The organism is Cellulosimicrobium sp. I38E, from assembly GCF_001647255.1.
Classification (GTDB): Bacteria; Actinomycetota; Actinomycetes; order Actinomycetales; family Cellulomonadaceae; genus Cellulosimicrobium; species Cellulosimicrobium cellulans_E.
Genome location: NZ_LUAZ01000026.1, coordinates 1 through 56,224 on the forward strand (window position 1 = coordinate 1; position 56,224 = coordinate 56,224).

The 56,224-nt window shown below is 73.9% G+C and carries 51 protein-coding genes; 23 read left to right on the forward strand and 28 right to left on the reverse strand.

Features of this window, described 5'->3' with window-relative positions; all coding sequences use genetic code 11:
* Positions 1–398: 398 nt before the first annotated feature.
* The 5 genes from A0J59_RS09260 to A0J59_RS09280 all read right to left on the reverse strand — a co-directional run bounded on the left by A0J59_RS09260 (position 399) and on the right by A0J59_RS09280 (position 4,211).
* Positions 399–653 (reverse strand): hypothetical protein, encoded by a 255-nt coding sequence (locus A0J59_RS09260; RefSeq protein ID WP_064315921.1) that lies wholly within the window; start codon positions 651–653, stop codon positions 399–401.
* 127 nt (positions 654–780) lie between these two features.
* Positions 781–1,299, reverse strand: a complete 519-nt coding sequence (locus tag A0J59_RS09265; RefSeq protein ID WP_156532929.1) for a hypothetical protein — start codon at positions 1,297–1,299, stop codon at positions 781–783.
* Between the two features lie 112 nt (positions 1,300–1,411).
* The gene (locus A0J59_RS09270) at positions 1,412–2,509 is read right to left on the reverse strand and encodes a GNAT family N-acetyltransferase (protein ID WP_064315923.1); all 1,098 of its coding nucleotides are present in this window, start codon (positions 2,507–2,509) and stop codon (positions 1,412–1,414) included.
* Between the two features lie 154 nt (positions 2,510–2,663).
* Positions 2,664–3,413 carry an SDR family oxidoreductase gene (locus A0J59_RS09275; RefSeq protein ID WP_053369534.1) on the reverse strand — a complete coding sequence of 250 codons (750 nt, stop codon included), beginning with the start codon at positions 3,411–3,413 and terminating at the stop codon, positions 2,664–2,666.
* A gap of 111 nt (positions 3,414–3,524) precedes the next feature.
* A complete protein-coding gene (locus A0J59_RS09280; RefSeq protein ID WP_047231506.1) occupies positions 3,525–4,211 on the reverse strand; it encodes a GntR family transcriptional regulator in 687 nt (228 codons plus the stop codon).
* A gap of 150 nt (positions 4,212–4,361) precedes the next feature.
* On the opposite strand from A0J59_RS09280, the gene A0J59_RS09285 reads away from it, so the two are divergent.
* Genes A0J59_RS09285 through A0J59_RS09300 form a run of 4 tightly spaced genes read left to right on the forward strand, consistent with a single transcriptional unit; the run spans position 4,362 to position 8,903 of the window.
* Complete coding sequence (locus A0J59_RS09285; protein ID WP_064315924.1) at positions 4,362–5,987, forward strand: hypothetical protein; 1,626 nt, start codon at positions 4,362–4,364, stop codon at positions 5,985–5,987.
* Positions 5,984–6,781, forward strand: a complete 798-nt coding sequence (locus tag A0J59_RS09290) for an SDR family NAD(P)-dependent oxidoreductase (RefSeq protein ID WP_047231507.1) — start codon at positions 5,984–5,986, stop codon at positions 6,779–6,781. The genes A0J59_RS09285 and A0J59_RS09290 overlap by 4 nt, the downstream gene beginning before the upstream one ends.
* Positions 6,778–8,067, forward strand: coding sequence for an enolase C-terminal domain-like protein (locus A0J59_RS09295; RefSeq protein ID WP_255365110.1), 1,290 nt, complete (start codon positions 6,778–6,780; stop codon positions 8,065–8,067). The genes A0J59_RS09290 and A0J59_RS09295 overlap by 4 nt, the downstream gene beginning before the upstream one ends.
* Positions 8,064–8,903 carry an SDR family NAD(P)-dependent oxidoreductase gene (locus A0J59_RS09300; protein WP_064315925.1) on the forward strand — a complete coding sequence of 280 codons (840 nt, stop codon included), beginning with the start codon at positions 8,064–8,066 and terminating at the stop codon, positions 8,901–8,903. Before A0J59_RS09295 ends, A0J59_RS09300 begins: the two co-directional genes overlap by 4 nt.
* On the opposite strand, the gene A0J59_RS09305 is transcribed toward A0J59_RS09300, so the two are convergent.
* Both A0J59_RS09305 and A0J59_RS09310 read right to left on the reverse strand, forming a co-directional pair.
* Positions 8,888–9,580: an NAD(P)H-dependent oxidoreductase gene (locus A0J59_RS09305; protein WP_064315926.1), complete on the reverse strand. Its 693-nt coding sequence runs from the start codon at positions 9,578–9,580 to the stop codon at positions 8,888–8,890. The two genes, A0J59_RS09300 and A0J59_RS09305, sit on opposite strands and share 16 nt — an antisense overlap.
* 56 nt (positions 9,581–9,636) lie before the next feature.
* Complete coding sequence (locus A0J59_RS09310) at positions 9,637–10,161, reverse strand: TetR/AcrR family transcriptional regulator (RefSeq protein WP_064315927.1); 525 nt, start codon at positions 10,159–10,161, stop codon at positions 9,637–9,639.
* Positions 10,162–10,296: 135 nt separating this feature from the next.
* Between A0J59_RS09310 and A0J59_RS09315 the strand changes: the two genes are divergently transcribed.
* A complete protein-coding gene (locus A0J59_RS09315) occupies positions 10,297–10,536 on the forward strand; it encodes a hypothetical protein (protein WP_156532931.1) in 240 nt (79 codons plus the stop codon).
* On the opposite strand, the gene A0J59_RS09320 is transcribed toward A0J59_RS09315, so the two are convergent.
* Together A0J59_RS09320 and A0J59_RS09325 are read right to left on the reverse strand one after the other, a co-directional pair.
* Entirely contained in the window at positions 10,526–10,858 is a 333-nt protein-coding gene (locus A0J59_RS09320) for a nuclear transport factor 2 family protein (RefSeq protein WP_064315929.1), read from the reverse strand. The genes A0J59_RS09315 and A0J59_RS09320 overlap by 11 nt on opposite strands.
* Positions 10,859–10,914: 56 nt before the next feature.
* Entirely contained in the window at positions 10,915–11,727 is an 813-nt protein-coding gene (locus tag A0J59_RS09325) for an SDR family NAD(P)-dependent oxidoreductase (protein ID WP_047231512.1), read from the reverse strand.
* 70 nt (positions 11,728–11,797) lie between these two features.
* Between A0J59_RS09325 and A0J59_RS09330 the strand changes: the two genes are divergently transcribed.
* Together A0J59_RS09330 and A0J59_RS09335 are read left to right on the forward strand one after the other, a co-directional pair.
* Positions 11,798–12,802, forward strand: a complete 1,005-nt coding sequence (locus A0J59_RS09330; RefSeq protein ID WP_064315930.1) for a C-terminal binding protein — start codon at positions 11,798–11,800, stop codon at positions 12,800–12,802.
* Between the two features lie 75 nt (positions 12,803–12,877).
* The gene (locus A0J59_RS09335) at positions 12,878–13,732 is read left to right on the forward strand and encodes a fumarylacetoacetate hydrolase family protein (RefSeq protein WP_053369540.1); all 855 of its coding nucleotides are present in this window, start codon (positions 12,878–12,880) and stop codon (positions 13,730–13,732) included.
* 16 nt (positions 13,733–13,748) lie between these two features.
* On the opposite strand, the gene A0J59_RS09340 is transcribed toward A0J59_RS09335, so the two are convergent.
* Positions 13,749–14,621 (reverse strand): SMP-30/gluconolactonase/LRE family protein, encoded by an 873-nt coding sequence (locus A0J59_RS09340; RefSeq protein WP_369799762.1) that lies wholly within the window; start codon positions 14,619–14,621, stop codon positions 13,749–13,751.
* A gap of 44 nt (positions 14,622–14,665) precedes the next feature.
* On the reverse strand, positions 14,666–15,589 hold the full coding sequence (locus A0J59_RS09345; RefSeq protein ID WP_053369541.1) for a S1C family serine protease: 924 nt from the start codon (positions 15,587–15,589) through the stop codon (positions 14,666–14,668).
* A 242-nt stretch (positions 15,590–15,831) separates the two neighbouring features.
* Here A0J59_RS09345 and trpS point away from each other — a divergent pair, with 242 nt between their 5' ends.
* The gene (gene trpS, locus A0J59_RS09350) at positions 15,832–16,980 is read left to right on the forward strand and encodes a tryptophan--tRNA ligase (RefSeq protein WP_064315931.1); all 1,149 of its coding nucleotides are present in this window, start codon (positions 15,832–15,834) and stop codon (positions 16,978–16,980) included.
* Positions 16,981–17,090: 110 nt separating this feature from the next.
* On the opposite strand, the gene A0J59_RS09355 is transcribed toward trpS, so the two are convergent.
* The 3 genes from A0J59_RS09355 to A0J59_RS09365 form a co-directional block, all read right to left on the reverse strand.
* Positions 17,091–17,777 (reverse strand): hypothetical protein, encoded by a 687-nt coding sequence (locus A0J59_RS09355; RefSeq protein WP_047231517.1) that lies wholly within the window; start codon positions 17,775–17,777, stop codon positions 17,091–17,093.
* Entirely contained in the window at positions 17,774–18,448 is a 675-nt protein-coding gene (locus tag A0J59_RS09360) for a PRC-barrel domain-containing protein (RefSeq protein WP_064315932.1), read from the reverse strand. The genes A0J59_RS09355 and A0J59_RS09360 overlap by 4 nt, the downstream gene beginning before the upstream one ends.
* Before the next feature lie 153 nt (positions 18,449–18,601).
* Entirely contained in the window at positions 18,602–20,542 is a 1,941-nt protein-coding gene (locus A0J59_RS09365) for a phosphoenolpyruvate carboxykinase (GTP) (RefSeq protein ID WP_053369544.1), read from the reverse strand.
* A gap of 119 nt (positions 20,543–20,661) precedes the next feature.
* Here A0J59_RS09365 and A0J59_RS09370 point away from each other — a divergent pair, with 119 nt between their 5' ends.
* A complete protein-coding gene (locus A0J59_RS09370) occupies positions 20,662–22,182 on the forward strand; it encodes an XRE family transcriptional regulator (protein WP_047231519.1) in 1,521 nt (506 codons plus the stop codon).
* Between the two features lie 51 nt (positions 22,183–22,233).
* On the opposite strand, the gene A0J59_RS09375 is transcribed toward A0J59_RS09370, so the two are convergent.
* The 6 genes from A0J59_RS09375 to A0J59_RS09400 form a co-directional block, all read right to left on the reverse strand.
* Positions 22,234–23,538, reverse strand: a complete 1,305-nt coding sequence (locus tag A0J59_RS09375) for an alpha/beta fold hydrolase (RefSeq protein ID WP_064315952.1) — start codon at positions 23,536–23,538, stop codon at positions 22,234–22,236.
* An 18-nt stretch (positions 23,539–23,556) separates the two neighbouring features.
* A complete protein-coding gene (locus tag A0J59_RS09380; RefSeq protein ID WP_064315933.1) occupies positions 23,557–24,522 on the reverse strand; it encodes an NAD(P)-dependent alcohol dehydrogenase in 966 nt (321 codons plus the stop codon).
* Between the two features lie 67 nt (positions 24,523–24,589).
* Positions 24,590–25,099, reverse strand: coding sequence for a pyridoxamine 5'-phosphate oxidase family protein (locus A0J59_RS09385; RefSeq protein WP_053369546.1), 510 nt, complete (start codon positions 25,097–25,099; stop codon positions 24,590–24,592).
* Between the two features lie 160 nt (positions 25,100–25,259).
* The gene (gene glpK, locus A0J59_RS09390; protein ID WP_064315934.1) at positions 25,260–26,777 is read right to left on the reverse strand and encodes a glycerol kinase GlpK; all 1,518 of its coding nucleotides are present in this window, start codon (positions 26,775–26,777) and stop codon (positions 25,260–25,262) included.
* Positions 26,778–26,916: 139 nt separating this feature from the next.
* A complete protein-coding gene (locus tag A0J59_RS09395) occupies positions 26,917–27,678 on the reverse strand; it encodes an MIP/aquaporin family protein (protein ID WP_047231523.1) in 762 nt (253 codons plus the stop codon).
* A 179-nt stretch (positions 27,679–27,857) separates the two neighbouring features.
* The gene (locus tag A0J59_RS09400) at positions 27,858–29,606 is read right to left on the reverse strand and encodes a glycerol-3-phosphate dehydrogenase/oxidase (protein ID WP_047231524.1); all 1,749 of its coding nucleotides are present in this window, start codon (positions 29,604–29,606) and stop codon (positions 27,858–27,860) included.
* A 230-nt stretch (positions 29,607–29,836) separates the two neighbouring features.
* Between A0J59_RS09400 and A0J59_RS09405 the strand changes: the two genes are divergently transcribed.
* Both A0J59_RS09405 and A0J59_RS09410 read left to right on the forward strand, forming a co-directional pair.
* The gene (locus A0J59_RS09405) at positions 29,837–30,787 is read left to right on the forward strand and encodes a sugar-binding transcriptional regulator (RefSeq protein WP_053369892.1); all 951 of its coding nucleotides are present in this window, start codon (positions 29,837–29,839) and stop codon (positions 30,785–30,787) included.
* A 71-nt stretch (positions 30,788–30,858) separates the two neighbouring features.
* Positions 30,859–31,437, forward strand: coding sequence for an amino-acid N-acetyltransferase (locus A0J59_RS09410; RefSeq protein WP_047231525.1), 579 nt, complete (start codon positions 30,859–30,861; stop codon positions 31,435–31,437).
* On the opposite strand, the gene A0J59_RS09415 is transcribed toward A0J59_RS09410, so the two are convergent.
* Positions 31,430–32,461, reverse strand: coding sequence for a LacI family DNA-binding transcriptional regulator (locus A0J59_RS09415; protein ID WP_047231526.1), 1,032 nt, complete (start codon positions 32,459–32,461; stop codon positions 31,430–31,432). The two genes, A0J59_RS09410 and A0J59_RS09415, sit on opposite strands and share 8 nt — an antisense overlap.
* Before the next feature lie 361 nt (positions 32,462–32,822).
* Here A0J59_RS09415 and A0J59_RS09420 point away from each other — a divergent pair, with 361 nt between their 5' ends.
* From A0J59_RS09420 to A0J59_RS09435, 4 genes are all read left to right on the forward strand, one after another.
* Positions 32,823–34,103 (forward strand): sugar ABC transporter substrate-binding protein, encoded by a 1,281-nt coding sequence (locus A0J59_RS09420; RefSeq protein WP_255365115.1) that lies wholly within the window; start codon positions 32,823–32,825, stop codon positions 34,101–34,103.
* A 108-nt stretch (positions 34,104–34,211) separates the two neighbouring features.
* The gene (locus tag A0J59_RS09425) at positions 34,212–35,231 is read left to right on the forward strand and encodes a carbohydrate ABC transporter permease (RefSeq protein WP_082379545.1); all 1,020 of its coding nucleotides are present in this window, start codon (positions 34,212–34,214) and stop codon (positions 35,229–35,231) included.
* Position 35,232: 1 nt separating this feature from the next.
* Positions 35,233–36,126: a carbohydrate ABC transporter permease gene (locus tag A0J59_RS09430; RefSeq protein ID WP_082918883.1), complete on the forward strand. Its 894-nt coding sequence runs from the start codon at positions 35,233–35,235 to the stop codon at positions 36,124–36,126.
* A 137-nt stretch (positions 36,127–36,263) separates the two neighbouring features.
* Entirely contained in the window at positions 36,264–38,249 is a 1,986-nt protein-coding gene (locus tag A0J59_RS09435; RefSeq protein ID WP_082918884.1) for a glycoside hydrolase family 127 protein, read from the forward strand.
* 3 nt (positions 38,250–38,252) lie between these two features.
* On the opposite strand, the gene A0J59_RS09440 is transcribed toward A0J59_RS09435, so the two are convergent.
* A complete protein-coding gene (locus tag A0J59_RS09440) occupies positions 38,253–39,182 on the reverse strand; it encodes an A/G-specific adenine glycosylase (protein ID WP_064315936.1) in 930 nt (309 codons plus the stop codon).
* Positions 39,183–39,390: 208 nt separating this feature from the next.
* Here A0J59_RS09440 and A0J59_RS09445 point away from each other — a divergent pair, with 208 nt between their 5' ends.
* Positions 39,391–40,218: a hypothetical protein gene (locus tag A0J59_RS09445; protein ID WP_064315937.1), complete on the forward strand. Its 828-nt coding sequence runs from the start codon at positions 39,391–39,393 to the stop codon at positions 40,216–40,218.
* Between the two features lie 648 nt (positions 40,219–40,866).
* Positions 40,867–45,519, forward strand: coding sequence for a discoidin domain-containing protein (locus A0J59_RS09450; RefSeq protein ID WP_255365116.1), 4,653 nt, complete (start codon positions 40,867–40,869; stop codon positions 45,517–45,519).
* 440 nt (positions 45,520–45,959) lie between these two features.
* Here the strand turns inward: A0J59_RS09450 and A0J59_RS09455 are convergent, their stop codons facing one another.
* The 3 genes from A0J59_RS09455 to A0J59_RS09465 form a co-directional block, all read right to left on the reverse strand.
* The gene (locus tag A0J59_RS09455; RefSeq protein ID WP_053369553.1) at positions 45,960–46,682 is read right to left on the reverse strand and encodes a class I SAM-dependent methyltransferase; all 723 of its coding nucleotides are present in this window, start codon (positions 46,680–46,682) and stop codon (positions 45,960–45,962) included.
* A 43-nt stretch (positions 46,683–46,725) separates the two neighbouring features.
* Positions 46,726–47,811, reverse strand: coding sequence for a DNA integrity scanning diadenylate cyclase DisA (gene disA, locus A0J59_RS09460; protein WP_047231529.1), 1,086 nt, complete (start codon positions 47,809–47,811; stop codon positions 46,726–46,728).
* A 119-nt stretch (positions 47,812–47,930) separates the two neighbouring features.
* Entirely contained in the window at positions 47,931–48,419 is a 489-nt protein-coding gene (locus A0J59_RS09465; protein WP_047231530.1) for a MarR family winged helix-turn-helix transcriptional regulator, read from the reverse strand.
* Positions 48,420–48,482: 63 nt separating this feature from the next.
* On the opposite strand from A0J59_RS09465, the gene A0J59_RS09470 reads away from it, so the two are divergent.
* A complete protein-coding gene (locus A0J59_RS09470) occupies positions 48,483–49,325 on the forward strand; it encodes an alpha/beta hydrolase (RefSeq protein WP_082918885.1) in 843 nt (280 codons plus the stop codon).
* On the forward strand, positions 49,322–50,290 hold the full coding sequence (locus tag A0J59_RS09475) for a heme A synthase (RefSeq protein ID WP_082918886.1): 969 nt from the start codon (positions 49,322–49,324) through the stop codon (positions 50,288–50,290). Before A0J59_RS09470 ends, A0J59_RS09475 begins: the two co-directional genes overlap by 4 nt.
* 14 nt (positions 50,291–50,304) lie before the next feature.
* Here A0J59_RS09475 and A0J59_RS09480 read toward each other — a convergent pair whose 3' ends face one another.
* Complete coding sequence (locus tag A0J59_RS09480) at positions 50,305–51,057, reverse strand: DeoR/GlpR family DNA-binding transcription regulator (protein WP_064315938.1); 753 nt, start codon at positions 51,055–51,057, stop codon at positions 50,305–50,307.
* Between the two features lie 51 nt (positions 51,058–51,108).
* Between A0J59_RS09480 and A0J59_RS09485 the strand changes: the two genes are divergently transcribed.
* Both A0J59_RS09485 and A0J59_RS09490 read left to right on the forward strand, forming a co-directional pair.
* On the forward strand, positions 51,109–51,498 hold the full coding sequence (locus A0J59_RS09485; RefSeq protein WP_064315939.1) for a hypothetical protein: 390 nt from the start codon (positions 51,109–51,111) through the stop codon (positions 51,496–51,498).
* Entirely contained in the window at positions 51,495–52,145 is a 651-nt protein-coding gene (locus A0J59_RS09490) for an NUDIX domain-containing protein (RefSeq protein ID WP_064315940.1), read from the forward strand. The genes A0J59_RS09485 and A0J59_RS09490 overlap by 4 nt, the downstream gene beginning before the upstream one ends.
* Before the next feature lie 32 nt (positions 52,146–52,177).
* Here A0J59_RS09490 and A0J59_RS09495 read toward each other — a convergent pair whose 3' ends face one another.
* Positions 52,178–52,780 (reverse strand): TetR/AcrR family transcriptional regulator, encoded by a 603-nt coding sequence (locus A0J59_RS09495; RefSeq protein WP_064315941.1) that lies wholly within the window; start codon positions 52,778–52,780, stop codon positions 52,178–52,180.
* Positions 52,781–52,929: 149 nt separating this feature from the next.
* On the opposite strand from A0J59_RS09495, the gene A0J59_RS09500 reads away from it, so the two are divergent.
* Positions 52,930–53,595: a GNAT family N-acetyltransferase gene (locus tag A0J59_RS09500; protein ID WP_064315942.1), complete on the forward strand. Its 666-nt coding sequence runs from the start codon at positions 52,930–52,932 to the stop codon at positions 53,593–53,595.
* A gap of 53 nt (positions 53,596–53,648) precedes the next feature.
* Here the strand turns inward: A0J59_RS09500 and A0J59_RS09505 are convergent, their stop codons facing one another.
* A complete protein-coding gene (locus tag A0J59_RS09505) occupies positions 53,649–55,109 on the reverse strand; it encodes a DNA repair protein RadA (RefSeq protein ID WP_064315943.1) in 1,461 nt (486 codons plus the stop codon).
* Between the two features lie 76 nt (positions 55,110–55,185).
* On the opposite strand from A0J59_RS09505, the gene A0J59_RS09510 reads away from it, so the two are divergent.
* Positions 55,186–55,719, forward strand: coding sequence for a potassium channel family protein (locus A0J59_RS09510; protein WP_052877419.1), 534 nt, complete (start codon positions 55,186–55,188; stop codon positions 55,717–55,719).
* The last annotated feature ends 505 nt before the right edge of the window (positions 55,720–56,224 follow it).

Sequence of the window (56,224 nt, forward strand, 5' to 3'; positions counted from 1 at the left end):
GTCTGGGATCGGGGAGTGGACAACTCGGGCACCCTTCGGGACGTCGGGAGGACGCCGTGCGGGCGGGCGACGCGAAGGCTCCGGCGGCCCGGGGCTGCGGGGTGTTCCGGGGGAGCGGTGCTGCGGGGGTCGTGCGGTTCCGGTGCTGGGTCGGGGTCAGCGGGTTCGTGCGCGTCGTTGCGACGGTGAACCGGACTCTCGGAGAGTAGCCAAATGCTATGGCATCGTCAAGAGATGGCTGATGCGTGTCGATGCAGGTCAGAGAGAGTGTGAGCGGCCCCTGAATGCCATAGCAAAATGCGACGCGACCTGCGCGGACCGCTCGTGTGATCGCGGTTCAGGGCCAGGGTGGCGACGCGCCGACCTGCGAGCCGCTGCCCGACCCGACCTGTGATCGCTCATCGGCCGCGGTGGCGCTTGGCCACGTAGGCGGGCACCGCGAGGGACCAGTAGAGGAGGGAGACGACTCCGATCGGAGCCATGTATGCCGGCTCGCTCCGGCCTCCCGTCAGGTACACGACCGCCGCGACGACGGAGACGACCCCCACCCAGCCGAGGAAGAGCGGCCCTGTGCGGACCGGCGCCCCACCGGCCACGTCTCGCAACCAGCTCTCGTACCATCCCGACGGCTCGTCGGGTTCGCGATCGGCCATGGCCGGAAGTGTGGCACGGCCGTCGCTCGACACCTGTGCCCCACGAGCACGGAGGCCAGGTGACCGGCAGGCGCTTGACCATCGGCCCGGGGCGCTCGTCTTCCCTCGAGGACGCCGCCCGGGTGGGTCAGGCGGCGGTGCGGTGCCTGCCCGGCCCGGTTCGTCGAGCCGCAGCTGCCGCCGCCCGGCGCGACCACCTGTGCGTCTTCCAGGCGAGGTAGGCGCTGCCTCCGAGGAAGACCGTGGTCACAGCCGGGGTCAGGAGCCAGGTGCGATCACCTGGCCGATAGACGACCTGCGGGTCTGACAAGGCGTCGTGGTGGAGGGTGGGATGGACCGGACCAGGAGGCGGGTCGCCTTCTGCGGTCCCGAGGCTCTCGTCGAGGAGCACGTCCTTGATGACGCGGTCCCTGGCCTCGGGCTCCCACGTGCCGGTCCAGCGGCAGGACGGGGTGCCACGGTTCGAGCTGCAGTGCTGCTCGACCGGCGTGAACGTGCCGACCTCGCCGTCGTGCTGCGCCTGCCAGCTGTTGACGGTGCCCGAGATCCCGGACCACACGGCGACGACTGCCGCGCACGCCAAGAGCACGTACACGACCGCGGCGATCGAGGCGGCGATCGCCTGGCGGGCTCGAACGGAAGGCATGACCGAGAACATAGCGGCGAGCGTGCGGACGGCGAACTGGCGGTCCGGACAGGGCGTCGCGGTCGACCGGTCTTCAGCCCGGATCCGTGACACCCCTGCGGCGGCCCCAGGATCAGAGGTAGTCGCCCGGCCAATGAAAGCCCATCCCGGCTGCGGCGGCCTCCCGCAGACGAGCGACGACGTCGGTCCCCGCGCGAACCGGACGGAGCATCCCGGTCGTGTCCGTCCCCGGCGTCGGCGCGTCGAGGACCGCCGCGGTGAAGCGCTCGGTGAGCGGGTGCGCGGGCAGGCGAACCTCGACGACGGGGGAGCGGTGGAGGCGCGCCCGCTGGAGCGTCGTGCGCGCAAGAGCGTCGACGACCTCGCCGGCGCGCTCCGCCGTCGGGTCGACGCCGAGCTCGCGGACCTTCAGGACGCCCGGCCCGGGTTCGAGGGCGAGGTAGCCCACGACCTCCCCGTCGGCAGCCCGCGCGGTGAACACCTCGGCGCCGGAGTACCAGAGCGGGACGCGGCGCTCCCAGTGCTCGGCGGTGCGCCGGGTGGTGAGGGGGCGTGGTCCGCCGCCCGCGGCGTCGAACCTGTCGTGCGGCGCGGCGAGCTGCTCCCACCCGAGCGCGACGGACCATGCCGGCCATGGGACGCCGGGCAGGCGGTCGGTGCGGACGGTCAGGGGTGCGTCGTCCTCCGAGCCCGACGGCGGAGCCCCCGGCCCGGACGGCGCGTCGCGGGGAGTGTGGGGGCGGAACGACTCGGCGGCGAGGTCGTCCACCGTGTGGGTCGCGGCGTCGCCGAGCGTCCGTGGAACGCCGCGCCGGAGCGGCACGTCGAACGTCTCGAAGCCGCTCGACCGGTAGACGTCGGGGGTGCCGGTGAACAGCAGCGCGACGTGCGTGCCGGCCCGCTCCATCTGCTCGACGGCCCGGGAGAGCAGCGCCCGGACGAGGCCCCGGCCGCGGGCTTCAGGGGCGGTCGCGACGTTGGCGACGCCGCCGGCCCGCAGCGTGCCGCCGTCCGGCCCGGCGACCTCGCGCGGCGTCCAGTACACCGAGCCGACCACCCCGCCGTGGAGCGGGTCGACGGCGACGTGCGTGCGGTCGAGCCGACCGTCGTCGGTCTCGTAGACCGGCACCATGAGCGGCGCGTCGAACGCGCGGTCCCACAGCGCGTAGAGGGAGGGGACGTCGTCGGGCGTGGCGGTGCGCAGGTGCATGGCCGTCCAGGGTCGCGAGCCGGTGTTGACGGGATGCTATAGCAAAAGTAGGGTCGCGGGACGACCGTCGGCGTGCGACGCGACGGACCGTGCGGGCCGGGCTGGGCACGCACGACACCCCGGGCGGCGGCGTGCCGCCACCCGGGGTGCACCGTCAGGCTGCCTGCGCGGCGAGCCAGTCCTCCAGGCGCGTCCCGAAGATCTGCGCACCGTCCACGGCCACGAGCGTGCGGTCCTCGATCAGCGCCCCGAAGTACGGCGCGTCGTCCGCCGTGACGACCTCGCGCCCGTCGCCCTGCGCCGCGAGCGTCCGGCGCACGAGGTCGCCGATCGCGAGGACCTCCGGGCCGGCGATCTCGACGTCGCCCACGGGCTCTCCGACGGCGATCCGCGCGACGGCGGTCGCGACGTCCTCGGCGGCGATCGGCTGGATCGACGCCGACGACACCCGCACGGTGTCCCCGTGCGCCGCCGTGCCGATGATCGCGGGGGTGAACTCGAAGAACTGGGTCGCGTGGACGAGCGAGTACGGCACTCCCGACTCGCGGACGACGCGCTCCTGCTCGGCCTTGCCGTGGAAGTAGCCGATGCCCTGCGGGCGGTCGGTGCCCACGATGGTGAGCGCGACGTGGTGGCGGACGCCCGCCGCCTTCTCCGCCGCGACGAGGTTCGCGGTCGACGTGGCGAAGTACTCCCGGACCTCGTCGGGGACGTACGACGGCGCCTGGGTGGTGTCGACGACGACGTCGGCGCCGGCCAGCGCCTCCGTCAGCCCTGCGCCGGTGTACGCGTCGACGCCCGTGCGGCGTGATGCGGCGACGGCGTCGTGCCCGTGCGCGGTGAGCTTCTCGACGACGCGCGAGCCGACGTGCCCGGTGCCGCCGACGACGATGATGCGAGCCATGTGGTGCCTCCCTGAGATCGGTGGATGCGGGTGCATCCTCCTCAGGTCGACCGGGAGTCGCGCCGGGCTGTGACGGCCGGGCGCGACGCGCCACCGGCGGGCGGCGCGGGCTCAGGCCCCGACGGCGGGCTCCGCCTCGTCCTCGGTGTGGCTCGCGAGGCGGGCTGCGGCCTCGCCGATGTGCTCGGCCATGACGCGCTGCGCCGCCTCCGGGTCGCCGCCCGCGATGGCGTCGACGATGAGCTCGTGGGTGCGGGCGTGCGCGACGCGCGCCTCGGGCTCGAGCGCGGCGTTCGCGGCGCGCAGGAAGCCGGTGATGCGGCTGCGGAGCTGCGCGTTGAGCGTCATGAGCATGCGGTGGTCGGCCATCTCCCAGAGCTGCTCGTGGAAGCGCCGGTCGAGCTCGAAGACGCGCGCGTTGCTGCCCTTCTCCGCCGCCTGGACCATCTGCTGCACGGTCTTGCGCAGCCTCGCCTCCTTGGCGGGGTCCCACGCGTCCTGGACCCGCACGACGGCGAACTGCTCGAGCAGCGTGCGCAGGCTCGAGATCTCCTCGAGGTCGCGGCTCGTGAGGGCGGCGACCCGCGCGCCGCGGTGCGGGAGACGCTCGACGAGGCCCTCCTGCGTGAGCCGCGTGAGCGCCTCGCGGACGGGGATGTGGCTCGTGCCGAGGCGCTCGGCGAGCTTGCGCTCGACGAGCCGCTCGCCCGGCGCGAGGTCGCCGCTGAAGATCGCCTCGCGCAGCTCGACCGTCACCCGGTCGGCGACGTTCTGGTCCGGCACGCTCTTGAGCGCCATGGCTTCTCCGTGGTGTCGTGGGGGCGGCGGGCTCGGATCGTCGTCGGTCGGACGCCCCGAAGGATAGCGGCCACGGCGCCGTCCCTGGTCGGACGTGTCGACCGAGCAACATGCTATAGCATCGGCACTCCCGAGCCCAGAGGAGGTGCGATGGTCGCCCTGCACACGCGGGCCCCCGTCCCCGCGTTCGTCGGCCTGGCGGGCGTCGCCGTCCGCGACGTGACACCCGCCCCGGGCATCCGGGCGCGCAACTGGGGCCCGGCGGACTGGGACGTCTCCGAGGGCGCGCACCGCGCCATGACGCTCACGGCGGTCGCGCTCGCCGAGGAGCGCACCCCGGCCGACGGCGCCTCCGACCCGCTCGTCCTCGTGACGGTCGACGGCACGTGGTGGCGCCGGGTCGACGACGAGGCGACGCTGCGCACGACCGTCCTCGACGCGACCGGCCTGCCCGTCGAGCGCCTGCTCGTCTCGCTCTCCCACACGCACGCCGGGCCCGTCCTGTGCTCGGGCGACGCCGACCTCCCGGGCGGCGACCGCGGCGTCGCGTACCTGCGGGATCTCGCGCGCGCCGCGGCCGACGCCGCCGTGGAGGCGATCGCGTCGCTCCGACCCGCGACCCTCGAGTGGACGACCGGGCGCTGCGGCCTCGCGTCCAACCGCGAGGCGCTGCTCGACGGCTGCGCCGGCGGGGACGCGGGGACCGTCGCGGGAAGCGCCCCGCGCCCGCTCGTCGGCTTCAACCCCGACGCCGGCACCCCACGCTCGCCCGGCGCCGACCTCGCGGACGACACGGTCGTCGTCGGGCGCCTCACGACGCGCCCCGCCCTCGGCGCCCCGGACACCCGGCCCGACGGCGTCGCGCCCGAGGGCGACCCCGTCACCCTCGCCACGATCGTCAACTACGCGTGCCACCCGACGACGCTCGCCTGGCAGAACCGGCTCGTCTCGCCCGACTACGTGGGCGCCATGCGCGACCTCGTCGAGCGCGAGACGGCCGCCCCCGTCGCGTTCCTCCAGGGCGCGTCGGGCGAGCTCGCCCCGCGCGAGCAGTACACGGGCGACACCGCCGTGGCCGACCGGCACGGCACGTCGCTCGGCCACGCCGTGCTCGCGGCGCTCGCCGAGCTCCCGCCGCCGGGCACGGAGCTCGAGCTGACCCACGTCGTCGAGTCCGGCGCGCCGCTCGCCGTGTGGGAGCCCGCGCCGTCGGCCGCGCTCACCGGCACCGACGCCCGTCCCGACGCCCGCACGCTCGCCGCGGTGGAGGAGCCCGTCACGCTCGACCTGCGCGACCTCCCGACGTGGGACGAGCTCGAGGCCGAGTGGGCCGGCATCGACCCGCGCTCGCGCGAGGAACGCCTGCGCCGCGCGCGGAACCTGCGCGACGGCTACGTCACCGGCCCGACGGTTCCGCACCCCACGTGGGTGTGGCGCGTGGGCGAGGCGCTGCTCGTCGCGCACCCCGGCGAGGCGTACTCGCGCCTCCAGCGCACGGTGCGCGCCCACGCCGGGGCGCGGCCCGTCGTCGTCGCGAACCTCACCAACGGCCCCGGCTTCGTCTACCTGCCCACGCGCGAGGCGTACGACGTCGGCGCCTACCAGGCCTGGCAGTCGCCGCTCGCGCCGGGCTCGCTCGAACGCCTGGAGCGGCACGCGTGCGCCGTCGTCGACGACGTGCTCGCCGCCACCGCGGCCTGGCCCCCCGGCGCGGTCGCACCACCGCACGCCGCACCCGCGACCCCGATCCGTCCCGTCCCCGAGGAGGACCAGTGACCACCCCCGCCCCCGACGCCCCGCGCGTCCCGCTCGCCGTCGTCACCGGGGGAGCGGCCGGCATCGGCCGCGCCGTCGCCGAGCGCCTCGCGGCCGACGGGTTCCGCGTCGTGTGCGCGGACGTCGTGCAGCACGACCTCCCCGCGCTCGACCTCGGCGCCGTCCCCGACGCGCCCGGGCTCGTGTGGGCCCCGCTCGACGTCACGGACCACGCCGCCGTGCGCGCCGCGTTCGACGACCTCGCCGACGCGTTCGGCGGGATCGACGCGCTCGTCAACAACGCGGGCATCCAGCGCCACCGCGCGCTCGAGGACCTCACCTGGGACGAGTGGTCGGCCGTCGTGGACGTCAACCTGCACGGCGTCTTCGCGTGCCTCCAGGCCGCGGGTCGCCACATGCTCGCGGCGGGCCGTGGTGCCGTCGTCAACATCTCGTCCGTCTCGGCCCGCGGCTCCGCGGGCCGGGCGCCCTACTCGACGACCAAGGCCGCCGTCATCGGGCTCACTGCGACCGCGGGCGCCGAGTGGGCCGCGCGCGGCGTGCGGGTCAACGCCGTCGCCCCCGGGTACATCGACACGGGCGTGTTCCGCCAGGGCGTCGCGCAGGGCACGCTCTCGGAGGAGACGATCCTCGCGCGCATCCCCGCGCGCCGGCTCGCCCAGCCGGAGGAGATCGGCAACGCGGTGAGCTGGCTCGTGTCCGACCAGGCCGCGTACATGGTCGGCCAGACCGTCTACGTCGACGGCGGGTTCCTCGTCGACTACGGCGTGCCGCTCGCCAAGAAGCCGGAGTGAGCGTGGGCGCCGCCACGACCGCGCGCGTCGTCGCCGTTCGCACCGCGACGACGGTCGTCCCGCTGCCGCAGCCGCTGCGCCTCGGCGCGATGACGGTCGAGCGTCGCGAGTACGTCGGCGTGCGCGTCGTCGCCGAGACGGACGGCGGCCGGACTGTCGCCGGCGAGTCGTACGCGCTCACGCGCGAAGCGCCCATGGCCGAGCTCGTGGACCGGCTCGTCGCTCCGCACGTCCTGGGCCGCGAGGTCGTCGCGTCCGACGGTGTCACCGCGCGAGAGAGCGTCGGCGCCGCGTGGGACGCTGCCCTGCGCGGGTCCGCGATCGTCGGCCGCGTCGGCCTCGTGCGGCGCGCGATCGGCCTGGTCGACGTCGCACTGTGGGATCTCGCGGGCCGGCTCGCCGGTCGTCCCGTCTGGTCCCTGCTCGACGACGGCGCGGACCTCGACGGGCCCCCGCACCGGGGAGCGGCCGAACACGACGACGCGTCGCCCGCTGCGGTCGCCGCGCCGAGGCCCGCGATCCTCGTCGCCGCCTACCCGACGCCGGGCCGCACCGCGCGCGACGTCGCGGACGAGGTGCTCGCGCACGCGCGCGCCGGGTGGCCGTTGCTGAAGATCTCGCGCTCGCCCGACCGTGCGCTCATGCGCGACCTGCTCGCGATCCTGCGCGCCGAGCTGCCCGACGTCACGGGCCGGCCGACCGTCGCGGGGCGCAGCGGCGTCGTCGTCGACGTGGGCTTCGGCTGGCGCGACGCGGACGAGGCGCTCGCGGACCTCGACGCGTGGGGTGTCACGGGCGCGGCGGGACAGCCCGGCGACGCCGAGCCCGTGCTCGCGTGGCTCGAGGACCCGCTGCTCCCCGAGGACGCGGTCGGCGCCGCGCGCGTGCGCGACGCGTCCGGGCTCCCGCTCTCCGTCGGTGACGAGGTGACCGACCCCGAGGTCTTCGCGCACCTGGCGATGCTGGGCGCGCTCGACGTGCCGCGCGTCGACGTCGTCGCGATCGGCGGCATCACGGTCGCCGACCCGCTCGTGCGCGCGTGGGCCGCGCGCGGCATGGTGGTCTCCAGCCACGTGTACCCGGAGGTGAGCGTGCACCTCGGCGGCGCGGCGGGCATCGGCGTCGAGACGTTCGACCGCACACCCGCGGGCAACCCGTACGACCCCGCGCCGCTGCTCGTGCGCGGCGGCCCGGTGTTCGACGGCGGCCACGCCACCCCGCCCGACGCGCCCGGCCTGGGCTTCACGCTCGACCCCGACCGCTTCGACCTGGAGGCACCCTCGTGACCGGACCCGCAGCCGGACCCGCGAACAAGCACCGCAGCGTCGTCGTCACCGGCAGCGGCAAGGGCATCGGCCGCGCCGTGGCGGCGCGCCTCACCGCCGACGGGTGGACCGTCGTCGGGCTGGAGCGCACCCCGGGCTCAAGGACGGTCGAGGAGGGGGTGTGCGCCGCCGTCGTGCTGGGGGACTCCCGTGACCGCGAGACCCACCGCGAGGCGGCGCGGGCCGCGCGCGACCTCGCACCGCTCGCCGGATGGGTCAACAACGCGGGCATCACCGTCCGCACGCCGCTGCACGCGCTCGCCGACCCGGAGCGGGCGACGCAGGTCGAGCAGGACGCGCGCGACGTCGTCGAGATCAACGGCCTCGGCTACCTGTGGGGCTGCGCCGCCGCCGTCGAGGCGTTCACCGACCAGGTGAGTGGCGGGTCGATCGTCAACATCGGCTCGATCCACGGCCGCGCGGCGTTCGCCGACCACGCCGCCTACGAGCTGACCAAGGGCGGCATCGACGCGCTCGCGCGGTCCGTCGCCGTGACGTACGGGCGGTACGGCATCCGCGCCAACACCGTCGCGCCGGGCGGGGTGCGCACCCCGCACCTCGACGCGCAGATCGCCCGCGCCGCCGACCCGGCCGCCGAGGAGCGCGCGCTCGCGGAGGGACCGCCGCTCGGGCGCATCGCCGAGTCCGCGGAGATCGCCGCGCTCGTCGCGTTCCTGCTCTCCGACGAGGCGGGCTACGTCTCCGGCCAGTCGATCGCCGCCGACGGCGCCTGGACCGCGTCGTTCGGCAACCCGCCCCACGACCCCGACCTCGACGCGCGCTACGGCCTCGCCTGACCTGCGGCCAGGACGCCGCGCCGGCGGAGGTGCTCGTCCTTCGCGCGGCGCGGGGTCCGGTCGGGTGCGGCGAAGGAGACGCCGATCTCGCGTGCACGGCGGAGCCCCGCGTCGCGGTTCGGCGCGTTGTGCTCGCCCTCGACGTCGTAGACGAGGTGGCTCTCCACGTCGTCCAGCCCGCAGTAGGCGAACGTCCCGACGTCGATCTGCGTGCGCATGGCGTCGTCGTACCCGTACTTCTCGTAGGTCCGCCGGGTGGACCCGCCCACGCCGAGCACGGCGGTCGGCACGCTGCGCAGGAGCGAGCTCAGCGGCTCCCGGCCGCGGTCCTGGACCCCGCTCCCGTACTGGTAGGCCCAGCCGCCCGTGAAGACGCGCTCGATCCAGCCCTTCATGAGGGCGGGCATCCCCCACCAGTACACGGGGAAGACGAACGCGAGCCGGTCCGCCGCCTCGACGCGCGCGTGCATCTCGGCGATCTCCTGCGGCACCGGGCCGCCCCAGAAGTGGGCGTGGTCCTCCGGCGTGAAGCGGGGGTCGAACCCCTCGCGGTGCAGGTCGAGGACGTCGACGTCGTGCCCGGCGGCGCGGAACGGCTCGTGGAACGCCTCCATGACGGCAGCCGGGTAGGAGTCGGCGACCGGGTGGGCGAAGACGGTCAGGAGTCGTGAGGTCATGGGTTCATCCACCTCTCTCTCGGGGGGTGCGGGCGGTGCGCCCGTCGCCACGCCGGTCAGCCGGCGAGGCGCACGAGCGCCGTCGCGGCGGCGCGCGCCGCGACGAGCGCGTCGCCACCGCGGTAGGACGCGGCCGAGACGGCGCCTTCGAAGAGCACGAGGACCTGCTCGGCGAGCAGCTCGTCCTCCCGGTCGAGGTCGTCGACGACGGCCCGCCGGACGAGGGCGACGAGCCGGTCGCGGTAGTCCGCGACGGCCGTGACGACGCCGGGGACGTCCCCGCCGGTCTCGGCCAGCGCGCGCAGGAACAGGCAGCCACGGGCGCCCTCCGAGGCCGTCCACGCCGCGAGGGTCGAGAACAGCGCGTCCACGCCTCGGACGTCGAACGCCGCGAAGAACCTCTCGGCACGGGCGCTCAGGACCGCCGCGACGAGACTGTCCTTGCTGCCCAGGTGCTTGTACAGCGTCCGGGAGGAGACGCCTGCCTCCTGCGTGAGCCGGTCCATCCCCGTGGCGGCGAAGCCGTGCCGGTCGAAGACCCGCTCGGAGCTCAGGACGATGCTCGCCCGCGTCGTGCTCATCACCCCAACGTACAACGATCGTTTTACTTACGCCATCCCGTCTGCGGGCGGCACGCCGCCGGGAGGTCCCGTGAGAACCTGACCTGTCGACGAACCGGGACGGGGAGCGGAGGAGCGATGCGTCGGTGGGGTGCCGTGGTCCTGATGGGAGCGGGCGTGCTGCTCGTGGTCATCGGGCTCGTCATGGGCTATGCGGTGGGGGTGATCGCCGACGACCCCCTCGCGGAGGACGGCGTCCCCCGGAGCCAGGTCGTGCTGCTGACGGCGTGCGCGACGGGGGTCGTGGTGCTCGGAGGCGGCGTGGCGCTGGTCGGTCTGCTCGGCTTCTTCGACCGCCGCGCCTCCCGGGCGCTCGACCACGGTGTCAACCCTTGACCATGCTTGCCCGGGTGATGAGGCCGTCGCGGACCTCGAACGTCGCGATGGTCTCGCCGGTGCCGTTCGAGGTCGTGACGAGCTCGCGCGCGACGAGCCAGCGGTCGCCGAACGTCACGGACGCGTCGATGGCGCAGTGCAGCGCGGTGTCCTCGAACCGGCTCGCGTAGAACGCGCGCAGTGCGTCGCGACCGACGATCGGCTCGGGGGTCACGCCGATCACGACGGCGTCGGGTGCGTAGGTCGCGCAGAAGCCGTCGAGGTCGCGGACGTTGAACGCGTCGACCTGGGCGGTGACGACGGCGGACGGGGACGTGCTCATGGGTGCCTCCTCGGGCAGGGGTGGGCGAGTGTCGCGGCGGACCGGTGGACCGGCGGTCAGTCGATCCGGACGCCGCCGTTGACGTCGTACGTCGCGCCCGTGACGAACCCAGCGCGCGGGGAGGCGAGCGACGCGACGACCCACGCGACGTCGTCGGGCGTGCCGAAGTCCCCGAGGGGGATGGACGCGGTGAGCCCGGCGCGGGCGTCGGGGGCCAGCTGGTCGGTGATCGCGCTCGTCACGGGGCCGGGGGTCACGGCGTTCACGCGGATGCCCTCGCTCGCGAGGATGCGCGCGAAGGAGCGCGTGATCGCGAGGATCGCGGCCTTGCTCGCGGCGTAGTGCACGCCGGTCTTGAGCGCGCCCTGCTCGCCCGCGATGGAGGAGAGGTTGACGATCGCGCGGTCGCGCGCGGCCCGCTCGTCGGGCGTGACCGTGGCGCCGGCGGGCGACGGACGGCCCGCGCGCAGCAGCGGGAGCGCGGCGCGCGACAGCACGAACGTGCCGCGCGCGTTGGTCTCCATGACGAGGTCCCACTCGTCGAGCTCGATGTCGTCGAGCGCGCGGTAGGGGCACACGCCGCCGTTGTTGACGAGCACGTCGAGGCGTCCCCAGTCGTCGGTGACCTCGGCGACGAGCGCCTCGACGGACGCGGTGTCGCGCAGGTCGAGACGCGAGACGCGCGTCGCGGCGCCCTCCTCCTCGCACCGGGCGGCGGTGGCGCGCGCGCCGGCCTCGCCGCCGGTGTACGTGAGCCAGACGTCGTGCCCGTCGCGCGCGAGCTGGAGGGCGGTGGAGGCGCCGATGCCGGAGCTGGCGCCGGTGACGAGGGCGAGGCGGCGGCGGGCGCCGTCCGGGGCAAGGGTCATGAGGCCACGCTATAGCATCCGACCCGCCCGAGGGTTGGTCGAGGGTGCTATTTGCTATAGCATCCATCGCATGACAGCCGACACCGTCGTCATCACCGACTGCGACCTGCCCGGGACCGCGTGCGAGGACACCCTGACCGCCGCCGGGCTGCGGGCCGTGCGCGCTGCCGCGCGCACCGAGGACGAGGTGATCGCCGCCGTCGGGGAGGCCGCCACGAGCGGGTCCGTGCCCTCCGCGCTCGTCGTGCAGTGGGCTCCGATCACCGCGCGCGTGCTCGACGCCGTCGCCGGGCCGGGCGGGGTGCGCATGGTCTCGCGCATGGGCATCGGCTACGACATGGTCGACGTCGCGGCCGCTACCGAGCGTGGCGTCGCCGTCGCGAACACCCCGACCTACTGCATCGAGGAGGTCGCGAGCCACACGGTCGCGATGATCCTCACGCTCGACCGCGGCCTCGTCGCCTACGACCGCGCGCTGCGCGCCGGCACGTGGGCCCCGACCGCGCAGCACGCCGCGCGCCTGTCCAGCACCGTCGTCGCCGTCATCGGGTACGGGCGGATCGGCTCCGAGGTGGCGCGCTCCGCCCGGGCGCTCGGCTACCGCGTGCTCGTGCACGACCCGTTCGTCGACGCGGCGGCCGTCGTCGCCGACGGGCACGAGGCCGTGGGGATCGACGAGGCCGTCGCGCGCGCCGACGTCATCACGCTGCACGCGCCGCTCACCGCCTCGACGCGCCACCTGCTCGACGCCCGCACGCTCGCCGCCGCGAAGCCGGGCGTGCGGGTCGTCAACACGTGCCGCGGGCCGCTCATCGACGAGGACGCGCTCGCCGACGCCCTCGCGTCCGGCCACGTGGGCTCGGCCGCTCTCGACGTCTACGCGACCGAGCCGCTGCCCGCCGACTCGCGCCTGCGCACCCTGGACAACGTGCTGCTCACCCCGCACGCCGCGTGGTTCTCGCCCGAGGCCATGCAGGACCTCCCCGTGCACACCGCCCGCAACGCCGTCGACTTCCTCGCGGGCCGTCCCGTGCCGTCGATCGTCAACCCGGACCACGCGCGCGCCCTCGCCTGAGAACGCGCACACTGTCTCGCGCCGCTCCGTGCCGCGGGGCGACCGCTCGCCCTCCCAGACCTAGGAGACCCACCCGTGCAGCTCGTCCGACTCGGCCCCCTCGGCCAGGAGCGTCCCGCCGTCCGCGAGGACGGGGTCGTGTACTCCCTCGACCCGCTCACCGCCGAGATCGACGGCGCGTTCCTCGCGGCCGACGGCGTCGGCCGGGTCCGCGCGGCGCTCGCCGCGGGCGCGCTGCCCGTGCTCGACGGCGCGGACGACCTGCGCGTCGGCGCACCGGTCGCGCGGCCCACGGCCGTGGTGTGCGTCGGGATGAACTACGCGGAGCACGCCGCCGAGTCCGGCTCGACGCCGCCCGACGTCCCGATCGTCTTCTGGAAGCACTCGAACACCGTCGTCGGCCCGTACGACGACGTCCTCGTGCCGCCCGGCGCGACGACCGTCGACTGGGAGGTCGAGCTCGGCATCGTGATCGGTCGCCGGGCGCGCTACCTGTCGTCGCCCGCGGAGGCGCTCGACCACGTCGCGGGCTACGTGCTGTCGCACGACGTCTCCGAGCGCGACTACCAGATGAAGGTCTCCGGCGGTCAGTGGTCCAAGGGCAAGAGCTGCGAGACGTTCAACCCGCTCGGCCCGTGGCTCGTCCCCGCCGACGAGGTGGACGTCCAGAACCTCGGGCTCCGGTCCTGGGTCAATGGCGAGGCCCGTCAGGACTCGACGACGGCCGACATGATCTTCGACGTCGCGTACCTCGTGCACCACCTGTCGCAGTACATGGTGCTCGAGCCCGGCGACCTCATCAACACCGGCACCCCGCAGGGCGTCGCCCTGTCCGGGCGCTTTCCCTACCTGCGCGACGGCGACGTCGTCACCCTGGAGATCGACGGCCTGGGCCGCGCCGAGCAGCGCGTGCGCGACGCCGTCCGCTGAGGACCCGCAGCCCCGGTCAGCCCGCGAACGGGAGAACCGGGAGCCCCCGGACCCCCGGGTCCGCGACGAACAGCGACCCCGACGCGGCCTCGTCCGCGTCGGGGTCGTCCAGCCCCTGGCGCGAGGTCGTGACGAACAGGCGGTCGAGGTCGTCGCCGCCGAACGTGCACGCGCTCACCTGCGACACGGGGAGCGGGACGACGGCGTCGAGCGTGCCGTCGGGGGAGTACCGCCGGACGGCCCCGCCGCCCCACAGCGCCACCCAGACGCCGCCCTCGGCGTCGACCGTGAGGCCGTCGGGCATGCCGTCGTCGGGGTCGATCTCCACGAAGGGGCGGCGCCGCACGAGCCCGCGCGGGTCCTCCGCGGCCGGGACGACGTCGAGCACGTCGATGCGCCGCGTCGCCGAGTCGACGTAGTACGCCCGCGACCCGTCGGGCGAGAACCCGAGCCCGTTCGACACCTCGATGCCGTCGAGCACGACGCGCGACGACCCGTCGGGCTCCACCCGGTACAGCGCGCTCGGCCGTTCGCCCTCCGCCTGCCCGCCCGCGTAGAACGCGCCGTCGGGTCCGGCTGCCCCCTCGTTGAGGCGGACGGTCGGGTCGTCGACGAGCGTCGCGAGCGTGCGCACCGGAGCGTCGTCGCCGTCCGCGACCGCGACCGACCGCGCGAGCCCGACGACGAACCCACCCCCGGTCCGCGGCCGCACCACGGCCGCGTGGTCGCCCACGTGGAGGCGGTCGACGACGCCGTCGGGCCGCAGCGTCAGGAGGTCGCCCGCGAGCATGTCCACGTACCGGAGGCCGCCCCAGCCCGGCCACCACACCGGGCCCTCCGCGTGGTAGGCGACGGGACCGGTGACGTTGTCGACGGAGATCTCAGGCACGGGTCCATCCTCCCCGACGGACGCGCTCGACGAACGCCGGGGGCTCAGGACCGCCCGAGCTCGACGGGCTCGGTGACCACGTCGACCAGCGCCTCGCCGCGGACCACGGTGATCTCGAGGCGGCGCCCGATCGCCTCGTCGAGCATGAGCCGTTGGAGCGACTGCGCCTCGACCGTGTCGGCGCCGCCCGCGCGGATCATCAGGTCGCCCACGCGCAGCCCGGCGGTGTCGGCGGGGCTGCCCGGCACCACGTGGACCACGCGAAGCGCACGGTCGTGCCCGGTGCGTGCGGCCAGGCCGGGCGCGACGGCGACCGGCAGGCTCGCGACGCCCAGGTACGCGCGCCGCACGCGCCCGTCGCGGACGAGCGCGTCGACGATGCGCCGGCTCGTCGCGTTCATGGGGACCGCCAGCCCGAGCCCGACGCCCGCGACCGCCGTGCTGATCCCGACGACGCGCGCGTCGGCGGTCGCGAGCGCGCCGCCCGAGCTGCCCGGGTTGAGCGCGGCGTCGGTCTGGATCACGTCCTCGACGATCCGCGCCGCCGTCCCGTCCCGCGTCGGCAGCGAGCGCCCGAGCGCGCTCACGACGCCGGCCGTCACCGTCCCCGAGAGCCCCAGCGGGCTCCCGATCGCGACGACGAGCTGACCGACGACGAGCCCGTCGGCGTCGCCCAGCGCCACCGGGTCCGGGGTCTCGCCGCGGGCGCGCACGACCGCCAGGTCGGAGAGCGCGTCGGTGCCGACGACGTCGAAGGGGCGGGTCGTGCCGTCGGAGAACGCCGCGGTGCCGCCTGTCGCGGGGCCGACCACGTGGGCGTTCGTCAGCAGCAGCCCGTCGGGCGTCATCACCACGGCCGAGCCGCCCGCCTCGCGCGCGCCGTGCCGCAGGCGCAGCGCCGCCACCGCGGGCATCACCCGTGCCGCGACGCCGGAGACGGTGCGCGAGTAGTCGTCGAGAGGTCCCATGTGGGGTCAACGCCGGGGGCGGCGGCGACCGTCCGGCGTTCACCGTCGGCGGACGGGGCGCCGCTCGGTCGGGCGTAGAGTGAGCCGCATGATCACGCAGAGCTGGTGGTGGCTGCCCCCGCAGCCGTGACCTGTCCTGCCCACGTCCCGAGCTGCGCGCCGCAGCCGGGACGTCGTCATGTCCGGGCCTCTCCGGTCCTCGACCGGGCGTGGTGCGTGGCTCCCCACCGAAGGAGAGCGCCATGACCACGACCCTCGACCCGACCGAGACGACCCGTCCGACCGCTGCCACGCCGTCCGGCCCCTCGTCCGCACCGCCGTCCTCGACCGCGTCCGTCGCCGCCGCGCGGGAGCGGTCCGCGCAGATCGAGGCGCGCCTCGCGGCCGACCCGTCCGGGTTCCGCGTCCTCACCGGCGACCGCCCGACCGGCGCGCTGCACCTGGGCCACTACCTCGGCACCCTCGCGAACCGGGTCCGGCTCCAGGACGACGGCGTGGAGGTCGTGCTCGTCGTCGCCGACTACCAGGTCATCACCGACCGCGACGACGCCGGCGACCTGCGCGGCACCGTCCGCGAGGTCGTCCTCGACTACCTGGCCGCCGGGATCGACCCCGCCCGGACGACGATCTTCGCCCACTCCGCCGTCCCCGCCCTCAACCAGCTCCTGCTCCCGTTCCTCAGCCTCGTCACGACGGCCGAGATCGAGCGCAACCCGACGGTCAAGGCCGAGGCCGCCGCAGCGGCGGTCCGGCAGGGGCGGCCCATGAGCGGCCTGCTGTTCACCTACCCCGTGCACCAGGCCGCCGACATCCTGTTCTGCCACGGCAACCTCGTGCCCGGCGGGCAGGACCAGCTCCCGCACGTGGAGATCACGCGCACGATCGCGCGGCGCTTCAACCAGCGCTACGCCGCCGCGCAGCCGTACTTCCCCGAGCCCGACGTCCTGCTCGCGCCCGTCCCGACCGTACTCGGCACCGACGGCCGCAAGATGAGCAAGTCCGCCGGCAACGCGCTCGAGCTGCGCGACGACGAGGACGCCACCGCGCGCTTCGTGCGCCGCCACCGCACCGACTCCGAGCGCCACGTCACCTACGAGCCCGAGCGTCGGCCGGAGGTCGCGAATCTCCTCACGCTCGGCGCGTTCGCCGCGGGGACGACGCCGGAGGCGCTCGCGGACGAGGTCGGCGCGGCGGGCGCGGGCCGGCTCAAGCACGTGGTGACCGAAGCGCTCGTCGAGCACCTGCGGCCCCTGCGCGCCCGGCGGCGGGCGCTCGCCGCCGGCGACGGCCCCGACCCTCTCGACGTGCTCCGGGAGGGCAACGCGCGCGCGAACGCCGTCGCCGACCGCACCCTCGCCGACGTCCACGACCTCATGGGCACGTCGTACTGACGCACGAGCTCGCGGGTCGGACCCGGTGATGAGCTCCGGGTCGAGCGCTGCCCTCTCGTGCGCAGCGCTCGACCCGCGGTGTCTCGGTCGGGGCGGCGACACCGCCGTCGTCAGACGTCCAGGCCGGCCCGGTCGACCTTGCGGTGGAAGCGCATGCCCGCGATACCGCCGAGGACGGCGCCGACGAGGCTCACCACGGCGGCCGCGACGAGGGCGATGACGCCGCCGGTCGTGAGGTCGCTCGCGCTCACCGGGATCTGGGGGAACGTGTTGAGCTGCGACAGCACGTTGTACTGGCTGCCCGCCACGAGGCCCAGGAGGGCGAGCACGATCGCGATGACCACGGCCCACAGCCACACCGCGAGGCCCTGCTTCGCGCCGTCGAAGCGCGCCATGCGGCCCGCGACGTACCCGCCGCAGTAGTAGGCGACGAAGAGGACGACCACCAGCACGATGCCGCCGACGATGCCGATCGTCTCGGCGTTCTCGGCCGCCTGGTCGACGGCCTCCTGGGCGTCGGTGGTGCCGGAGAGGCCGAACGCCGCCCCTGCAGCGGCGGCCAGGGCGGTGAGGATGACGGCGGTCCCGGTGGCGGTGAGCCAGCCGAAGAAGGCGGAGCCGAGCTTGATGCCGCCGTACTCCTCCTTCTCGCGTGCCACGACGGACTCGCGGTCGCGTGCCACGGGTCCGGACGCGGCGCGCTCGTCGCCGGCACGGTCCGCTCCGACGCGGTCGTCCCGCCGGTCGGGGTCGCGGGGGTCGTTCTGGGGCGGGGTGGCCCCGTAGCTGGTGCTCATGGCCGGTGCTCCTCTCGGGATGCGTCTCCTGTGGATGCGTCTCCTGTGGATGCGTCTCCCGTGGCGCTCGCCTCACGAGGCTCCGGCGCCGGAGGGACCGCGTCGGCCGGGACGGCCTCGGCGATGTACTCGGTGACGACGTACCGACGCAGGCGGTACGTGTCGCCCGGGGCGGCCCCCGGAGCGGGACGGGGGCCGCCGGGTGCGGCGGCTGCGTCGTCCGTGGGGGGACCGGCGGCGTGCCTGCCGACCACACCCTCGTCGTCCGCTGCGCCGTCGCTCGCGACACCCTCGCTCGCGGCGCCTTCCCGTCGGGAGCTCTCGTCGTGGGAGGGGTCGGCGTCGGCGGAGGTCGAGCGCCTTCCGTAGTAGCGGTAGAGCTCCGCCTCCTCGTCGAGCGAGAGGTGTCCCTCGGAGTCGTCGACCCGAGGAGCGCCCTTGACGGTGTCCTTGGTGTACGGGACGCGGATCTCGTCGCCCTGGACGTCCGCGTCCGCGAGGGGCACGAAGGACTCGGCGGTGCCGAACAGGCCGGTCTTGACCGTCACCCACTCGGGCTCGCCGCTGTGGTCGTCGAGGAAGACCTGGCCGACCTTGCCGACCTTCTCACCGGCCTGCGAGACGACGGTGCCGCCGGCGAGCAGCCTCTCGATCTGGTCCGTGCTGATCATGATGGGTCCTTCGGACGGTGCTGCACCGAGGCCCGTCTGCTGGAGCCGACACCTCCATCGTGCGAGCGCGCACGGGCGCACGCACGTGGGCGGCATGCGTCCCGCGCCGCGTCGCCCGAGCGCGGGCGACGCGGCGCGGGTGCGGCCGGCGGGTCAGGCGCCGAGCCGGTCCCGCAGTCGGGCGAGCTGCGCCCAGAGCTCGTCGGGGACGCGGTTGCCGAACGTGTCGAAGAACTCCGCGGTCAGCTCGGCCTCGGCGAGCCACTGCTCGGGCGAGACGTCGAACAGGGCGTCGAGGTCGCCGTCGTCCATGTGGAGGCCGCCGAGCTCGAGCGCACCGGGCGCAGGGAGCAGGCCGACGGGGCTCTTGACCGCGCCGCAGTCGGTACGCACGCCGCGCGAGCGGTCGACCTGCGCCGCGATCCACGCGAGCACGCGCGAGTTCTCGCCGAACCCGGGCCACAGGAAGCGGCCGTCGGCGTCCTTGCGGAACCAGTTGACCTGGAAGATCTTCGGTCGCTTGTCGGGGTCGAGCGACGCCCCGACGCGCAGCCAGTGCGCCCAGTGGTCGGCCATGTTGTAGCCGCAGAACGGCAGCATCGCGAAGGGGTCGCGGCGCAGGGCACCGACGGTGCCCTCAGCGGCCGCGGTCTGCTCGGAGCTGATGGTCGCGCCCATGAACACGCCGTGCTCCCAGCCGTACGCCTGCGCGACGAGCGGCACGTTGGTCGCGCGGCGCCCGCCGAAGACGATCGCGTCGACCGGGACGCCGTCGGGGTCCTCCCACGAGTCGGCGATCGTGGGGCACTGCGCGGCGGACACGGTGAACCGGGAGTTCGGGTGCGCGGCGGGACGGCCGGAGTCGGGCGTCCAGTCCTCACCGGTCCAGTCGATCAGGTGCGCGGGCGGCTCGGGCGTCAGGCCCTCCCACCACACGTCGCCGTCGTCGGTCAGCGCGACGTTGGTGAAGATCGTGTCGCGCGCGAAGGTCTCGACCGCGGCGGGGTTCGTCTCGACGCCGGTCCCCGGCGCGACGCCGAAGAACCCGGCCTCGGGGTTGATCGCGCGCAGGCGGCCGTCGGGGCCGGGGCGCAGCCAGGCGATGTCGTCGCCGATCGTCTCGACCGTCCAGCCCGGGATCGTCGGGCGCAGCATCGCGAGGTTCGTCTTGCCGCACGCCGAGGGGAACGCGGCGGCGAGGTGGTAGGCGCGGCCCTCGGGCGACGTCGCGCGGATGAGCAGCATGTGCTCGGCGAGCCAGCCCTCGTCGCGCGCCATGGCCGACGCGATGCGCAGCGCGAAGCACTTCTTGCCGAGCAGCGCGTTGCCGCCGTACCCGGAGCCGTACGACCAGATCTCGCGCGTCTCGGGGAACTGGACGATGTACTTGGTGTCGTTGCACGGCCACGGCACGTCGTCGGCGACCGCGCCCGTGTCGTCGACGAGCGGTGCGCCGACCGAGTGGACGGCCGGGACGAACGGGGCGCCGGCGTCGATGAGGTCCATGACCTCCTGGCCGACGCGCGTCATGATCCCCATGCTCACGACGACGTACGGCGAGTCGGTGACCTCGATGCCGACCTGCGAGATCGGTCCGCCCACCGGGCCCATCGAGAACGGGACGACGTACATGGTCCGGCCGCGCATGGAGCCCTCGAAGACGTCACGCAGCTCGGCGCGCATGGCCTCGGGCTCGCGCCAGTTGTTCGTCGGGCCGGCGTCGACCTCGGCGCGCGAGCAGATGAACGTCCGCGACTCGACGCGCGCGACGTCGCTCGGGTCGGACCGCGCGAGGTAGCTGCCCGGGCGCAGCTCGGGGTCGAGGGGGAGCAGGGTCCCGGCGTCGACGAGGAGGTCGGTGAGCCGCTGCTTCTCCGCCGCGGAGCCGTCGCACCACACGATCGCGTCCGGCTCGGTGAGGTTCGCGATCTCCCGGACCCACGCGCGGGCGTCGCGCGGGCGCGGGTCGCCGCTCCCGAGCGCGGAGGCCGAGCCGGACGTCGCGCGCAGCCCGACGAGGTCGGTCTCGACGTCGTCGAGCAGGGCGGCGGACCGCGTACGGCGCGGGTGGTCGGTGCGGGCGGCTGTGCTCATCGGGGGCGCTCCCAAGGGTCGGCGGTGGCCTCGTGTTCCTTCCACCCTCGCGCCGCGGAGAGCGAGATTTCCAACTAGAACGCTGTGAAGAATCGCCGATATTGACATATCGTCAAGCCATGGCCACATCACCGCCCACGGAGCACCCGAGCGGACCGCCCGGTGGTCGCGCCCGAGAGGCGACGCCGCCCGGGCCGCAGGCGGACCTCATCACGCTCGGCCGCCGCCTGCGCCACTTCCGCACGGCGCGCGGCCTCACGCTCGACGCGCTCGGCGAGGCGGTCGGCACCGCCCCGAGCCTGCTGTCGATGATCGAGAACGGGCGCCGCGAGCCGCGGCTGTCGCTCCTCCAGCACCTCGCCCAGGCCCTCGACGTGCCGCTGACCGACCTGCTCACGGACGAGCCGCCGTCGCGCCGGGCCGCCCTGGAGATCGCGCTCGACCGCGCGCAGCGGGGGCCGCTGTTCGCCGGGCTGGGCCTGCCCGCCGTGAAGGCGAGCCAGAAGCTCCCGCTCCCCGTCCTGGAGAACCTCGTCGGCCTGCACGCCGAGCTCCAGCGCCGCGCGACGGAGGCCGTCGCGACGCCCGAGGAGGCGCGCCGCGCGAACACGGAGCTGCGCCTCGAACGGCAGGCCCGGGACAACTACTACCCGGAGATCGAGGAGCTCGCGGAGGACATGGCGCGCAAGGCCGGGTACACGGTCGGGGCGCTCACCCACCGCACCGTGGCGCGCATGGCCGAGCAGCTCGGCTTCACCATCTGGCACGTCGACGACCTGCCGCACTCGACCCGCACCGTCACGGACCTCGCGAACGGGCGCATCTACCTGCCCCCCGCGTCCATCCCCGGCGGGCACGGGCTGCGCTCGCTCGCGCTCCAGGCCATCGCGCACCGCGTCCTCGGGCACGAGCGCCCGCGCTCGTACGCGGAGTTCCTGAGGCAGCGCGTCGAGATCACCTACTTCGCGGCGTGCTGCCTCATCCCGCAGTCCGCCGCGGTCGAGTTCCTCGAGCGGCGCAAGCGCGAGAAGGACCTCGCGGTCGAGGACCTCCGCGACGCGTTCGGCGTGACGCACGAGGCCGCGGCGCAGCGCTTCACCAACCTCGCGACCGTGCACCTCGGCATCCCGCTGCACTTCCTGCGCGTCGGCGACGACGGCGCCCTGTTCCGCGGCTACGAGAACGACGGGCTGCCCCTGCCCGCCGACGTCACGGGCGCGATCGAGGGCCAGATGGTCTGCCGCAAGTGGGCGGTCCGGGAGGCGTTCACGCGTCGCGACCGCGCGCAGGAGTCCTACCAGTACACCGACACCCCCGCCGGGACGTTCTGGTGCTCGACCCAGACCGGCACCACGACGACCGGCCAGTTCTCGATCGCCGTCGGCGTGCCGTTCGCGTCGGCCAAGTGGTTCCGCGGCCGCGACACGACCGTGCGGCGCCAGTCGTCGTGCCCGGACGAGTCGTGCTGCCGCCGCCCCGCGGCCGACGCGGCGGCGCGCTGGGAGGACGCGTCGTGGCCGAGCGCGCGCATGCACCAGCACGTGCTCTCCGCGCTCCCGTCCGGCGCGTTCCCGGGCGTCGACGCCACGGAGGTCTACGCGTTCCTCGCCAAGCACGCCCCGTCACCGGCCCCCCGCTGAGTGCATGAAATCGTCGCGTCCGCGGGCCGCAGACGCGACTATTTCATGCACTCAGCGGGTGGGGAGGGGGCCGCCGCGGGCGGCGAGGCGGTCGCGCAGGCGGGAGAAGACGTCTCCCGTGCGCAGGCCGTCGTGCTCGAACTCGTTGGTCACCCACGTCCGGACGTTGCCCACGTGCGCGGCGGTCTCGAGCGACAGGCCCGCGTCGACGAACATGTCGTCGAAGTACACCGCCGCCTCGACCGGCACCTCGTTGCGGGCGAGCACGTCGAGGTCGTAGAGGTCCGGCCAGCCCTCGCGGGCGGCGAGCGCCTCCGCCGCCGCGCGGAAGGGGCGCAGCGCGGCGACCTCATCGAACATCCAGGGGTAGATCATCTCGCCGGTGAGCAGCAGCGGCCGGGCCGCCGGGTCGAACGCGGGGTCCTCGGCGCGCACGGCCTCGGCCGCCCAGGCCGTGGGTCCGGTGCCGGACTGCGCGTAGATCGACTCGTGCAGCACGGCGTAGAGCGGGTTGGTGCGGAACGACGTCGCCGCGGCGACCTCGGCGAGGAACGTGTCGGTGAGCTCGTCGGGCGCGTCGGCGTCGAACGCCTCGTCGACGACCCAGTGGATGCGCTCCGGGCCGGGCTGCATGCCGAGGTCCATGCCGAGCGTCTGGAGCCGGCGCACCGTGAGCGCGTCGCCGTCGGGCAGCCGCACGTCGCCGGCGGCCAGGCGGTCCGCGACGCGCCCGAGCCGGGCCGCGTCGTCGGGGTAGCGCTCGCGGTAGGCGGCGTTCTTCGCGACGACGCGCGGCTGGGTGCGGCGGTAGACCTCGCGCGCGTCCGCCGTCAGCCCCGGCAGGCCGCCCGTCACGAAGCACGCGTCGAGGGCCTCGGGAGCGCGGGACAGGTACGTCATGGTGAGGAACCCGCCGTACGACTGCCCGAGCGAGGACCAGCGCCGACCGCCGTAGACCGTGCGCCGCACGTGCTCGGCGTCGGCGACGATCGAGTCGGCGCGGAAGTGCGCCAGGTGGTCGGCCTGGGTGGCGCCCGTCCCGCGCCCGGCGAGCGCCGCGCCCCGCACCGCCGACGAACGGCCGGTGCCGCGCTGGTCGAGCAGCACGACGCGGTGGGTCTCGAGCGCCGTGCCGAGCCAGCCGTCGGGACCGGTGGGACGCGGCCCCTTGCCGCCCGGACCGCCCTGGAGGAAGACGAGCAGCGGCAGGTCCTCCCGACGTCGCAGGGGGTCGACGAGCTCGCGCACGAACAGCGTCAGGCGCCGGGGGTCGCCGTCGTCGCCCCAGACGAGCGGCACCACGAGCTCGCGGTCGGTGACGTGGATGCCGGGGACGGTGTAGCTGGTCTCGCGCAGGAGGCTCACGCGCCCACCCTAGCCAGCGGCGTCGCGCACGGTGACGACGACCTTCCCGAGGGCGCGTCCCTCACCGTGCAGCGTGAGCGCGGCGGGCACGTCCGCGAAGGGGAGCGTGCGGTCCACGTGGATCTCGACGTCGCCGGCGGCGCACAGGTCGGCGAGCGGCGCGAAGTGGCGCGGGCCCTGCCGCACGAAGAGGACGCCGAGCCGTGCACCGGTCAGCGCTCCCAGCACTGGCCCGACGGTGAGCATGCGGAGCAGCGTCCGCAGCGTGCCCCCGACCATCAGGCACCGCCCACGGCGGGCGAGCGCGCGCCGATAGGCGAACACGGACCGGTACGCGACGAGGTCGACCACCAGGTCGTACGGGCCGATGCGCGTGAAGTCGGTCCGCCGGTAGTCGATCACCTCGTGCGCGCCGAGCCGCTCGAGGAAGTCGAGCTTGCCGGCGTTGTCCACCGCGGTGACGTGCAGGCCCCGCGCGACCGCGAGCTGGACCATGAGGCTCCCGGACCCGCCGCCCGCGCCGTTGATCAGCACGCGAGCCCCCGGCGCCGCCGACGCGAGGGCTTGCAGCGCGATGGCGCCCGCCTGCGGGATCGCGGACGCCTGGGCGAAGGTCAGCCCGGGCGGCTTGTGCGCCACCGCCTTCTCCGGCATCACCACGTACTCCGCGAACCCACCGCGGCGCGGGAGGTTGTCGCCGTAGACCTCGTCACCCGGACAGAAGCGCGTGACGCCGTCCCCGACCGCCACGACGCGACCGGCGACGTCGGACCCGAGGACCCGGGTGCGCGGTGCGCGGAGCCCGTCGAGGCGGGCGTAGCCCGGGCTGCCGCGGAGCGCCTCCCAGTCCGACAGGTTCACGGACGTCGCGACGACCTCGACGAGGACCTCGCCCTTCTCCGGTGCAGGCGTCGGCACGTCACGGAGCCGCAGCTCGTCGACGCCGCCGTACCGCTCGTAGACCCACGCGCGCACCCGACCACCGTAGGGACTCCCGCGGGCGGGAGCGACCGCGGCGGGGCGGGTCGGCAGCGCGAAGCCCTCAGAGCTCCACGGTCTCGTTCTCCCCGCCCTCGTACGGGCGCCCGGTGACCTTCGCCTTGACGAGGCTGAAGAGCGTCGCGACGCGGCCGCCGGGGGAGTCCCAGTACTCGGCGGACTCGGCGTGCAGACGGATGAGCACGACCCCGGGGGTGTCCGGGCCGTCGGGGAACCATGCGTCGGCGACGGCGTTCCACAGCTCGCGGATCTTGTCCGGGTCGTGCACGAGCGTGGCGCGCCCGGAGAGCGACACCCAGGAGCTGGTCCCGGAGAACGCGGCGTTGGCGGCGGAGTCGCGGGCGATCTCCGCGACCTTGTGGGAGTCCGCCGCGGCGAAGAACCACAGGTCGCCGTCGAAGTCGACGGCCTGCACGCCCATCGGCCGGCTGACGAGGCTCCCGTCCTCCGCGACGGTCGTCAGCATGGCGATCCGCTCGTCCTTGACGAGCTCGCGGACCTTCTCGACCTCGTCGGACCCGGCGTGCGGCAGCTCGTGGTGCGTGTCGGTCATGGCGTCTCCCGTCGTGGCAGGCCGCCGTGTCGCGACCTCCTCCGACGCTAGGCACGTGCCCGGGGGCTCGCCCGCCGGGCGGAGACGACGAAGGGGCGGGGCGCACCGGCGCCCCGCCCCTCCGCACGTGCCGCGTCCCGCGAGGGACGCGACGACCGGCCTACTGCTCGACGTCCTCGTCCACCCACTCGAACGTCTTCGTCACGGCCTTCTTCCAGTTCCGGTAGAGGCGCTCGCGCTCGGCGTCGTCCATCGACGCGCTCCACCGCTTGTCCTCGGCCCAGTTGTCGATGACGTCCTGCTCGCCCTTCCAGAACCCGACGGCGATGCCCGCGGCGTACGCGGCACCGAGCGCCGTGGTCTCGGCGACCCTGGGGCGCACGACGTCCACGCCGAGCTGGTCGGCCTGGAACTGCATGAGGAGCTCGTTGGCGACCATGCCGCCGTCGACGCGCAGCTCGGTGAGGTCGACGCCGGAGTCGGCGTTCATCGCGTCCAGCACCTCGCGCGTCTGGTAGGCGGTCGCCTCGAGCGCGGCCCGCGCGATGTGGTTGCGGTTGACGTACCGCGTGAGGCCGACGAGCGCGCCGCGCGCGTCCGATCGCCAGTACGGGGCGAAGAGACCGGAGAACGCGGGCACGAAGTACGCGCCGCCGTTGTCCTCGACCTTGCCCGCGAGCCACTCGACGTCGGGCGCGTCCTCGAACATGCCGAGGTTGTCGCGGAGCCACTGGATGAGCGAGCCCGTGACGGCGATCGATCCCTCGAGCGCGTAGCGGACGGGCTGGTCGCCGATCTTGTAGCAGACGGTCGTGAGCAGGCCGTTCTGGCTCATGACCTTCTCCGTGCCCGTGTTGAGCAGCATGAAGTTGCCCGTGCCGTACGTGTTCTTGGCCTGCCCGACCTCGAAGCACGCCTGGCCGAACGTCGCCGCCTGCTGGTCGCCGAGGATGCCCGCGATCGGCACGCCGGGGAGCAGGCCCTGCTGGCGACCGTGCCCGTAGACCTCGGAGGAGGACTTGATCTCGGGGAGCATGGACAGCGGGATGCCCATGTCCGCGGCGATGTCCTCGCGCCAGGAGAGCGTGTCGAGGTCCATGAGCATGGTGCGCGACGCGTTGGTCACGTCGGTGACGTGCACGCCGCCGTTGACGCCGCCCGTGAGGTTCCACAGCGTCCACGTGTCGGTGTTGCCGAACAGCAGGTCGCCCGCCTCGGCCTTCTCGCGCGCGCCCTCGACGTTGTCGAGGATCCACTTGACCTTGGGGCCGGAGAAGTAGGTCGCGAGCGGGAGGCCGACGATCGACTTGTACTTCTCGGGGCCGTCGGAGCCGCCCAGCTCGTCGACGATCTTCTGCGTGCGGGTGTCCTGCCAGACGATCGCGTTGTAGACCGGCTTGCCCGTCGTCTTGTCCCACACGACGGCGGTCTCGCGCTGGTTGGTGATACCGACCGCCGCGATGTCGTTGTGCGTGACGTTGGCGCGGGTGAGCGCGAGGCCCACGGCCTCGCGGACGTTGTTCCAGATCTGCTCCGGGTTGTGCTCCACCCACCCCGCGCGCGGGAAGATCTGGTCGTGCTCGAGCTGCCCGGTGGAGACGATCTCCCCGGAGTGGTTGAAGACGATGGCCCGGGAGCTCGTGGTCCCCTGGTCGATGGCGAGAACGTAGTCGGCCATGGTGCGTTCAGTCCTTCACGTCGGTGTGGGTGTGGGTTGCGTGGTGGGTGCCCGGCGCCCGACGGCGGCGGGCCGCGTGACCGGGGAGGCCCCCGGCTCCCCGGTCACGCGGGGGAGAGGTCCGGCTCGTCCGGGTCGGTCAGACCCAGGCGGCACCGAGCAGGCCGGCGAGGACACCGCCGACCAGCGGACCGGCGACGGGGACCCACGAGTAGGCCCAGTCGCTCGAGCCCTTGCCCCGGATCGGCAGCAGCGCGTGCGCGATGCGGGGACCGAGGTCACGGGCAGGGTTGATCGCGTACCCGGTGGGACCACCGAGGCTGGCGCCGATCGCGACCACGACGAGCGCGACGGCGAGCGGGCCGAGGCCCGACGGCGTCTTGCCGGAGGCCACGACGAAGAACACGAGCACGAAGGTCGCGATGACCTCCGTGATGAAGTTCCACGCGTAGGAGCGGATCTCCGGACCGGTGGAGAACACGGCGAGCTTGGTCGCACCGGGGGCGTCCTCGTCGAAGTGCTTCTTGTACGCGAGGAACGCGAGCACGGCACCGATGAAGGCACCGATCATCTGCGCCCCGAAGTACATGAACATGTTCCCCACGGTGGGCTCGATCGTCGCCGTGACCATGCCCTCCGGGCCGGTCACGGAGTAGAACGGCTCCTGCGCGGTGAACAGGCCGATGGTCACGGCGGGGTTGAGGTGCGCACCCGACTTGTAGGCCACGTAGACGGCGGTGAAGACCGCGAGGCCCCATCCGAAGTTGATGAGGAGCCAGCCGCCGTTGAAGCCCTTGGTCCTCGGCAGGATGACGTTCGCGACGACGCCCGCACCGAGGAGGATCAGGGTCGCCGTGCCGAGGATCTCGGACCAGAAGGCGTTCATGAGGAGTTGATCCATCGTGCTCTCTCTTTCGTGGTGGACTTCTCTGTCTCAACCGTCCCGGCGCGCCTGAGCGTCGGGTCCTCGGGTCGGTCCGCCGTCGGCGTGCGCCCCGTGAGGTCGGTGTGCGAGGGCCGGTCGGGCGCCGTCCCCTGCCGGACGGCGCCCGAGGCTCGCTCGCGAGCGGTGTTCTGCTGTCAGGTGGTGCGGAGCGGCTGCAGGGGCGACACGTCGTCGACCTCCAGCCGGGTGCGCTCGGCGGAGGCGTCGTCGGGCTCCTGCTCGGCGGCGGCCTCCGCGTTCGCGCGGTCGGTGTAGCTGGCGATCTCGGCGGCGCGGGTCGCGTCGTCCCACCCGAGGAGCTCGGCGACGAGGTCGGCGATCTCGGGAAGCGCGGCGAGGCCGCGGTCGGCGACCTCGTAGTTGAGCCGGGTGCGGTGCAGCAAGAGGTCCTCGAGGTGCAGCGCGCCCTCGTGGGAGACGCCGTACGCGATCTCGGCACGCAGGTACGCGGGCGCGTGCTCGAGCGGCTCGGCCAGGTCCGGCCGCGCCTCGCACAGCTCGACGATCTCCCGCAGGTTGGAGCCGTACCGGTGCAGCAGGTGGTCGACGAGCGCGGGCGTCCAGCGGTAGCGCGAGGCCCACGGTCGCGCCTGGCGCCGGACGGCGTCGAGGCCGACGGCGCCCAGGAGCGGGATCTTCTGCGTGATGGACGGCAGGGCGCTCGCGCGCTGGCCGATCGCGAAGTCGACGGCGTCCTTGGCCATCACGCGGTAGGTCGTGAGCTTGCCGCCGGCGATGACGGTCAGACCCGGGGTCGGGGAGGCGACGGTGTGCTCCCGGGAGACCTTCGCGGAGCTCGTGCCCTCCTTGGTGCCCGGCTGGAGGAGCGGTCGCAGACCGGCCCACGTGCCGATGATGTCGTCGCGCGTGAGCGGGTGCGCGAGCACCGCGTTCGCGTGCTCGAGCACGTAGTCGATGTCGGCCGCGGTCGCGACGGGATGCTGGAGCTCCTGCTCCCACGGCGTGTCGGTGGTGCCGATCACCCAGTAGCGCGACCACGGGATGACGAAGAGCACCGACTTCTCGGTCTGGAGGATCAGCCCGACCTTGCCCTTGATGCGCTCGCGCGGCACGACGATGTGGATCCCCTTGGACGCGAGCACACGGAGCCCACCCTCGCTGCCCGCGAGCGCCTCGGTGTCCTCGGTCCACACGCCCGTCGCGTTGATGACGGCGCGCGCCCGCACGGTGACCTCGCGCCCGGTCTCGAGGTCCACGAGGACGGCACCGTTCACGGCGCCCGTCGAGCCCTTGGTGAGCGAGACGACCTGCGTGCGCGACGCGGCGTGCGCGCCGTACGACGCGGCGGTCCGGACGAGCGTGGTGACCAGACGGGCGTCGTCGACGGACGCGTCCCAGTACTGGACCGCGCCGACCGCGGCGTCGTGCGCGAGGTCGGGGAACTTCTTCTCCATCCCGCTGCGGGACAGGTGCCGGTGCAGCGGCATCGCCCGCTTGCCGGGGGCGACGCTCGCGAGCGTGTCGTAGAGCGCGATGCCCGCACCGACGTAGGCGCGCTCCCACACGCGGTGCTCGAGCGGGTAGAGGAAGGGGACGGGCCGCACGAGGTGCGGCGCGATCTCCTTGAGCAGGAGGTCGCGCTCGGTGAGCGCCTCCTTGACGAGGTGGAAGTCGAGCATCTGCAGGTAGCGCAGCCCGCCGTGGACGAGCTTGCTCGACCGGCTCGACGTCCCGGCCGACCAGTCCTGGGCCTCGACGATCGCCGTCGACAGCCCGCGCGTCACGGCGTCGAGCGCGATCCCCGCGCCGGTGACGCCCCCGCCGATCACGAGGACGTCGAGCTCTGCGTCGGCGCTCGTGCTGGCCTCGAGCGCGGCGAGCGCCTGCCGGCGCGACTCCGCGGTGAGTCTCGTGGATGCCATCCGTCTCCCTCTCTCGTCCCTCGGTGCTGCGGGCACGCCGCGGGACGATGCGCCCACGGTGCGCTCACAGCGACGGTCCCACGCCCGACCAGGGTGCGCGAGCGGTAACCGTCGTGCGCACGCCGGGGTCCCGGCGCGACGGCACGCCCTCCAGACCACCACGCGCCGAACGGACGCGCAACCGTGGTGCACAAACGTGCAGAATGGAGGTCGAGCGGAAGGAGACCGCCATGGTGGACCGGGAGCAGGACGTCCTACGGGCGGCGTCGATGTACTACCTCCAGGACATGAAGATGGAGGTGATCGCGAAGCACCTGCACACGTCGCGGTCGACGGTGTCGCGCCTCGTGAAGCGTGCGCGCGACACGGGGCTGGTCGAGATCTCGCTGCGGCCGGCGCGGAGCCGCGGTCCCGGGCTGGGTCAGCACCTCTCGAGCACGTGGGGCATCGACGCGTACGTCGTCCCGGTGCCGGACCAGGCGCCGCAGGTCGAGCGGCTGGAGCAGGTCGCCCTGACGACCGCCCGCCTGCTGTCGACGTGGTTCGACTCCGACATGATCCTCGGCATCGCGTGGGGGACCACGCTGTCGGCCATCTCCCGGCACCTGCCGCGCAAGCCGACGCGGGGGAGCGCCGTCGTCCAGCTCAACGGCGCGGCCAACACGCGCACGTCGGGCGTGCACTACGCGGGTGACCTCATCGCAGGGTTCGGCACCGCGTTCGACGCGCACGTGCACCATTTCCCAGTGCCGGCGTTCTTCGACTACGCCGGGACCAAGCGGGCGATGTGGCGCGAGCGGTCGGTGCGACGCGTCCTCGACGTGCAGCACCGGGCGGACATCGCGCTCTTCTCGGTGGGCGCCGTCGCGGGCGGCGTGCCGTCCCACGTGTACTCGGCGGGCTACCTCGAGCCCGACGACATCGCGGTCCTCGACGCCGAGGGGGTCGTCGGCGACGTGTGCACGGTGTTCCTGCGCGCTGACGGCACCTACCGCGACATCGCGCTCAACGAGCGTGCGACCGGGCCCGGACCTGACGAGCTGCGCAGGGTGCCCCGGCGCGTGTGCGCCGTGGCGGGCGACAACAAGGTGGCGCCGCTGCGCGCGGCCCTGCGCGCCGGCGTCGTCACGGACCTCGTGGTGGACGAGATCACCGCGTCCCGGCTCGTCGGGGGCGGCTGAGAGGACCCGCGCACGTATGCGACCGGCTGCATGAATATGCAAGACCGGTCGGATCCGCGTACAGTGACGCGGTGCCCACGACCTCCGCCGTCCGCGTCCGTCCCGCCCTGCCCGCGGACGTGCGCGCGGTCCGCGCGCTCGTGCAGCCCTACGCGGAGGCGCGGATCCTCCTGGCCAAGGAGATGGTCGGGTACTACGAGGCGGTCCAGGAGTTCGTCGTCGCCGAGGTGGAGCCCGGCGCCACCGGTGAGCCCGACGGCGAGGGCGCACCGCTCGTCGTCGGGTGCGGCGCGCTGCACGTCATGTGGGACGACCTCGCCGAGATCCGCACCCTCGCGGTCGACCCCGCCTGGCGCGGCCACCGCGTGGGGCACGCGCTCGTCGTCGAGCTGCTCGCGCGGGCGCGCGCGCTCGGTCTGCGGCGGGTGTTCTGCCTGACGTTCGAGGTCGACTTCTTCCGGGCGCACGGGTTCCGTGCGATCGAGGGGACCCCCGTCTCCCACGAGGTGTACGCGGAGCTGCTGCGCTCGCACGACGACGGCGTCGCCGAGTTCCTCGACCTCGCGCGCGTGAAGCCCAACACGCTCGGCAACACGCGCATGCTGCTCGACCTCGACGACGTGCCGGAGGGCCCCGCCCTGCTCAGCTGATCGGGACCGTCGACGCGCGCGTCACGACCCGGCAGGGGAGCTCCTCGACGCCGGGCCGCACGGTGCCGTCGATCGCCGCGAAGAGGCGCTGCGCCGCCACCCGTCCGAGGCGCTCGAGGTTCATGTCGACGCTCGTGAGCTGGGGGCGCGCGTTGGTCGTGAGCACCTCCCAGTTGTCGAACCCGATGACCGACACCTCGCCCGGCACGTCCCGGCCGAGCTCGCGCAGCGCGTCGAGCACGCCGCGCGCGATCTGGTCGGAGCCGCAGAAGAACGCGTCGACGTCGCCGTGCTGCTCGACGATCATGCGCGCCGCCCCGCGTCCCCAGCCCTCGCTCCACGAGCCGAAGAACGTCTGGCCGCCCACCAGCTCGAGGCCGGCTGCGGCGACCGCGGCCTCGGCGCCCGCCGCACGGTCCTGCGCGGCCTTGTACCCGGGGTCGCCCGAGACGTGCGCGACGCGGCGTCGCCCGCACGAGAGCAGGTGCTCGACGGCGAGCCGGCCGGCACCGACGTTGTCCGCCGTGATCGAGACGTCCGAGGGGTCCTCCGAGGGCGCGTAGGCGTAGACGACGGGGACCGGGACGTCGGCGCTGAGCGGGGGCCGGGGGTCGGTGCGCGACCCGACGACGATGAGGCCGTCCACGCGCCGCGAGAGCAGGGCGCGGACGTGGTGCTGCTCGCGGATGGCGTCGCCCCGCGCGTCGCACAGGAAGACCGACACGCGACCGGCGCCGAAAGCGTCCTCGGCGCCCATGAGCACGGGGATCGAGAAGCGGCCCTCGAGGTCGCTCGTGAGCAGGCCGACGGTGCCGGTGCGTCCCTTGAGCAGCCCGCGCGCGAGAGCGTTGGGCGCGAACGACAGCCGCTCGGCGGCCTCCAGGACGCGCAGTCGCGTCTCCGCCTTGACCTGGTCGCGCCCGTTGATCGCCTTCGACGCGGTCGCGATGGACACGCCCGCGAGGCGTGCGACGTCGGTGAGGGTCGCCGCGCGCGGCGTGGCGCTCCCGCTCTGGGTCGTCATGAGGCCGTTCCCCCTCCTGCCGGTGCGCTGCGCTGCGCCCTCGACGATCGAGCCGTGATCGAACTGTAACCCGCTGTCGTGCTTGACGAGACTACCGCGCTGCCATACATTCAGAAAACCTTTTCGGTTAGTTTCGGTTCCGACGCACGTCGCGAGCAGGGGGCTCGCAGGCGACGCCAGGACCTCGAACACTAGCCGCCTGAGGGGAGGGTCGGCCACGTGGAGCGCGCCGCAGCGCGACACGAGGACCGAAAACGTGTTCGCCCCCAGCGCGAGCACGGGGCGCAGGTGCAACGGCTCGAAGACGAGTACGAGGAGACACGAGATGAAGAACCACCGCGGGGCCTCCTGGAAGAGGTCCGTGGCCACGACGACACTCGTCGGCCTCGTCGCGCTCGGGCTCGCCGCGTGCGGCGGGTCCGGAACCGGCGGCGACGACGCCGCGACGGGCGGGACGGGAGAGGGCGGCGTCGAGGGCGTCGACGACGGCAGCACGCTCACGCTGTGGACGCGCGCGCCGCTCGAGAAGCAGGCCAACCTGCTCGTGGACGCGTACAACGCGAGCCACGAGAACCAGGTCGAGCTGACGATCGTCCCCAACGACGACTACGTGGCGAAGGTCGGCGCCGCCGCGGGCAGCGGGGGCCTGCCCGACCTCTTCGCCGCCGACATCGTCTACGTGCCGAACTGGGTCGAGCAGGGCCTGTTCCAGGACGTCACCGACCGCATCGACCAGCTCGACTTCGCGGACCAGATCAACCAGGGCCACCTCGAGGCCGGCACCTACGAGGACCAGGAGTACGTCCTCCCGTTCGTGCTCGACATCTCGGTCCTCTTCTACAACAAGGACCTCTACGAGCGGGCCGGCCTCGACCCCGAGGCCGGGCCGACGTCGCTCGAGGAGTTCGCGGAGCAGGCCAAGGCGGTCGACGCGCTCGGCGGCGGCGTCGACGGCACGTTCTTCGGCGGCAACTGCGGCGGGTGCCTCGTGTTCACGTGGTTCCCGTCGGTCTGGGCCGCGGACGAGGACGTGCTCAGCGCGGACGGCACCGAGTCGCTCCTCGCGAGCGACACCGCGCAGGACGTCTACGCCGTGTACAAGGACCTCGTCGACTCCGACGCCGTGGGCGCCGGAACCCGCGACGAGACCGGCGCGACCTGGGTCGCCCCCTTCCAGGAGGGCAAGGTCGGCGTGATGCCGTACCCCGCGACGCTCCTGTCGACCGCCGACGAGACGGTGGACGTCGGCGTCGCGCCGATCCCGGGTCCGGGCGGCGGCGAGTCGACCTTCGTCGGCGGCGACGGCATCGGGATCTCCAAGGACAGCGAGCAGTCCGACCAGGCCTGGAACTTCCTCTCCTGGATGATGTCCGAGGAGGCGCAGGTCGAGGTGCTCGCCAAGAACGGCGACGTCGTCTCGCGCGCCGACCTGGTCGACAACGAGTACTCGTCGGCCGACCCGCGCGTCGTGACGATCAACGAGATCGCGAGCAAGGGCCGCACGCCCGTCGCGCGCAACTTCCAGCAGGCGTTCAACGCTCCGAACAGCCCGTGGCTCACGCTCGTGCGCAACGCGGTGTTCGGCGACGGCTCGAGCATCGAGCCGGACAACGAGGAGATCACCGCGGTCCTCTCGCAGTGACCCCCGGGTGACGACCACCTCCGCGTGACCACAGCGCCCGCCGCCGCGCCCACCGTGCGGCGGCGGGCCGGGTCCGGCTTCCCTCACCCCTGTTCCAGGAGACCTCTCATGTCCGTGCAGTCCGCGTCCTCGACGCCGCCCCCGCCCGTGCCGCACGGCGCGGCGCCGCAGGGCCCCGCCGCGAGCGACGACCGGCCGCCCCGGGGCACCGCCACCGCGAGCCCGAGCACCAGGCGGCGCGGCCGTCGTCCCGGGCGCTCGCAGGCGGCCCGCGGGTGGGCCTACGCCGCCCCGACCGCGGTGTTCGTGCTCGTCCTCTTCATCTTCCCCGTGCTGCTGGTGGGCCAGATGTCGGCGTCCGACTGGCCGCTGCTCGCGGGCAACCGAGGCGTCAACTTCCCCGACAACTTCCGCGACGCCGTCGAGAACCGGTTCTTCTGGGACTCCGTCGTCTTCACGGTGAAGTACACCGTGATCGCCACCGTGCTCCTCATCGGCCTGGGGCTCGGGTTCGCGCTCCTGGTCCAGGAGTCGAGCCGGTGGAAGAGCTTCCTGCGCACGTCGATCCTCGTGCCGAGCGCGCTGGGCCTGGCCTCCGCGTCGCTGCTGTTCTACGCGCTGTACTCGCCGCAGGTCGGCCCCGTCTCGCCGCTGCTCGAGCGGCTCGGGATCGTCGACGAGCCGGTGTCGTTCCTCGGCTCGCCCGAGGGCGCGCTGTGGTCGACGGTGTTCCTCATCGTCTGGCGCTTCGCGGGCTTCTACATGCTCCTGCTCATGGTGGGCCTCCAGGGCATCCCGCACGAGGTCTACGAGGCGGCGCGCATGGACGGCGCGAACCGCTGGCAGACGTTCGGCCGCGTGACGCTCCCGCTGCTGCGCCCGTCGCTCGCCCTCTGCACGATCATGTGCGTCACCGGCTCGCTGCTCGCGTTCGACCAGTTCTACATCCTCACCAAGGGCGGTCCGGACAACAGCACGATCACCGTGGTGCAGCTCATCTACAACATCGCCTTCCAGGGGCAGAACGACCTGGGCGTGGCCGCCGCGCTGTCGATCATCGTGCTCGCGGCCCTCGTGCTCATCAACGTCGCGCAGGTCCGTGGCATGCGCGCACCCGAGGAGAAGTGACATGGCCGTCACCGCACCCGCTCCCGCCCCCGCGACGCGCCCCGCGCGACCCGGGCGGCCCGCGCCCCGCGCCCGCATCGCCGGCGTCCTCACGCGCACCCCGTACTGGGTGCTCACCGGGGGGCTCGCGATCGTCTTCCTCTTCCCGCTCGTGTGGGCCGGGGTGGCGTCGTTCTCGCCGCAGCCGGGCAGCGCCCAGGTGGACGGCTGGGGGTTCGGCAACTACGCGACCCTCGCGAGCTACCAGGCGGGGATCGGGCAGTACCTGTGGAACTCCGTCGTCGTCTCGGGCCTCACGGTGCTCTTCACGCTCGGGGTGTCGCTGCTGGGCGGGTTCGCGTTCGCGCGGTTCCGCTTCCCGGGCCGCGACGTGCTCTTCCTCGTGACGCTCGCGATCCTCATGGTCCCGTACGCGACCCTGCTCATCCCGCTCTACGTGCTGCTCAACACGCTGCACCTGCAGAACTCGCTGCTCGGCCTCGCGCTCGTGCTCACGATGTTCCAGCTCCCGTTCGCGACCTTCATGATGCGCATCTCGTTCGAGTCGGTGCCGCGCGAGCTCGACGAGGCGGCGATGGTCGACGGGTGCTCGTCGTTCGGGGCGCTGCGCTGGGTGCTCGTCCCCGCCGTGAAGCCGGGACTCATCACCGTGGGCCTGTTCGCGTTCCTCGCGGCCTGGAACGACTTCGTCGCGCCGCTCATCCTCATCACCGACTCGACCAAGGCGCCGCTGCCGCTCGCGGTGGCCAACATGCGCCAGCAGGTCATGGGCATCGTCGACTACGGCGCGACGCAGGCGGGCGTCGTCGTGCTCGCCGCGCCGTGCGTCGTGCTGTTCCTGCTGCTCCAGCGCCACTACGTGCGTGGCTTCATGTCCGGAGCGCTGAAGGGATGACGACCCACGCCCCTGCCCCCACCCCCCGGGCCGCCGGGCCGACGCCGTCCGGCGTCCCCGCCGACGCGCCCCACGAACGACCCCACGAACGACCCGACGAACCACGAGGCGGCGCCGTCGCCTCCGGAGGTGCTGCCATGACCACGACCCCGACCGTGCCCCGGACGACCGGGACCGGTGCCCGCCCGACCGACGGCGGACGCCCGGTCGTCCCCGCGACGGGGCGGCTGCAGCCGCTCGGGCTCGCGCAGGTGCGCATCACGGGCGGGTTCTGGGCCGAGCGCCAGGAGGTCAACCGCGCCGCGACCCTGGGGCACATCGAGCACTGGCTCGAGGCGGAGGGCTGGCTGCCGAACTTCGACGCCGTCGTGCGCGGCGACGTCGCGACGACCCGGCGGGGACGGGAGTTCAGCGACTCCGAGGTGTACAAGCTGCTCGAGGCGATGGCGTGGGAGCTCGGCCGCCGCCCCGACGACGCGCTCGAGCGGCGGTTCGCCGCGATCGTCGAGCGGGTCGCGGCGGCGCAGGCACCGGACGGCTACCTGTGCACGCGGTTCGGCAACCCCGGCCAGCCTGCGCGGTACACCGACCTCGAGTGGGGCCACGAGCTGTACGTGCAGGGCCACCTCCTGCAGGCGGCCGTCGCGCGGGCGCGCACCGGGCACCCGGACGACCTCCTCGTCGAGGTCGCGCGCCGCTCCGCCGACCACGTGTGCGAGGCGTTCGGCCCGGACGGCATCCAGGGGGTCTGCGGGCACGCGGAGGTCGAGGTGGCGCTCGCGGAGCTGGGGCGCGCGCTCGACGAGCCCCGGTACGTGCGGCAGGCGGCCCTCTTCGTCGAGCGGCGCGGGCACGGCACGCTCGCGGACATCGAGTGGGGGCGCTCCTACTACCAGGACGACGTCCCGGTGCGCGAGGCGACCGTCTTCCGGGGCCACGCGGTCCGCGCGAACTACCTCGCCGCCGGTGCGGTCGACGTCGCGGTCGAGACGGGCGACGACGAGCTCGTCGCCGCGGTCGCGCGGCAGTGGGAGCGCACGCAGGCCGCGCGCACCTACGTCACGGGGGGCCAGGGCTCGCACCACCAGGACGAGGCGTTCGGCGAGGACTTCGTCCTGCCGCCCGACCGCGCGTACTCGGAGACGTGCGCGTCGATCGGGTCGGTGATGGTCGCGTGGCGCCTCCTGCTCGCGCAGGGCGACCCGCGGTACGCGGACGTGGTCGAGCGCACGCTGTTCAACGTCGTCGCGACGTCGCCCGCGCACGACGGCCGCGCCTTCTACTACGCCAACACGCTCCACCAGCGCGTCCCGGGTGAGCCTGCCGCACCGGACCAGGTGAGCAAGCGCGCCGAGTCGTCGCTGCGCGCGCCGTGGTTCGAGGTGTCGTGCTGCCCGCCCAACGTCGCACGCACGTTCGCGAGCCTCGCCGGGTACCTCGCCACCGTCGACGACGGCGGCGTGCAGCTCCACCAGTACGCCACGAGCGAGGTCCGCGCGACGCTGCCGTCCGGGGAGCCCGTCGCGCTCGACGTCGAGACCGGCTACCCCGCGGACGGGCGCGTGCGCGTGCGCGTCGTCGAGGCGCCCGAGCGCTGGGCGCTCACGCTGCGCGTTCCCGCGTGGTCGGGCTCGGGGCTGCTCGTGGTCGACGACGGCCCGGCCCGCCAGGTGCCCGCGGGCACCGTCGCGGTGCCCGACCTGCGCGAGGGGAGCGTCGTCACGCTCGACCTCGACGTCACGCCCCGGTTCCTCGTGCCCGACGAGCGCGTGGACGCCGTGCGCGGGTGCGTCGCCGTCCAGCGCGGCCCCGAGGTCCTGTGCGTGGAGTCCGTCGACCTGCCGGGCGGACGCGACGTCGCCGACCTGCGCGTCGACGTCGCCGTGCCGCCGCGCGAGGAGGACGGGCGCGTCGTCGTGCGGGGCCTGCTCGTGGACCCGGCGACGGCCCCGTGGCCGTACACGCCGCTCCGCGGCGGGGCGCCCGGGTGGACCGGTGCCGCGCGCGGGTCCGTCCCGGTCGAGGCGCCGGCGGAGGTCTCCGTCGACGTCCGGCTCGTGCCGTACCACGACTGGGCCGGGCGCGGCCCGTCGACGATGCGCGTCTGGCTGCCGACCGTCTGACCGTCAGGCGGGGAGCCGGTAGAGGTCGTCCGCCTGCTCGACGAGCCCGTCCTCGACGAGGCTCGCGACGCAGCGGTCGAGCTGCGCGGCGTCGTGCCACACCTCGGCCACGACGTCGCGCGGCACCGGCCCCGGCGCCTCGCGCAGCGCGGCCATGACCCGACCCCGCACCTGGCGGTCCGTGCCGGCCCACGCCTGCGTGCGCCGGCGTGCCGCGTGCTCGTCGCCCGGCCGCCCGGCGCGGCGCCACGCGCACGCGTCGCGCACCGGGCACGCGCCGCAGCGCGGTGCCCGGGCCGTGCACACGAGCGCGCCCAGCTCCATGGACGCTGCGGCCCACAGCACGGCGTCCGCGTCGCCGAGCGGGGCGACCGCCGCGGCGGTCGCGCGCTCGGCGGCGGTGTACGACGGCGCGGGCAGCGCGGTCCCGCCGACGGCCCGTGCCAGGACGCGGCGCACGTTGGTGTCCACGACGACCGCGCGCCGCCCGTGGGCGAACGCGGTCACCGCCGCGGCGGTGTACTCGCCGACGCCCGGAAGGGCGCGCAGCGCCTCCTCGCCGAGCGGCACCTCGCCGTCGTGCCGCTCGACGATCGCGCGGGCGCACTCCTGGAGGCGCAGCGCGCGCCGCGGGTAGCCGAGCCGGCCCCACGCGCGCAGGACGTCGGCCGTCGCCGCCGCCGCCAGGTCGGCCGGCTCGGGCCAGCGCGCCATCCAGTCCCGCCACGCCGGCTCGACCCGGACCACCGGGGTCTGCTGGAGCATGACCTCGCTCACGAGCACGCCCCACGCGGTGCGGTCCGCGGCGCGCCAGGGCAGGTCGCGCGCCGTCTCCCCGAACCAGCGCCCGACGGCGTCGCGCAGGTCGGCGTGGGGGTCGTGGCCCGGGGCGGGGGCGGGCGTGCGGACCGGGCGCGCGGCCGGAACGGTCATGGCGGCTGTCGTCCCTCTCGGTCGTCGGGTGCGCCCCGCGACGACGTGCCGGCGTGCGGTCGTGCCGGCCGGCGGCGAGGCGCCGAGAGGTCGTGGGGACGACCTATTCTGCCCCGACCTGGGCGGACGTCGGCGCGGCAGCACGAGGCCCGGCGCCCGTCGCGGATACCGTGGTCGCGACCAGCCACCCGCACGACCGGAGGACCCCGTGAGCACGCCGCGGACCGACCGCGCCCCCAGGCCGAGCGACAGCCCGCGCACCGGGGCGGGGAGGCCGTCGCGCGGAGCCCTGCTCCGCCGCCGCCTGGTCGCGCTCGCGCTGCTCGTCGGTCTCGTGGTCGGTCTCGTGCTGCTCGGCCAGGTCGTCGTGCGGGCGGTGCAGCCGATGCTCGCCGGGGACGAGTCGGCGCAGGAGGGCAAGTCGCCGCCGCCGACACCGGAGGCCGCCGGACCGCCGCAGGACTGCACGGCGGCGTCCCTGGAGCTGGGCCTCACGACGAGCGCGGCGGAGTACGAGCCGGGCCGCGCCGTCCAGCTCAGCGTCACGCTCCGGCAGTCCGGCGGACGGCCGTGCCTCGTCGACGGCTCCGACGCCGGGCGGCAGGTGCAGGTCTACTCCGGCGACGAGCTCGTGTGGTCGTCCGCGCACTGCGGCTCGACGGAGCGGCTGCTCCTCATGAGCACCGGGGACGAGGACCCGTCGAAGCTCGTCCGCTGGGACCGGCACCGCTCGGTCGAGGGCTGCGCCCCCGACCAGCCGGAGGTGGGGCCGGGCACGTACACGGCGGTCCTGAGCGTCGCGGGCGTCGAGGGGGCGACGAGCGAGCCCGTGACCTTCACGCTCCTCGAGCCGCCCGCGCCCACGCCCGACCCGGCGGAGCCGACGGCTCCCGCCGACGGGACCGGTCCGGCCGAGGGCACCGCACCGGCCGACGGGACGGCGCCGGCGGACGGCGCGGCGCCGCCGGCCGACGGGACCGCCCCGCCCGCGGAGCAGACCCCGGCCGGGACGACGCCGCCCGCCGACGGCGCGTAGCGGTCGTCCGCTCGAGCAGCGGCCGCGCTCCGGCCGAGCCGTCGTGCCGGGTCGCCCTGAAGCCGTGGTGGCGCGCAACCTCCGTGCGACGCCCTGCCGTCATCCCGAGCCCCGAGCCCCGAGCCCCGAGCCCCGAGCCTCGAGCCCCGAGCGGGCGACTCGTCGAGGATGGGCCTTCCTCCGCGCGCTCAGACGGAGTGAAACCGATGAGTGGCTGATTTCGGTACAGAAGATCCGAACTGATCTCTCCGGTGTGTGAGATTGCGTCGCACGATCGGAACGGCCCGGAAACACAACGGATCACGGCGCGAAGAGGCACTGTGCTTCCGTCGATCGGTGCGCAAAGTCGAGACCGAAAACCATTGCGGTCGACGTGGTGCGCTGGTTGACTGGCTCGCGTCTGGCGACCTCACCGCGGAGGGAGCCGGGGCCGACGGCCCCGGTCACCACCGGCCCGCGGGGCGGCGCGAGCCGGCACGACGATCAGGGTCACGCGTCCCGCAGCGGGGCGGGCGGACGAGGCAGTCCACCCGCGCGACGCGAGGCCCCGCCGTCGTCCCGAAACCTGTTCCGGTTCCCGATGGAGAGGACTTGGTGATGTCGGGGAGAGCGTGGAGAAGGGTCGTCGCCTCGGCGATGACAGGTGCGATGGCCGCCACCGGCGTCGCACTGGCACCGGCGGCGCAGGCCGACGTGGTGCCGGGCAACGAGAGCGACGTCGGTGTCTACACCGACGGCACGACGGACTCGATGGACATCGGTGACCCGGTCTACACGAACCTGGGTCCTGTCGCCGCGGCGCTCGAGCCGGGCGTCCCGTGGACCGCGGGCTCGATGCACGGGTCGATCTTCGAGAAGGACCTGGCCGCGGGCGGCACCGACTACTACCTCGACCGCGTGCTCGGGGTGAGCGGGACGGCGAGCAACACCGTGCTCCAAACGCGCGGGCGGTCGCTCTACCTGCGCGGCAACAGCAACTGGGCGGTCATGGGCTTCGCGGGCTCCGCGTTCGCGGGCGGGCCGAACAACCTCGGCAACCTCTACACCGTGACCGTGCCCGGTCAGACGATCACCGAGGTCGGGGCGCAGCGCTTCAACGCGCCGAGCCACGCGAAGGCGCGCTACACGGTCGGGTCGACCGGTGTCACCGCCGACCTCAAGAAGCTCATCACGTACGACAACGTGGCGCTGTCGGCGATCACGTTCACGAACCCCGGCGCGAGCGACGTGACGTTCACGGTCCGTGCGGCGTCACCGCTCGCGACGACGTCGACGGGCTCCGCGGACGAGCTCACCGGGACGCGGACGCTGACGAGCGGGTCGAACAACGGTCTCGTGGACACCCCGTGGTCCGACGTCACGATCGGGCTCAAAGCGCCCGGGTTCGAGCGCGTCGGCACCAACCTCGACCGCGAGGTCACGGTCCCCGCGGGCGGATCGCTCGACCTGTCCGTGCTCGGCGTGCTGTCCAGCGACACGCTCCCGGAGTCGGTCGAGAGCTTCCACGAGTACGCCGAGCTGTCGCCGGCGGACGCGTTCCGCACCGGCGTCACGGCGTTCAACCGGCAGTGGGCCCAGGACATCCCGTACATCGACGTGCCCGACGACGCGATCGAGAAGGCGATCGTCTACCGCTGGTGGGGCGAGCGGTACAACAGCCTGGACGCGAACGAGCCGGGCTACGTGTACCAGTACCCGACGACGATCGAGGGCGTGAACCTCTACCAGAACTCGGTGGCGCTCACGCAGCCCATGCACCTGCAGGACACCAAGTGGATCCGCAACCCGTACCTGGGCTACGGGCAGATCCTCAACATCGGCGAGCTGTCCGGGTCCTCCGCGTTCCTCGACAGCCCCGGCCACACGAGCTGGAACAACCACTACTCGCAGTACCTCGGCACCGCGGGCCTCGAGGCGTTCAACGTGCACGGCGGCGGTCCGGCGGTCGCCGAGCGCTTCGCGACGTACTTCGAGGGCGACGGCACGGGCCAGCTCGAGCACTACGACGGCAACGACGACAAGCTCATCGCCTACGACACCAACTACATGCCCGGCAACGACTCCGACGCGATCAGCTTCGGGTACCCCAAGGTCAACGCGGGGGCGCCGGGCGCGCGGACGATCGAGCGACCGGAGTCCGCGTACGTGTGGGGCGCGTTCGACGCCGCCCGCCAGCTCTACGCGATGGCGGGGGCGGACCCGGAGAAGGTCGCCGAGATGGGCCAGACCGCGGACGAGATCCGCGACGCGATCCTCGGCCGGCTGTGGAGCGAGGAGACGCGCATGTTCCTCGCCGGCACGTCGCACGGCGCGACGTCGGGCGGGAACCAGAACCCCCTGAGCGAGGCCGAGCGCGACCTCATCCCGGCGAAGGAGTCGAACCTCTACGACGTCTACGCCGAGAACCTCATCCCGGTCGAGGACGCCGAGAAGTACGTCGACGGCTTCCGCTTCCTGCGGTACGGGGACAACTTCCCGATCTTCCCGTTCTACACGGCCAACCAGTACGACCGCGCGAAGTTCGGGATCGGCGGCTCGAACAACTTCTCCAACATCAACTTCACGGTCCAGTATCGCGGTGTGCGGTCCGCGCTGCGGCACTACGACCCCGACCACACCTACGTCACGCCCGAGTACGCGGCCAAGCTGCTCGACTGGATGGCGTGGAGCATCTACCCGAACGGCAACGCGCTGGTCCCCAACCAGGCCGAGTACTACTCGAACTGGAACGCGAGCACGCAGACGTTCAACCGCAACAACCCGAACCACGTGATGCTCGGCAACATGAACTACATCTACGTCGAGGACATGGGCGGCATCCAGCCGCGGTCCGACGACAAGATCGAGCTCTGGCCGATCGACCTCGGGTACGACCACTTCATGGTCAACAACCTGCGGTACCACGGCAAGGACGTCACGATCGTCTGGGACGAGGACGGCTCGCACTACGGCCTCGGTGAGGGCTACAGCCTGTTCGTCGACGGCGAGCGCAAGGCCGCGGCCGACGCGCTCGGCCGGTTCGTCTACGACCCCGCCGCCAACGAGGTCGTCGAGTCCGACGAGGGCCTCCGGGTCGAGGTCGTCGCGGACGAAGGGGCCGACGTGCCCACGGCCGTGGACACCCTGATCGAGGACGAGCGCGTCGTCTCCTACCTCAAGACCGCGGGCATCGACCTCACCGAGGACGCGGGCAACCTCGCGCGCGGTGCCGAGCTGTCGTCGTCGGCCACCCAGCAGGGCGCGCGCCCGACGCCGTGGCGCCAGTTCCACACGCCGGGCTGGAGCACGGGCTCGATGAACTACACGCCCGGGGCGATCAAGGAGACCGAGCGACCCGTGTCGCTCGCCGCGGTCACCGACGGCAACACCGTCAACGAGCCCTACTGGGGCAACTACGGGACGGAGGGTGACACCGGCTACGTCGAGCTCGACCTCGGCGAGCCCACGACGTTCGACAACGTCAAGGTCTGGTTCGTCAGCGACCGGCAGGCGGGCGGTTACCGCGAGCCGCTGCGGTACTCGATCCAGGTGCCCGACGGCTCGGGCGGCTGGACCACGGTGCCGGACGCGTTCAAGGCCCCGAAGATCCCCGGTCCGAAGTTCAACGAGGCGCTCTTCGAGGCCGTGACCACGGACACGGTCCGGGTCGCGTTCACGAACACGCCGTCGTACTGGACCGCCATCTCGGAGATCCAGGTCTTCGACTCCGGCCGCGACGTGCCCGAGGTCGTCAACGACGCCCCGACCGTCACCGTGAACGTCGACCGGTCGAAGGACGGCAACCTGTCCACGACGCTCGTCGGCACCGTGACCGACGACGGCATCCCCGAGGACGGGGTGCTCACCTCCGGGTGGTCGACGGTCTCCGAGCCCGAGGGCGCGAGCGTCATCTTCGGCGACGCCGACGCGCTGACCACCACGGTCACGGGTACGGCCGCAGGGGAGTACACCTTCCGCCTCACCGCGTCCGACGGCGAGCTCACGACCGAGCGCGACGTCGAGGTCGAGCTCACCGAGAAGGCGACGTCGGCCGAGTTCGGGGCGCTCGCGACGATCACGACGAGCGGGTCGGCGTCGTGGGAGAACCCGCTGCGCGTCAACGAGCCCTCGACGCCCGCGAGCTCGAACCCGGGCGCGGGCAACGGCTGGGGCACGTGGGGCCAGCCCGCGAACGGGACGAGCCCGCAGACCGCGGCGTGGATCCGGTACGCGTGGGAGTCCCCGGTGCTCGTCGCGTCGACCGACATCTACTGGTACGACGACAACGGCGGGACGCGCATGCCGCGCGCGGACACCTACACGGTCGAGCACTCGCAGAACGGCACCGACTGGACTCCCGTCACCCTGACCGAGGGCTCGACGTACGCGGGCGCGCTCCAGCGCAACGCGTACAACCACCTCGAGTTCGAGCCCGTCGAGGCCAGCTACCTGCGCGTCCGCATCACCGGCGTGCAGACCGGCGGCGCCGGCACCGGCGTCCTGCGGTGGCGCGTCAACGGGGACACCGTCGACTCGGTCGCGAGCCCGGTGATCCTGCGCACCGTCACGGGCGAGGTGCCCGAGCTGCCGACGTCGCTCGACGTCGTCTACTCGAGCGGCCGCCGCGGCACGGTCGACTTCACCTGGCAGCCCATCACGCCGGCCATGGTGGCCGAGACCAACGTCGAGCCGTTCACGGTCTACGGCACCAACACGACCTACGGCCTCATCGCCGAGGCTCAGGTGTACGTGCGGCCGGAGAGCTCGCAGGGCGGCATCTCGATCCAGGGCGCCGAGCAGTTCGAGCAGAGCGTGGACGTCGGCGAGCAGCCGTGGCTGCCCACCACGGTCCTCGTCTCCTACAACGACGGCTCGCGCGACAACCAGGCGATCGGCGTCGAGTGGGACTACGACGAGTCCGTCGTCGAGACGCCGGGCGTGTACGTGATCCAGGGTGACCTCGTCCTCCCGGACTACGTGAGCACCGCCGGCACCACGACGACGACGCTCACCCTGACCGTGGGCGACGGCGTCCCCGCCGGCCCGACGGTCACCGTCACGGCGGAGACCCGCTGCCTCGCCGGCAAGGTCTACGTCGCGGTCCGCGCGCAGAACGACGACGAGGTGCCGCTCACGGTCCGCCTCGACACGCCGTTCGGGACCAAGACCGTCAACGGCGTCGAGCCCGGCAAGAACGCCTACCAGTCGTTCGCGTCGCGGGCGACGTCGGTCGAGGCCGGCGAGGTCACGGTCGTGGCCACCGACGCCGAGGGGAGGTCGACGACCGTCACCGAGCAGTACGACGCCGCCACCTGCGGCTGACCCGCAGCGCGCGTCGCGCACCCGTCTCGCCCCGGTCCGTCCCCACGGACCGGGGCGAGACCCGTCTGCGCGAGGGAGAACCCTGGTCTGCCGAGGTAGAGCCCTGGTCGCGCGAGGTAGAGCCGTGGTCACGCGAGGTTGAGCCGTGGTCTCTCGCCCGACGGCGTGTGGTCGCGTTGGGTGGGCGGGGTGGGTGGTGGTGCCGCGTCTACCATCCGCCGCTCGTTCCTCGCGGCTCCCGCCAGGCCCGCCACGACGCGGCACCACCACCCACCCCGCCTTGCGTCGTCTCACCCTGGTCTGCGCTCACCCTGGCGACTGCCCGCGTGGTGGGGTTCGTCTCGGCCCCCGCCCCGAGCACCGAGTCCATCCGCGCCGCGGACGCGACCAGGTGGGTCTGAGACCTGACCACGGTTCTGCCTCGGCGGGGCAGGAGTGCGTCAGCGGCGGGCCAGGGCCCAGCGGAAGGCGTTGCGCAGGAGGTAGGTGCCGTCGGGGCGGCGGAAGGGGCGCGCGGCGGCGAGGACGTCGGGGCGGAGCTCGGCGCGCAGCTCGTCGGACTCGCCGAACATGATGGCGGCGACGACCTCGTCCGCGTCGGCGAGCACCATCGGCGCGTCCGCGACGCCCTCGGTGACGACGGTGAAGCCGTGCTCGGCCAGGAGCGCGCCGAGGTGGCCCTCCTCGCGGCTCTCGTCGCTCGGCTCGTGGTCCTCGCCGGCGACGGCCCGCTCGAGGACGGTGAGGTCGTTGAGGTCGTCCTCCGCCCACGTCGCGACGGCGACCAGCTCGCTCACGCGCCGGCACTCGCTCAGGGTCAGGGCGACGTCGGTGAACGCGAGGGCGTTGACGAGCGTCACGAGGTCGAACGCGTCGTCGGGCCACGGGAGGCGCTCGGCCTGGGCGACGCGCAGGTCCGCGTCCGGGCCGACCCGACGCGCGACGTCGATCATCCCGGCCGCGGCGTCGCAGCCTGCCGCGTCCGCGCCGCGGGAGAGAGCCATGGCGACGAGCTCGCCGGTGCCGCACCCGACGTCGAGCACGCGGGAGCCGGGCCCGACGCTCGCGGCGTCGAGGATCGCCTGCTGGGCCGGGGCCGCCGCGGGCGCCCACCAGCGCGCCCAGGCGTCGGCCAGTGCCGACCACTCGTCGACGTGGTCCACGGTCCCCCTCCGTGCGGGCTCGTCGGTCGGACGGTCAGGTGGGTCAGACGTAGCGCTCGAGGATGCTCGACTCCGCGAGCCGCGACAGGCCCTCGCGCACCGCACGGGCGCGCTGCTCGCCGACGCCGTCGACGGTCATGAGGTCGTCGATGCTCGCCGCGAGGAGCTTCTGCAGGCCGCCGAAGTGCGCGACGAGGCGGTCGATGATCGTGGCGGGCAGGCGAGGGACCTTCGACAGGAGGCGGTACCCGTGCGGCGCGACGGCGGCGTCGAGCGCGTCGCCGCCGCCCGGCAGGTCGAGCACGCGGCCGATCTGGCCGAGGTCGAGAAGCTGGGTCGAGTCCAGGCCGCCGAGGGCCTTCTGGACCTCGGCGAGCGAGCGGTCCTTGCGACCCAGGTCCACGTAGTCGCGGATGACGAACTCGCGGTCGGAGCCGATCCCGCCGATGAGCTCGTCGAGCTGGAGCGCGAGGAGCCGCCCGTCGGTGCCGAGCTCGATGACGTAACCGGCGATCTCCTCCGAGATGCGGGCGACCATCTCGAGGCGCTGCACGACGGCGCACACGTCCCGGACCGTGACGAGGTCCTCGATCTCGAGCGCGGACAGCGTGCCGGACACCTCGTCGAGCCGGGCGCGGTAGCGCTCGAGCGTCGCGAGCGCCTGGTTGGCGCGCGACAGGATGGTGTCGGAGTCCTCGAGGACGTGGCGCTGGCCGCCGACGTACAGGGCGACGATCCGCATGGACTGGCTCACCGAGATGACCGGGAAACCGCTCTGCTTGGCGACGCGCTCCGCGGTGCGGTGCCGCGTCCCGGACTCGGTCGTCTCGATGGTCGGGTCCGGCAGGAGCTGCACGGCTGCGCGCAGGATGCGGTTCGCGTCGCGGTCGAGCACGACGGCGCCGTCCATCTTCGACAGCTCGCGCAGGCGCGTCGCGGAGAAGCCGACGTCGAGGACGAACCCGCCCGAGCACATCTCCTCGACGACCTTGTCCAGGCCCAGCACGATGAGCGCGCCGGTCCGGCCGCGGAGGATGCGCTCGAGACCGTCACGGAGCTCGGTGCCCGGTGCCACGGCGGCGAGGGTCTCCCGGAGCAGCTCGTCGGGGTGCGCAGGGGAGTTGGCCACGGAGGAATCCTACGCTGCGAGCCCTTTTCCACCCCCGGGAACCCGCGGCAGCGGGCCACAAATCCGGTCACGATCCGGTCTCGACGCGCCGGGCGGCGCTCGCCCGCGCCGCCCGGCGGTCACCGGTGGGGGCGGGGAGACTCCGGGGCCCCGTCCGGCGTGGCCGCGAAGGAGCGGTAGGCGGAGGTCACCGCGCGCAGGTACGCGGCGATCACCTGCTGCTGCGCGGGCGAGAAGCCGTCGGCGGCGGAGTCCAGGGAACGTCGGAGCGGGTCGAGCTCGGCACGGACGCGCGACCGGGCGGCGGCGGTGGGCTCGAGGCGGTACCGGCGCCGGTCCGTCTCGTCCCGGACGCGCTCGACGTGCCCGGCGCGCGCGAGCCGGTCCACGACCTCGGTGGCCGACGAGCGCGTGACGGCGAGCCGCGCGCCGAGCTCCCCGGGGCCCAGCGGCTGGTCCGCCAGCGCGACGTGCTCGAGGGCGGCGGCGTCCGTGGCGCTCATCCGCAGCCGGTGCGCCAGGGCGGAGGTGGCCTCGCCGATCGCGTCCTGGAGGTCCCGGAGCAGGTGGACCGACAGCGCCGGTCGGGCGTCGGGGTGCTGGCTCATCGGATCAGCCTACAAGCGAGATGCTACGGTAGCCGTACCATCTACCCTCCCAGGAGCTGCCCCATGCCCTTCCTGCTCGCGCCCCCGGCGCAGCACGCTCCCGACGACGGCGCCGCTCCGCCGGACGGTTCTCCCGCCACGCCGTCGGCACCCCGTCGGTCCCGGGTCCGCCGCGTGCTCGTGACGGTCGCGCTCGTGCTGGTCGGCCTGCTCGTCGTCGCGGTCGGCGCCTTCCTCGTGTGGGCCGACGACACTTTCCCCGCGGAGCCGGCGGGTCTCACCGCCGTGCAGGAGGACCCGCGCGTCCGCCTGGACGACCGCGGCGACGCCGTCGTCCTGCGCCCCGCGGGGGAGAGCGACGGCAGCGGTCTCGTGTTCCTCGCCGGGGCCAAGGTCGAGCCGCAGGCGTACGTGGCGACGTTCCAGGAGGTCGCCGCGCAGGGCACGACGGTCGTCCTCGTCGAACCGTTCCTCCACCTCGCGCTGCTGGAGCGCCGGCCGTTCGAGGCGTTCACGGCGCTCGCCCCCGAGGTCGACGCCTGGGCCGTGGGCGGACACAGCATGGGCGGCGTCCGGGCGTGCACGTACGCCGAGTGGGACGAGGTGCGCGCCCTCGTCCTGCTCGCGTCGTACTGCTCGCTCGGCGACCTCTCCGGCCGCTCCGACCTGGCCGCCCTCACCGTGACGGGCACGCGGGACGGGCTCGTCGACGAGGAGTCGATCACCTCCTCGATGGCGCTCATGCCGCCCGGCGCCGAGCGCGTGCGCATCGACGGCGCGACGCACGCCCAGTTCGGCGACTACGGGGCGCAGCCGGGCGACGGGACGCCCACGATCTCGGACGACGAGGCGCGGGAGCGCATCACCGAGGCGCTCGTGCCGTTCCTGGGCGCGGTGGGCCGATGAGCGCGGACCAGCGGGTGGCCGACCGGGCGGACGTCGGAGAGCCCGTGCTGCGGCGATGGTGGCGACGGCTGCCCGACCGGCTGGACCGGAGGGTCGTCGTGGCGGCGTGGGTCTCCTTCGCCGTCCAGGTGCTCCTCGTCGCGACCGGCGGGGCCGTCCGGCTGACGTCGTCGGGCCTGGGCTGCCCGACGTGGCCCCTGTGCACGTCCGACTCGCTCGTGAGCACCCCGGAGATGGGCGTCCACGGGCTCATCGAGTTCGGCAACCGCACGCTGGCCGGGGTCGTCGGCGTCGCTGCGGTGGTCGTGCTGCTCCTGGTCGTCCGGGTACGTCACGAGCGCCGGGACCTCGCGCTGCTCGCGGGCACGGTCGTGCTGGGCGTCGTGGCGCAGGCGCTCGTGGGCGGGGTGACCGTGCTCACCGGGCTCAACCCGTTCGTCGTCGGCTTCCACTACGTCGCCTCGGTCGCCCTCGCGTGCGTGTGCGCGGCGTTCCTCGTCCGCCTCCGGGTCGTCCCCGCGGACGACGGGACCGACCGCGCGCCCGCGGCGTTCCGGGTGGCGACCGCCGTCCTCGTGACGACGGCGGTCGTGACCATCCTCCTCGGCGTCCTCACCACGGGCGCGGGGCCGCACTCGGGCGACCAGCAGGCGGGCCGCAACGGGTTCGACGCGACGCTCCTCCAGCACGTGCACGCCTGGCCGAGCTACGCGCTCGTGGCCCTCACGGTCGCGCTCACCGTCGTGGCGTGGGCGCGCCGCCTGCCGGTCCGGGTCTGGCTCCTCGCGCTCCTCGCGCTGGAGGGCGTCCAGGTGCTGCTGGGCCTCTACCAGGCGCGCCACGGGCTGCCCGTCGTGGCGGTCGGTGCCCACATGGTGCTCGCCGTGCTGCTCGCGGCCGCGACGACGGTCGTCGCGCTGTGCGTCGCGGGATACGGCCCGGGTCCACGGCGTGCACGTTCCTGAACGTTCTGACGTCGTCAGGCGGGGAGCACGCGGACCCGCTCGCGAAGTGCGCGCACGACGTCCGACGCGAGGTCGGCGTCCGTGACGACGCCGGCGACGTCGTCGAACCCGACGACGCGGAACGGCGACGCCGCCCCGACCTTCTCCGACGAGCCCAGCACGTACGTCTCGGCCGCGCGCGCGGCGAGCGCCCGCTTCGTCGCGGCCTCGTCCGGGTCGCCCGTGGTGAGGCCGGCGTCGGGGTGGATGCCGGTGACGCCGAGCAGGAACAGGTCGGCCGACACGTGCTGCGCGGCTTCGACCGTCGCCGCCCCGCTGGTCACCGCCGAGTGCTTGAAGAGCCTGCCGCCGAGGACGATCACGTCGGCGACCGGGTGCTCGGCGAGCGCCGTCGCGACCGTCGGGCTGTGCGTCACCACCGTGCAGCGCAGGTCCGGCGGGAGCGCCGCCGCGACGGCGAGGGCCGTCGTCCCGCCGTCGAGGATGACGGTGCTCCCGGGGTCGATCAGGCGGACCGCGGCCGCCGCCACCCGCTCCTTGCCCGCGACGGAGACCTGCCGGCGTCCCGCGTAGTCCGCGACGGCCGGCGAGACCGGCAGCGCCCCGCCGTACACGCGCTGGCAGAGCCCCTCGGCGGCCAGCTCGCGCAGGTCCCGGCGGATGCTGTCCTCCGAGAGCCCGAGCTCCGCCGCCGCGGTCTTCGCGACGATCTTGCCGTCACGGCGGAGGGTCGCGAGCAGCAGGTCTCGTCTCTCGGCGGCCAGCATGCTTCTCCTCGTTTGTTCTTGATGATGCACGTTCATGCCTATTCTAGAGGCATGAACCGACCCCTGCTCGTCCTGATCGCCGGCCCCTACCGATCCGGGACCGACGGCGACCACGCCGCCATGGAGGCCAACCTGCGCCGTCTCGAGGAGGCGGCCTGGCCCGTCTTCGCCGCGGGGCACGTCCCCATGATCGGCGAGTGGGTCGCGCTCCCGGTCCTGCGCTCGGCGGGTGCCACGGTGGACGACGACCTGGCTGCCGACGTGCTCTACCCGACCGCGCAGCGTCTCCTGGAGCACTGCGACGCGGTCCTGCGCCTGCCCGGCGAGTCGGCGGGGGCCGACCAGGACGTCGCGATCGCCACGGCCCGCGGCCTCCCCGTCTACCACGGCGTCTCCGAGCTGCCCCGTCGCGTCGAGACCTCTCCGGCGAGCGCGCGGTGAGCGGGGTCCCCGGCGTCGACGTCCCCGACCACCGCGGCCGCACGGGTCTCGACCGGGCCGGTCGCGCGCTGCGACGCAACCCGGACGTCGTCGTCCGCGACGTCGAGCTCACGTCGCAGGGGTGGCACGTGCTGCGCCGGACGACCTTCGACCTCCGGCGCCGCGACGGGCGCTGGCAGACGCTCGAGCGCGAGACGTACGACCGTGGGGACGGCGCGACGATCCTGCTCCACGACGCCGCGCGGTCGACCGTCCTGCTCACGCGGCAGTTCCGGTTCCCGGCGTACGTCAACGACCACGAGGACGGCATGCTCCTCGAGACGGCCGCCGGCCTGCTGGACGACGACGACCCCGAGACCGCGATCCGGCGCGAGGTCGCCGAGGAGCTCGGCGTGACCGTCGGGCCGGTCGCGCGCGTCTTCACCGCCTACATGAGCCCGGGCTCCGTCACCGAGAAGGTGCACTTCTTCGCGGCGCCGTACACCCCGCGCGACCGCACAGGGACAGGCGGAGGAGTGGCGGCCGAGGGGGAGGACATCGAGGTCGTCGAGCTCCCGCTCGACGACGCGCTGGCCATGATCGGCGACGGCCGCATCGTCGACGGCAAGACCATCATGCTGCTGCAGTGGTGGGCTCTCGGCCGTTGACGCGCCCGCTCGGTGAGGGCGTGCAGTCGGGGCTACGGCGGGGGCGCCACGTCGAGGAGGCTGCGGAGCGCGTCGGCGCGGTGGGTCAGTCGGAGGAGCTGCTCCTCCACCCGGCGCGCGGTGCTCGCCGGTGCGGCTCCCACGCCGGACGCCATCTCGGCGCCCGTCACGGCGAGCAGGACGAGTCGCATCACGTCGGGGTCGAACCCGTCGGCGGTGAGGCGCTCCTGCCAGTCCTCGGCGTTCGCGCGGATCACGTCGGCCACCGCGGGGACGACGCTCAGCTGCGCCTCGACCCCCCAGTAGCCGGTGGTCGGCTCGTCGGTGCCGAGCGCCGCGAACGACGCGCGGAGGTAGGCGCGCATGATGCGGCCGGGGGCCAGGTCCGCCGGCTCGGTGTGCGCCTCGACCTCGCGGGCGAAGCGCTCGTAAGCGTCGCGTGCGAGCGCGACGAACAGGTCGTCCTTGGTGGGGAAGTGGTGGAGCAGCCCGCTCTTGGACACCCCGGCCGTGCGGGCGATCGTGTCGACGCTGACCCCCAGGCCGTGCGTCGCCAGGGCCGTGGCCGCGGCGTCGAGCAGGAGCCGCCGCGTGCGCACGGGGTCGCGCCGGGCGCGCTGTCCACCACCGGTCATGGCCCCATCCTCCCATCGTGCTCGGTTCGACATTAGGCACTGGGGAACACAACCGTCCCATTGGTCGTTACTACAGTCCATATGGTCGGTACGTCGCCCACCCTTCGGCGACGGCGCCGACGACGAACCGCGCCGGACCGAGGAGTGTCATGACCACGATCACGTACCGCCCCTACGCCCCGCGCGACGCGCACGACGTCAAGGCGATCATCGACGAGGCGTGGGCGATCCATCGCTACGTGCCGGCCCCGCATCTGCTCGACGGCGCGCTCGAGGTCTACCTGCGCGAGCGCCTCCTCGCGAGCACCTACGCGCGCGTCGCCGTCCTCGACGGACGCGTCGTCGGCGTCCTCATGGGCGGGGTCTCGGGCCGGGCGCCCCTGCCCGGGGTGCTGGGCAACCGGCTGCGCACCGCGGGCCACGTGCTCCGGCTGGTCGTCCTCGGCCTGCCCGAGTGGAGGTCGCTGCGGCAGTACCTCGCTTTCGACGGCGTCTACCGGTCCCTGCGCCGGCGCACCACCGCGCCGCTCACCGACGAGCTGACCCTCTTCGCCGTCGGCGCGGCCGCGCGCGGGCTCGGTGCCGGCAAGGCGCTCTACCGCGAGTTCCTCGCGCACCTCCGGCAGCACGGCAGGACGGACTTCCACCTCTACACCGACTCGCTGTGCTCGTACGGGTTCTACGAGAAGCACGGCATGACCCGCGCCGCGGGGCAGGAGATGACGGTGTACCTGGACCGCGAGCCGGCGACGCTCGGCGTCTACCTCTATGCCGGAAGTGTCGACCGGGCCGCGGCGGCCACCTCGGGCGGCTGACCGCCGCGCACCGGGCCGGGCGAAACGGTCAGGTCGGGGGCGCGGCGGAGCGGTCAGGTCCGCGCGAGCTCGACGGCCTCGCCGAGGTGGCGCGCGGGGAGGATCGTCATGCCCTCCACCGGGCGCGGGAACGACCCGCGCGGCACGACGGCGCGCGTGAAGCCGAGGCGCGCGGCCTCGGCGAGGCGGCGGTCCAGGCCGGTGACGGGGCGGATGTCGCCCGCGAGGCCGACCTCGCCGAACGCCACCGTGCCCTGGGGCAGCGCCTCGTCCTCGCGCGCGGAGAGGACCGCGAGCGCGATCGAGAGGTCGGCGGCGGGCTCGGTGACCTTGGCGCCACCGACGGTCGACGCGTAGACGTCCTGGTCGACGAGCCGGACGCCCGCGTGGCGGTGCATGACCGCGAGGATCATCGCGAGGCGGCTCGAGTCCACGCCGCTCGTGGTGCGGCGCGGGTTGGTCAGCGAGCTCGGCACGACGAGCGACTGGATCTCGAGGGCGAGCGGGCGCCTGCCCTCGAGCGTGACCGTGACGCACGTGCCGGGGGACCCGGCGCCGGTGTGCGAGAGGAACAGCCCGCTCGGGTCGGCGAGGCCGACGATGCCGTTCTCCGTGAGGTCGAAGCAGCCGACCTCGTCCGTCGGGCCATAGCGGTTCTTCACGGCGCGCACGAGCCGCAGGCGCGAGTGGCGCTCTCCCTCGAACTGGCACACCACGTCGACCAGGTGCTCGAGCGTGCGCGGCCCGGCGACCGAGCCGTCCTTGGTGACGTGCCCCACGAGGATGACGGGCAGGTCGCGCGCCTTCGCCGCCGCGATGAGCGACGCCGCGACCTCGCGCACCTGGCTCACGCCGCCGGGCGCACCCTCGACCTGGGCGGACGCGATGGTCTGCACGGAGTCCACGACGAGCAGGTCCGGTTCCGTCGCCTCGATGTGGCCGAGCACGGTCGCGAGGTCCGTCTCGGACGCCAGGAGCAGGCCGGGCGCGAGGGCGCCGACGCGCTCGGCCCGCAGCCTCACCTGCCCCGCCGACTCCTCGCCCGTGATGTAGAGGACGCGCCGCGGCGTCGGGGCCGGGCGGCCGGTCGTGGCCGCGCGGTCGCCGACCGGGCGCACCGTCGGCAGGTCCGTCCCGCCGGACGCGACATTGCTCGCGACCGCGAGGAGCAGGGTCGACTTGCCGACCCCCGGCTCCCCGGCGAGCAGGACCACGGCGCCCGGCACGATGCCGCCTCCGAGCACGCGGTCGAACTCCGAGACGCCCGTCGGGGTCGCACGAGCCGCGTCGACGCTGATCTCCCCGATGGGGCGCGCGGGCGAGCGCGTCGGCGTGACCGCGGTCGTGCGCGGACCCGAGGCCGCGGGGGCGTCCTCGGTCACCGTGCCCCACTCCTGGCACTCGCCGCAGCGTCCCACCCACTTGGCCGTGGTCCAGCCGCACTCGGAGCAGCGGTAGGCGGGGCGGGCTCGCTTGGCGGCCGCGGAGCGGGCAGCGGTGGTCGACGACGTCACGCGCCCAACCTAGCCACGACCGCCGACACGGGCACGACGCCGCGACGAGAACGCCTCTGCGCGGGATGCTGGGCGCATGCGCAGGCTCCCGCACGACAGCCCGTGGTGGACGCTCATCCTGACGGTCGCGTCCACGACGGCGTGCCTCACGGTCTACTACGGCGTCCCGCTGCCGACCGACGAGGCCCCGGAGGTCGTCCAGCTCGTGGCGTTCGTCGTCGGGCTGGCGCTGCTGTGCGCGCTCCTCGTGGTCCAGGTGCGCCGCCAGCTCCGCGCCTGGGGGACGCCGAGCGTCCGGGTCCAGTCGGTCATGGGCCTGCTCCTCCCGGTCGTCACGTTCTTCGCCCTCGCCTACTACCTCATGGCCGACCAGTTCGTCGGCATCGAGAACCGCACCGACGCGCTGTACTTCGCCGTGGTGACGCTCGGGACCGTCGGGTACGGCGACGTCCACCCGGTCGGCGAGGGGGCGAAGATCGTGGCGATGGTCCAGATCGTGCTCGACCTGGTCGTGGTCGGCGTGCTCGTGTCCATCGCGACGTCGCGCGCCCGCGCGCGTGCGGAGCGGCACCGCGAGCACGGGCCGCAGACCGAAAACCGGGTCGGCTGACTTTCTTCGACTGAACACCGGTCGCGACGCGGCCATGGCCGGCTCGCGCCCGCCATCCTGCGGATCCCGGCTCTCGAGGGGCAACAGGAGGTTCCACCCGCCACGCCCCTCGCGGGAGTGTCGACCGAAAAGCATTGCGAAGTAGTTTCCGCGTGTGGCATGGTCGGCGCCGGACGACCGACTCGACGACGAGAGGTGCACGCCCGTGACGACGCGAGCGCGACGACGGCCCGCACGCCGCACCGCCGAGGTGCACGGCGCCGTCGGCCCGCCCGTCACGACCGCCACCCCGCGTGCGACGACGGTGCCGCGACGACGGCGGTGACGCGTCCGATCCCCGCTCGCGGGGGCGTCACCGTCGGCCGGCCGCGCACCCGGCACGTCCTGCCCGCCGGCACGGGCTCCACGACCGTGCGCCCCGGGGGCCGAGGGAACTCCCGGGGCGCACGACCTCCACGCAGGACCCGCAGGCCGCGCCGCGGCCCGACCGTCAGGAGACCAGGCC

Bases quoted from the DNA above. Each gene is read 5' to 3' on its own strand.
- A0J59_RS09260 (WP_064315921.1), bottom strand. From the start codon at position 653: ATGGCCGATCGCGAACCCGACGAGCCGTCGGGATGGTACGAGAGCTGG.
- A0J59_RS09265 (WP_156532929.1), bottom strand. From the start codon at position 1,299: ATGCCTTCCGTTCGAGCCCGCCAGGCGATCGCCGCCTCGATCGCCGCG.
- A0J59_RS09270 (WP_064315923.1), bottom strand. From the start codon at position 2,509: ATGCACCTGCGCACCGCCACGCCCGACGACGTCCCCTCCCTCTACGCG.
- A0J59_RS09275 (WP_053369534.1), bottom strand. From the start codon at position 3,413: ATGGCTCGCATCATCGTCGTCGGCGGCACCGGGCACGTCGGCTCGCGC.
- A0J59_RS09280 (WP_047231506.1), bottom strand. From the start codon at position 4,211: ATGGCGCTCAAGAGCGTGCCGGACCAGAACGTCGCCGACCGGGTGACG.
- A0J59_RS09285 (WP_064315924.1), top strand. From the start codon at position 4,362: ATGGTCGCCCTGCACACGCGGGCCCCCGTCCCCGCGTTCGTCGGCCTG.
- A0J59_RS09305 (WP_064315926.1), bottom strand. From the start codon at position 9,580: ATGACCTCACGACTCCTGACCGTCTTCGCCCACCCGGTCGCCGACTCC.
- A0J59_RS09310 (WP_064315927.1), bottom strand. From the start codon at position 10,161: ATGAGCACGACGCGGGCGAGCATCGTCCTGAGCTCCGAGCGGGTCTTC.
- A0J59_RS09320 (WP_064315929.1), bottom strand. From the start codon at position 10,858: ATGAGCACGTCCCCGTCCGCCGTCGTCACCGCCCAGGTCGACGCGTTC.
- A0J59_RS09325 (WP_047231512.1), bottom strand. From the start codon at position 11,727: ATGACCCTTGCCCCGGACGGCGCCCGCCGCCGCCTCGCCCTCGTCACC.
- A0J59_RS09330 (WP_064315930.1), top strand. From the start codon at position 11,798: ATGACAGCCGACACCGTCGTCATCACCGACTGCGACCTGCCCGGGACC.
- A0J59_RS09345 (WP_053369541.1), bottom strand. From the start codon at position 15,589: ATGGGACCTCTCGACGACTACTCGCGCACCGTCTCCGGCGTCGCGGCA.
- trpS (WP_064315931.1), top strand. From the start codon at position 15,832: ATGACCACGACCCTCGACCCGACCGAGACGACCCGTCCGACCGCTGCC.
- A0J59_RS09355 (WP_047231517.1), bottom strand. From the start codon at position 17,777: ATGAGCACCAGCTACGGGGCCACCCCGCCCCAGAACGACCCCCGCGAC.
- A0J59_RS09360 (WP_064315932.1), bottom strand. From the start codon at position 18,448: ATGATCAGCACGGACCAGATCGAGAGGCTGCTCGCCGGCGGCACCGTC.
- A0J59_RS09365 (WP_053369544.1), bottom strand. From the start codon at position 20,542: ATGAGCACAGCCGCCCGCACCGACCACCCGCGCCGTACGCGGTCCGCC.
- A0J59_RS09370 (WP_047231519.1), top strand. From the start codon at position 20,662: ATGGCCACATCACCGCCCACGGAGCACCCGAGCGGACCGCCCGGTGGT.
- A0J59_RS09385 (WP_053369546.1), bottom strand. From the start codon at position 25,099: ATGACCGACACGCACCACGAGCTGCCGCACGCCGGGTCCGACGAGGTC.
- glpK (WP_064315934.1), bottom strand. From the start codon at position 26,777: ATGGCCGACTACGTTCTCGCCATCGACCAGGGGACCACGAGCTCCCGG.
- A0J59_RS09395 (WP_047231523.1), bottom strand. From the start codon at position 27,678: ATGGATCAACTCCTCATGAACGCCTTCTGGTCCGAGATCCTCGGCACG.
- A0J59_RS09400 (WP_047231524.1), bottom strand. From the start codon at position 29,606: ATGGCATCCACGAGACTCACCGCGGAGTCGCGCCGGCAGGCGCTCGCC.
- A0J59_RS09405 (WP_053369892.1), top strand. From the start codon at position 29,837: ATGGTGGACCGGGAGCAGGACGTCCTACGGGCGGCGTCGATGTACTAC.
- A0J59_RS09415 (WP_047231526.1), bottom strand. From the start codon at position 32,461: ATGACGACCCAGAGCGGGAGCGCCACGCCGCGCGCGGCGACCCTCACC.
- A0J59_RS09425 (WP_082379545.1), top strand. From the start codon at position 34,212: ATGTCCGTGCAGTCCGCGTCCTCGACGCCGCCCCCGCCCGTGCCGCAC.
- A0J59_RS09430 (WP_082918883.1), top strand. From the start codon at position 35,233: ATGGCCGTCACCGCACCCGCTCCCGCCCCCGCGACGCGCCCCGCGCGA.
- A0J59_RS09435 (WP_082918884.1), top strand. From the start codon at position 36,264: ATGACCACGACCCCGACCGTGCCCCGGACGACCGGGACCGGTGCCCGC.
- A0J59_RS09440 (WP_064315936.1), bottom strand. From the start codon at position 39,182: ATGACCGTTCCGGCCGCGCGCCCGGTCCGCACGCCCGCCCCCGCCCCG.
- A0J59_RS09450 (WP_255365116.1), top strand. From the start codon at position 40,867: ATGGCCGCCACCGGCGTCGCACTGGCACCGGCGGCGCAGGCCGACGTG.
- A0J59_RS09465 (WP_047231530.1), bottom strand. From the start codon at position 48,419: ATGAGCCAGCACCCCGACGCCCGACCGGCGCTGTCGGTCCACCTGCTC.
- A0J59_RS09470 (WP_082918885.1), top strand. From the start codon at position 48,483: ATGCCCTTCCTGCTCGCGCCCCCGGCGCAGCACGCTCCCGACGACGGC.
- A0J59_RS09475 (WP_082918886.1), top strand. From the start codon at position 49,322: ATGAGCGCGGACCAGCGGGTGGCCGACCGGGCGGACGTCGGAGAGCCC.
- A0J59_RS09480 (WP_064315938.1), bottom strand. From the start codon at position 51,057: ATGCTGGCCGCCGAGAGACGAGACCTGCTGCTCGCGACCCTCCGCCGT.
- A0J59_RS09485 (WP_064315939.1), top strand. From the start codon at position 51,109: ATGAACCGACCCCTGCTCGTCCTGATCGCCGGCCCCTACCGATCCGGG.
- A0J59_RS09495 (WP_064315941.1), bottom strand. From the start codon at position 52,780: ATGACCGGTGGTGGACAGCGCGCCCGGCGCGACCCCGTGCGCACGCGG.
- A0J59_RS09500 (WP_064315942.1), top strand. From the start codon at position 52,930: ATGACCACGATCACGTACCGCCCCTACGCCCCGCGCGACGCGCACGAC.
- A0J59_RS09510 (WP_052877419.1), top strand. From the start codon at position 55,186: ATGCGCAGGCTCCCGCACGACAGCCCGTGGTGGACGCTCATCCTGACG.